The 57,089-nt window shown below is 51.6% G+C and carries 58 protein-coding genes, 1 tRNA gene, 1 other RNA gene and 1 riboswitch (2 of these 61 cut by a window edge); of the genes, 30 read left to right on the top strand and 30 right to left on the bottom strand.

The annotated features are described in order from the left end of the window. From GQE98_RS01965 to GQE98_RS01920, 10 genes are all read left to right on the top strand, one after another. A protein-coding gene (locus tag GQE98_RS01965) for a malate synthase G (RefSeq protein ID WP_161313867.1) crosses the window boundary here: on the top strand, positions 1 to 492 show its 3' portion. It extends 1,686 nt beyond the left edge of the window; only the last 492 of its 2,178 coding nucleotides appear in the window; its start codon lies off the left edge, out of view; its stop codon occupies positions 490 to 492. A 50-nt stretch (positions 493 to 542) separates the two neighbouring features. Beyond that, positions 543 to 968 carry a GlcG/HbpS family heme-binding protein gene (locus GQE98_RS01960; RefSeq protein ID WP_161313866.1) on the top strand — a complete coding sequence of 142 codons (426 nt, stop codon included), beginning with the start codon at positions 543 to 545 and terminating at the stop codon, positions 966 to 968. Between the two features lie 101 nt (positions 969 to 1,069). Beyond that, a complete protein-coding gene (locus GQE98_RS01955) occupies positions 1,070 to 1,537 on the top strand; it encodes a MarR family winged helix-turn-helix transcriptional regulator (RefSeq protein ID WP_161313865.1) in 468 nt (155 codons plus the stop codon). A 347-nt stretch (positions 1,538 to 1,884) separates the two neighbouring features. After that, positions 1,885 to 2,061, top strand: coding sequence for a hypothetical protein (locus GQE98_RS01950; protein WP_214646480.1), 177 nt, complete (start codon positions 1,885 to 1,887; stop codon positions 2,059 to 2,061). Between the two features lie 133 nt (positions 2,062 to 2,194). Then, positions 2,195 to 2,725 carry a hypothetical protein gene (locus tag GQE98_RS01945; RefSeq protein ID WP_161313863.1) on the top strand — a complete coding sequence of 177 codons (531 nt, stop codon included), beginning with the start codon at positions 2,195 to 2,197 and terminating at the stop codon, positions 2,723 to 2,725. Next, positions 2,709 to 3,431, top strand: coding sequence for a hypothetical protein (locus GQE98_RS01940; protein WP_161313862.1), 723 nt, complete (start codon positions 2,709 to 2,711; stop codon positions 3,429 to 3,431). Before GQE98_RS01945 ends, GQE98_RS01940 begins: the two co-directional genes overlap by 17 nt. 112 nt (positions 3,432 to 3,543) lie before the next feature. After that, positions 3,544 to 3,945 (top strand): PilZ domain-containing protein, encoded by a 402-nt coding sequence (locus tag GQE98_RS01935; protein ID WP_161313861.1) that lies wholly within the window; start codon positions 3,544 to 3,546, stop codon positions 3,943 to 3,945. After that, on the top strand, positions 3,945 to 4,937 hold the full coding sequence (locus tag GQE98_RS01930; RefSeq protein WP_161313860.1) for a response regulator: 993 nt from the start codon (positions 3,945 to 3,947) through the stop codon (positions 4,935 to 4,937). Before GQE98_RS01935 ends, GQE98_RS01930 begins: the two co-directional genes overlap by 1 nt. 78 nt (positions 4,938 to 5,015) lie before the next feature. Continuing rightward, positions 5,016 to 6,038 carry a TAXI family TRAP transporter solute-binding subunit gene (locus GQE98_RS01925; RefSeq protein ID WP_343044156.1) on the top strand — a complete coding sequence of 341 codons (1,023 nt, stop codon included), beginning with the start codon at positions 5,016 to 5,018 and terminating at the stop codon, positions 6,036 to 6,038. Between the two features lie 104 nt (positions 6,039 to 6,142). Then, complete coding sequence (locus tag GQE98_RS01920) at positions 6,143 to 7,525, top strand: leucyl aminopeptidase family protein (protein WP_202526030.1); 1,383 nt, start codon at positions 6,143 to 6,145, stop codon at positions 7,523 to 7,525. Between the two features lie 3 nt (positions 7,526 to 7,528). Here GQE98_RS01920 and GQE98_RS01915 read toward each other — a convergent pair whose 3' ends face one another. From GQE98_RS01915 to GQE98_RS01880, 8 genes are all read right to left on the bottom strand, one after another. After that, positions 7,529 to 8,458, bottom strand: a complete 930-nt coding sequence (locus GQE98_RS01915) for a 2-hydroxyacid dehydrogenase (protein ID WP_161313859.1) — start codon at positions 8,456 to 8,458, stop codon at positions 7,529 to 7,531. A gap of 30 nt (positions 8,459 to 8,488) precedes the next feature. After that, a complete protein-coding gene (locus GQE98_RS01910) occupies positions 8,489 to 10,111 on the bottom strand; it encodes an ABC transporter ATP-binding protein (protein ID WP_161313858.1) in 1,623 nt (540 codons plus the stop codon). Next, the gene (locus tag GQE98_RS01905) at positions 10,111 to 11,136 is read right to left on the bottom strand and encodes an ABC transporter permease (RefSeq protein WP_161313857.1); all 1,026 of its coding nucleotides are present in this window, start codon (positions 11,134 to 11,136) and stop codon (positions 10,111 to 10,113) included. The genes GQE98_RS01910 and GQE98_RS01905 overlap by 1 nt, the downstream gene beginning before the upstream one ends. Before the next feature lie 3 nt (positions 11,137 to 11,139). Continuing rightward, positions 11,140 to 12,246 (bottom strand): microcin C ABC transporter permease YejB, encoded by a 1,107-nt coding sequence (locus GQE98_RS01900; RefSeq protein WP_161313856.1) that lies wholly within the window; start codon positions 12,244 to 12,246, stop codon positions 11,140 to 11,142. Between the two features lie 29 nt (positions 12,247 to 12,275). Beyond that, positions 12,276 to 14,126, bottom strand: a complete 1,851-nt coding sequence (locus GQE98_RS01895; RefSeq protein WP_161313855.1) for an extracellular solute-binding protein — start codon at positions 14,124 to 14,126, stop codon at positions 12,276 to 12,278. Between the two features lie 36 nt (positions 14,127 to 14,162). Then, positions 14,163 to 16,010, bottom strand: a complete 1,848-nt coding sequence (locus GQE98_RS01890; RefSeq protein WP_161313854.1) for an extracellular solute-binding protein — start codon at positions 16,008 to 16,010, stop codon at positions 14,163 to 14,165. A gap of 102 nt (positions 16,011 to 16,112) precedes the next feature. After that, positions 16,113 to 16,886, bottom strand: a complete 774-nt coding sequence (gene hisN, locus GQE98_RS01885) for a histidinol-phosphatase (protein ID WP_343044131.1) — start codon at positions 16,884 to 16,886, stop codon at positions 16,113 to 16,115. Between the two features lie 17 nt (positions 16,887 to 16,903). Beyond that, on the bottom strand, positions 16,904 to 17,449 hold the full coding sequence (locus tag GQE98_RS01880) for a c-type cytochrome (protein ID WP_161313852.1): 546 nt from the start codon (positions 17,447 to 17,449) through the stop codon (positions 16,904 to 16,906). Between the two features lie 142 nt (positions 17,450 to 17,591). Here GQE98_RS01880 and GQE98_RS01875 point away from each other — a divergent pair, with 142 nt between their 5' ends. From GQE98_RS01875 to GQE98_RS01865, 3 genes are all read left to right on the top strand, one after another. After that, on the top strand, positions 17,592 to 18,338 hold the full coding sequence (locus GQE98_RS01875) for a 3-deoxy-manno-octulosonate cytidylyltransferase (protein ID WP_161313851.1): 747 nt from the start codon (positions 17,592 to 17,594) through the stop codon (positions 18,336 to 18,338). Between the two features lie 18 nt (positions 18,339 to 18,356). Continuing rightward, entirely contained in the window at positions 18,357 to 19,217 is an 861-nt protein-coding gene (locus GQE98_RS01870; RefSeq protein ID WP_161313850.1) for a prephenate dehydratase, read from the top strand. Between the two features lie 94 nt (positions 19,218 to 19,311). Next, complete coding sequence (locus GQE98_RS01865) at positions 19,312 to 19,890, top strand: queuosine precursor transporter (protein WP_161313849.1); 579 nt, start codon at positions 19,312 to 19,314, stop codon at positions 19,888 to 19,890. On the opposite strand, the gene nudC is transcribed toward GQE98_RS01865, so the two are convergent. Continuing rightward, positions 19,887 to 20,822, bottom strand: a complete 936-nt coding sequence (gene nudC / locus GQE98_RS01860; RefSeq protein WP_161313848.1) for an NAD(+) diphosphatase — start codon at positions 20,820 to 20,822, stop codon at positions 19,887 to 19,889. The genes GQE98_RS01865 and nudC overlap by 4 nt on opposite strands. A gap of 136 nt (positions 20,823 to 20,958) precedes the next feature. Between nudC and ffs the strand changes: the two genes are divergently transcribed. From ffs to recR, 4 genes are all read left to right on the top strand, one after another. Beyond that, positions 20,959 to 21,054, top strand: an RNA gene (gene ffs / locus GQE98_RS01855) — signal recognition particle sRNA small type. 85 nt (positions 21,055 to 21,139) lie between these two features. Then, positions 21,140 to 22,972 (top strand): DNA polymerase III subunit gamma/tau, encoded by a 1,833-nt coding sequence (locus GQE98_RS01850; protein ID WP_161313847.1) that lies wholly within the window; start codon positions 21,140 to 21,142, stop codon positions 22,970 to 22,972. Continuing rightward, positions 22,972 to 23,295 (top strand): YbaB/EbfC family nucleoid-associated protein, encoded by a 324-nt coding sequence (locus tag GQE98_RS01845; protein ID WP_161313846.1) that lies wholly within the window; start codon positions 22,972 to 22,974, stop codon positions 23,293 to 23,295. Before GQE98_RS01850 ends, GQE98_RS01845 begins: the two co-directional genes overlap by 1 nt. A 20-nt stretch (positions 23,296 to 23,315) precedes the next feature. After that, positions 23,316 to 23,912 carry a recombination mediator RecR gene (recR, locus tag GQE98_RS01840; protein ID WP_161313845.1) on the top strand — a complete coding sequence of 199 codons (597 nt, stop codon included), beginning with the start codon at positions 23,316 to 23,318 and terminating at the stop codon, positions 23,910 to 23,912. Here the strand turns inward: recR and GQE98_RS01835 are convergent. Then, positions 23,909 to 25,039 (bottom strand): DNA recombination protein RmuC, encoded by a 1,131-nt coding sequence (locus tag GQE98_RS01835; RefSeq protein ID WP_202526029.1) that lies wholly within the window; start codon positions 25,037 to 25,039, stop codon positions 23,909 to 23,911. The genes recR and GQE98_RS01835 overlap by 4 nt on opposite strands. Before the next feature lie 111 nt (positions 25,040 to 25,150). Between GQE98_RS01835 and def the strand changes: the two genes are divergently transcribed. Genes def through truA form a run of 3 tightly spaced genes read left to right on the top strand, consistent with a single transcriptional unit; the run spans position 25,151 to position 27,346 of the window. Beyond that, positions 25,151 to 25,672 (top strand): peptide deformylase, encoded by a 522-nt coding sequence (gene def / locus GQE98_RS01830; protein ID WP_161313844.1) that lies wholly within the window; start codon positions 25,151 to 25,153, stop codon positions 25,670 to 25,672. 10 nt (positions 25,673 to 25,682) lie between these two features. After that, positions 25,683 to 26,606 (top strand): methionyl-tRNA formyltransferase, encoded by a 924-nt coding sequence (gene fmt, locus GQE98_RS01825; protein WP_161313843.1) that lies wholly within the window; start codon positions 25,683 to 25,685, stop codon positions 26,604 to 26,606. After that, complete coding sequence (truA, locus tag GQE98_RS01820; protein ID WP_161313842.1) at positions 26,606 to 27,346, top strand: tRNA pseudouridine(38-40) synthase TruA; 741 nt, start codon at positions 26,606 to 26,608, stop codon at positions 27,344 to 27,346. Before fmt ends, truA begins: the two co-directional genes overlap by 1 nt. Here truA and GQE98_RS01815 read toward each other — a convergent pair. Beyond that, positions 27,343 to 27,921, bottom strand: a complete 579-nt coding sequence (locus tag GQE98_RS01815; RefSeq protein ID WP_161313841.1) for a hypothetical protein — start codon at positions 27,919 to 27,921, stop codon at positions 27,343 to 27,345. The two genes, truA and GQE98_RS01815, sit on opposite strands and share 4 nt — an antisense overlap. Then, positions 27,915 to 29,099, bottom strand: coding sequence for a succinyl-diaminopimelate desuccinylase (gene dapE, locus GQE98_RS01810; RefSeq protein WP_161313840.1), 1,185 nt, complete (start codon positions 29,097 to 29,099; stop codon positions 27,915 to 27,917). Before dapE ends, GQE98_RS01815 begins: the two co-directional genes overlap by 7 nt. A gap of 131 nt (positions 29,100 to 29,230) precedes the next feature. Here dapE and GQE98_RS01805 point away from each other — a divergent pair, with 131 nt between their 5' ends. After that, positions 29,231 to 30,109 carry a DMT family transporter gene (locus GQE98_RS01805; RefSeq protein WP_161313839.1) on the top strand — a complete coding sequence of 293 codons (879 nt, stop codon included), beginning with the start codon at positions 29,231 to 29,233 and terminating at the stop codon, positions 30,107 to 30,109. A gap of 46 nt (positions 30,110 to 30,155) precedes the next feature. Here GQE98_RS01805 and dapD read toward each other — a convergent pair whose 3' ends face one another. Then, entirely contained in the window at positions 30,156 to 31,001 is an 846-nt protein-coding gene (gene dapD, locus GQE98_RS01800) for a 2,3,4,5-tetrahydropyridine-2,6-dicarboxylate N-succinyltransferase (RefSeq protein WP_161313838.1), read from the bottom strand. Positions 31,002 to 31,087: 86 nt separating this feature from the next. Beyond that, entirely contained in the window at positions 31,088 to 31,783 is a 696-nt protein-coding gene (locus GQE98_RS01795) for a pyrimidine 5'-nucleotidase (protein ID WP_161313837.1), read from the bottom strand. Between the two features lie 169 nt (positions 31,784 to 31,952). On the opposite strand from GQE98_RS01795, the gene GQE98_RS01790 reads away from it, so the two are divergent. Beyond that, positions 31,953 to 33,197: a DUF2336 domain-containing protein gene (locus GQE98_RS01790; protein ID WP_161313836.1), complete on the top strand. Its 1,245-nt coding sequence runs from the start codon at positions 31,953 to 31,955 to the stop codon at positions 33,195 to 33,197. A 10-nt stretch (positions 33,198 to 33,207) separates the two neighbouring features. Here the strand turns inward: GQE98_RS01790 and argB are convergent, their stop codons facing one another. From argB to rpmH, 6 genes are read right to left on the bottom strand one after another with little or no spacing between them, the layout of a single operon-like run. Next, positions 33,208 to 34,119, bottom strand: coding sequence for an acetylglutamate kinase (gene argB / locus GQE98_RS01785; protein WP_161313835.1), 912 nt, complete (start codon positions 34,117 to 34,119; stop codon positions 33,208 to 33,210). A 2-nt stretch (positions 34,120 to 34,121) separates the two neighbouring features. Next, positions 34,122 to 34,787 carry a ribosome biogenesis GTP-binding protein YihA/YsxC gene (gene yihA / locus GQE98_RS01780; RefSeq protein WP_161313834.1) on the bottom strand — a complete coding sequence of 222 codons (666 nt, stop codon included), beginning with the start codon at positions 34,785 to 34,787 and terminating at the stop codon, positions 34,122 to 34,124. 13 nt (positions 34,788 to 34,800) lie between these two features. Then, complete coding sequence (gene yidC, locus GQE98_RS01775) at positions 34,801 to 36,552, bottom strand: membrane protein insertase YidC (protein WP_161313833.1); 1,752 nt, start codon at positions 36,550 to 36,552, stop codon at positions 34,801 to 34,803. 20 nt (positions 36,553 to 36,572) lie between these two features. Then, complete coding sequence (gene yidD / locus GQE98_RS01770; protein ID WP_161313832.1) at positions 36,573 to 36,857, bottom strand: membrane protein insertion efficiency factor YidD; 285 nt, start codon at positions 36,855 to 36,857, stop codon at positions 36,573 to 36,575. After that, the gene (rnpA, locus tag GQE98_RS01765; protein ID WP_161313831.1) at positions 36,854 to 37,228 is read right to left on the bottom strand and encodes a ribonuclease P protein component; all 375 of its coding nucleotides are present in this window, start codon (positions 37,226 to 37,228) and stop codon (positions 36,854 to 36,856) included. Before rnpA ends, yidD begins: the two co-directional genes overlap by 4 nt. 4 nt (positions 37,229 to 37,232) lie before the next feature. After that, a complete protein-coding gene (gene rpmH / locus GQE98_RS01760; RefSeq protein ID WP_161313830.1) occupies positions 37,233 to 37,367 on the bottom strand; it encodes a 50S ribosomal protein L34 in 135 nt (44 codons plus the stop codon). Between the two features lie 264 nt (positions 37,368 to 37,631). Here rpmH and GQE98_RS01755 point away from each other — a divergent pair, with 264 nt between their 5' ends. After that, positions 37,632 to 38,471 (top strand): TVP38/TMEM64 family protein, encoded by an 840-nt coding sequence (locus GQE98_RS01755; RefSeq protein ID WP_202526028.1) that lies wholly within the window; start codon positions 37,632 to 37,634, stop codon positions 38,469 to 38,471. 16 nt (positions 38,472 to 38,487) lie between these two features. Continuing rightward, a complete protein-coding gene (locus GQE98_RS01750) occupies positions 38,488 to 39,918 on the top strand; it encodes a dihydrolipoyl dehydrogenase family protein (protein WP_161313829.1) in 1,431 nt (476 codons plus the stop codon). 22 nt (positions 39,919 to 39,940) lie between these two features. Here the strand turns inward: GQE98_RS01750 and GQE98_RS01745 are convergent, their stop codons facing one another. Further along, positions 39,941 to 40,246, bottom strand: coding sequence for a hypothetical protein (locus GQE98_RS01745; RefSeq protein WP_161313828.1), 306 nt, complete (start codon positions 40,244 to 40,246; stop codon positions 39,941 to 39,943). Between the two features lie 190 nt (positions 40,247 to 40,436). Here GQE98_RS01745 and GQE98_RS01740 point away from each other — a divergent pair, with 190 nt between their 5' ends. Beyond that, a complete protein-coding gene (locus GQE98_RS01740) occupies positions 40,437 to 41,771 on the top strand; it encodes an ATP-binding protein (protein ID WP_161313827.1) in 1,335 nt (444 codons plus the stop codon). Positions 41,772 to 42,315: 544 nt separating this feature from the next. After that, positions 42,316 to 43,089 (top strand): methyltransferase domain-containing protein, encoded by a 774-nt coding sequence (locus GQE98_RS01735; RefSeq protein ID WP_161313826.1) that lies wholly within the window; start codon positions 42,316 to 42,318, stop codon positions 43,087 to 43,089. Between the two features lie 6 nt (positions 43,090 to 43,095). Here the strand turns inward: GQE98_RS01735 and ggt are convergent, their stop codons facing one another. Beyond that, positions 43,096 to 44,811, bottom strand: coding sequence for a gamma-glutamyltransferase (gene ggt, locus GQE98_RS01730; RefSeq protein WP_161313825.1), 1,716 nt, complete (start codon positions 44,809 to 44,811; stop codon positions 43,096 to 43,098). Between the two features lie 100 nt (positions 44,812 to 44,911). Between ggt and GQE98_RS01725 the strand changes: the two genes are divergently transcribed. Further along, a complete protein-coding gene (locus GQE98_RS01725) occupies positions 44,912 to 45,898 on the top strand; it encodes a P1 family peptidase (protein ID WP_161313824.1) in 987 nt (328 codons plus the stop codon). A gap of 32 nt (positions 45,899 to 45,930) precedes the next feature. Beyond that, entirely contained in the window at positions 45,931 to 47,409 is a 1,479-nt protein-coding gene (locus GQE98_RS01720; RefSeq protein WP_161313823.1) for an ABC transporter substrate-binding protein, read from the top strand. 109 nt (positions 47,410 to 47,518) lie between these two features. On the opposite strand, the gene GQE98_RS01715 is transcribed toward GQE98_RS01720, so the two are convergent. Next, complete coding sequence (locus tag GQE98_RS01715; RefSeq protein ID WP_161313822.1) at positions 47,519 to 48,265, bottom strand: glutathione peroxidase; 747 nt, start codon at positions 48,263 to 48,265, stop codon at positions 47,519 to 47,521. A 216-nt stretch (positions 48,266 to 48,481) separates the two neighbouring features. After that, positions 48,482 to 48,686, top strand: a riboswitch (cobalamin riboswitch). Between the two features lie 37 nt (positions 48,687 to 48,723). Here GQE98_RS01715 and GQE98_RS01710 point away from each other — a divergent pair. Beyond that, positions 48,724 to 49,353, top strand: a complete 630-nt coding sequence (locus tag GQE98_RS01710) for a HupE/UreJ family protein (protein ID WP_161313821.1) — start codon at positions 48,724 to 48,726, stop codon at positions 49,351 to 49,353. 85 nt (positions 49,354 to 49,438) lie between these two features. Here the strand turns inward: GQE98_RS01710 and GQE98_RS01705 are convergent, their stop codons facing one another. After that, positions 49,439 to 50,596 (bottom strand): hypothetical protein, encoded by a 1,158-nt coding sequence (locus GQE98_RS01705; RefSeq protein ID WP_161313820.1) that lies wholly within the window; start codon positions 50,594 to 50,596, stop codon positions 49,439 to 49,441. Positions 50,597 to 50,872: 276 nt separating this feature from the next. Between GQE98_RS01705 and GQE98_RS01700 the strand changes: the two genes are divergently transcribed. Continuing rightward, a tRNA-Arg gene (locus GQE98_RS01700) sits at positions 50,873 to 50,949 on the top strand. 58 nt (positions 50,950 to 51,007) lie between these two features. Here the strand turns inward: GQE98_RS01700 and GQE98_RS01695 are convergent. From GQE98_RS01695 to GQE98_RS01670, 6 genes are all read right to left on the bottom strand, one after another. Then, entirely contained in the window at positions 51,008 to 51,457 is a 450-nt protein-coding gene (locus GQE98_RS01695) for a YaiI/YqxD family protein (protein ID WP_202526027.1), read from the bottom strand. Positions 51,458 to 51,470: 13 nt separating this feature from the next. Next, a complete protein-coding gene (locus GQE98_RS01690) occupies positions 51,471 to 53,801 on the bottom strand; it encodes a xanthine dehydrogenase family protein molybdopterin-binding subunit (RefSeq protein ID WP_161313818.1) in 2,331 nt (776 codons plus the stop codon). A 116-nt stretch (positions 53,802 to 53,917) separates the two neighbouring features. Further along, complete coding sequence (locus tag GQE98_RS01685) at positions 53,918 to 55,114, bottom strand: CaiB/BaiF CoA transferase family protein (protein WP_161313817.1); 1,197 nt, start codon at positions 55,112 to 55,114, stop codon at positions 53,918 to 53,920. A gap of 35 nt (positions 55,115 to 55,149) precedes the next feature. Beyond that, a complete protein-coding gene (locus GQE98_RS01680; protein ID WP_161313816.1) occupies positions 55,150 to 55,905 on the bottom strand; it encodes a CoA-transferase in 756 nt (251 codons plus the stop codon). Then, on the bottom strand, positions 55,902 to 56,732 hold the full coding sequence (locus tag GQE98_RS01675) for a CoA transferase subunit A (RefSeq protein WP_161313815.1): 831 nt from the start codon (positions 56,730 to 56,732) through the stop codon (positions 55,902 to 55,904). Before GQE98_RS01675 ends, GQE98_RS01680 begins: the two co-directional genes overlap by 4 nt. Before the next feature lie 26 nt (positions 56,733 to 56,758). Next, a protein-coding gene (locus GQE98_RS01670) for an MFS transporter (protein WP_161313814.1) crosses the window boundary here: on the bottom strand, positions 56,759 to 57,089 show its 3' portion. It continues 908 nt past the right edge of the window; 331 of the gene's 1,239 nt are visible here — the last part of the coding sequence; its start codon lies beyond the right edge, outside the window; the stop codon is at positions 56,759 to 56,761.

Genomic DNA, 57,089 nt, shown 5'->3' with positions numbered 1-57,089 from the left:
GGCCGCCAAAAGGAGATCGCGTCACGTGGCCGGGCAAGCCTGGATAGCATCCTGACGCCCCCTTTGCTGAAAGGTGTGAACTTATCGGAAAAAGAAGTTCAGGCGGAACTGGACAATAATGCCCAAGGGATACTTGGCTATGTGGTGCGCTGGATCGATCAGGGCGTTGGCTGTTCCAAGGTGCCGGACATTAATAATGTAGGGCTGATGGAGGATAGGGCGACATTGCGCATCTCCAGCCAGCATATCGCTAACTGGCTTCATCACGGGATTTGCACGGAAGATCAGGTGATGGAAACGATGAAGCGCATGGCTGCAATTGTGGATGAGCAGAACGCCGGTGATTCAGCCTATATGCCGATGGCCGGAAATTTCGATAGCTCGGTCGCGTTCAAGGCGGCCTGCGATCTTGTACTTAAAGGGCGGGCACAACCAAGCGGTTACACAGAGCCCATCCTCCATGCACGCCGCCTTGAAGCCAAAGCGGGCTAACCTTTTTGCTATTTTAGATGAATTAAACGCTATTTTATATGGAGGGCTTTATGCTCACAGTAAACCGGTTGTCTCATGCGGACGCACTTATTCTCATTCGTGGCGCGCGTGAAAAGGCGCGGGAAATTGGTGTACCAATGTGTATTTCCATTGTTGATGAAAGCGGGAATCTTATTGCCTTTGAACGCATGGATGGCGGAAAAGTCACGAGTATTACCATTTCCGCCGACAAGGCCTATACGGCGGCGGCCGCGCGCAAGGCTACTCATGATTACAACGCTGTAAACGTACCGGGCAATCTGGCATTCGGTATTCACACCGAAGTAGGGGGGCGTATTTCCTCAGTTGGTGGGGGGCTACCGGTCAGCGTAAATGGAGAGGTTGTTGGTGGTATCGGTCTTAGTTCAGGGACCCCGGCACAGGATATGGAGTGCGCGGAAGCGGGGATTGCACATTTTTATAGCACCTTGGAGTAACTTCTCTCGCACTTGTTCTGCATAGCTTTCTGTGGCTATAACAATTAAACTGGCGATTAACCGTTTGTTGAAATGGGATCACAGAGGCCTGATAAAGCACAATGGTGGATGATAAGATCGAAGGCGGTAAAAAAAGCGCCAGCGGGATGCAGATGACAGCGCTAGAATCTGTTGCAGGCTTTCATGTTCGCAAAGCCGTCCTGCGGGCACAGAGCACGTTTGCGACTGCTGCTGGTAAAAAGCTGATGGCCGGGCAGTATTCCGTTATGGCTATTATCAACGAGAATCCCGGACATACCCAGAGCGCAATTGCAGAGGCAGCCGGTCTGGACCGCTCCTCTCTTGTTCCTATTCTCAATAATTTCGAGAAAGAGGGATTGATTTTACGCGCGCCGGTTAAAGGGGATAAACGGGCCTATGCTGTTCGTCTGACAAAAAAAGGGGAACGGGAACTGGCAATGTTGGAAGAAAAAGTGAGGGAGATTGAGGCTAAGGTTATCGCTGGCCTCGGAGCGGAAGATCACCGACGGCTGATCGAGCTGCTCAAAAGATATCACGACATCCTGTAAACCTAAATCAAAGGTAACGAGTCCAAATGGGCTTTTTACTGGTTTCGGGCTATAAATTTCATCTGATGCAATGATGGCGATTCGCTAATCACTATCGGCGGTGGCGGGGTAAATGAATTCCGCCTCCGCTTCGCCTTGGGTTGCTAAGATAAAACACCAACTATATCTTGTGGTCGTATTGTAGGAAAATTATACACCTAATAGTATATTTCCTTAAAAGTGTATAAAGTAAATTATTAGCAACCAAAGCGCTAGTTTTGCCTGCACCTCTTCCGTATACTTTTCCGATCGACAGGACGAACCAGGTGTTCATCCGAACTACAATGATAAAAGGGGATGACATGGGGATGATGTTCAGTGACCTAACCAAGGCGCTTTCCGTCAAGAGTTGTTACTCTAAATGGGTGCTCTCTTCCGCTGTCTTTTTATTAACCCTGCTTCTCTCTGCCACGCTATTTTTCCATGAATTACCGCGCAGCGAACGTGAAGATATGTCGACAGAGAATGCGGCCTTCCTTGAGTGAAGCCATATTCCTTTTAGGAACGCCCGAAAAACTGCCCTTTTTCAGCCGCAAACACTTCCTTAATTAAAATACAGGTAAGCTTGTCTTTTAATTCAACGCTGTTGGTTGACGGATAAGGTTAAACACGGCTGACATGAGTATTGAAACGAGTGCTTTGGCGGCGTATCGCAACCGAGCCAGAAATACGAACGTTAATGACGTCACGCTGTTAGCGACCGACTACCTCAATCACTTTAACGAGGCATTGATGCTTGCCGAACTGGTTGTTGATGTTCCGGAAGTGCTGGATGACTTTATAAATTGGTCACCTATTTCTTATGCAGAACATTTCCGTAAAAGTAATATCGCGGATCGGGAACTCGCGATGGAGGCCTATCACTATTCTCCGTCGGAGTATAAGGAACCGCTGGAGAATATAACCCTACTGCTGGATCAGGAGATTCAGGCATTGCAGGGCAATCTCAGTTCAATCCATGAAATGGACAGGGGCAAAACTAAGGCGGAGGCAGATAATCAATGCCTCGTTATACGTAAATTGATTGACCATGCGAGATCGATCATCAACGGTCAATCAAGTGGTTCAAAATCGCACTCACGCTCTGGGGAAGAAATAGTATACGAGAAATTACTCGATCAGGAAAAAATCAATGAAATGTTTGATTAAGGCTAATTTGGATCGGGCTATCTACCGTAAGTGTTTGCGCGCGCTATTCGCATTCATTCCCGTGGTATTTGCCTGGAGCGGTGTAGTTCAGGCGTCGACGGATAAGGAGTGCCTGGCCACCTGGCAAGAGCCTGCCGTGACTATCGAAATCGTAAATGCCAAACCGGCTCTTGAACACGGAAAGTCATCAGACCAGATTGAGCGAGTGGCGAAGAAAAGTGGTTATGCTAAATCCACACGCCATGCCAGCCTTTTGGGCCTCACTTCCTCTATCATTTCACCCAAGCTCGGTGCGGCAACCAAGTACAAGCTCATAGCGCCTGGAGAGTACTGTCTTCGTCTAGACCGTGTCACCTTGAGCTTTGGTGTACGGAAAACAGACATTTACATCGATCGTAAATATCACAAAGGGACTTGCGCCTATAAGGCTATCCTTGACCATGAACTTAAACATGTCCGTATCAATGAGCAGCTAATAGCGGAATATGTTCCGAAAATTAAGCGTGAGTTGAAGGAACGGGCGGCGGGCATTCAACCATATCATACAAAGAACCCGAAGAGAGCAGGGCGGTCTATTGCAAACCGGTTGCTGCTCGAGCTGGATCCAATGCTTGAAGAGTTTAATGTGGTGAGAATGCAGGCGAACGACGTAATTGATACGCAAGAGTCATACGCGGCAACACAGGCCATGTGCAGCGATTGGTAAGATTCTATCTTTTAATTTGTAAATTATTAACAATTTATTGATTAAGTGGATCATGGTCCGTGAACAGGATAATTCCAACCTGGGATTCAGCTGACAGCATACAGAGACTTAGATGATCATTGCTAAAGATATCAAAAAAATGCTGAGAGCTCTTGAGGTAGAGAGTGACCATAAAAAGAATGGCACTGCGGCTGATCGGAAATTTCGTCGTGCCGATGTTAAATGGCCAGCAACAATCCGTGCGGAACGGGGCCATGCTTGTCTTCATGAAGAAGAGCGTGAAGTCAGCGGAATTATCAAGGATATATCGGCAAACGGCGCACGGATAGATGTCGACGGCCTTTTCTTTGAGAAGAACAATCTGCTCTTGCAGACGGCACAACTGGGAGCTATTCGCTGTGACCTTGTCTGGCGGCGTGGCAATAAGATTGGCTTGCAGTTTTCCGAAGACCCAGAAAAGATCCTGAGAAAACTGCAGGAATTGATTCCCGGCTTCGAAAACCCCCTTTCCTGATGACGGATCTGCGGTTTAAGTCAGCTTCGGCACTTCTCTATGATTCCGAGCCGTCGATGCGTCAGAACACAAGAAGCGCCCTTCTAAATCTCGGCTTCGGTGCCGTTGTTGCCTGCTCTGACCCTCATGAATTCATAGAACTTACAAAAAATGGTAAATTTGATCTCATACTGGCGGAGATGGCGTCGCCCGGCGCGAGCATTCACCACATCATCCGGGATATTCGTAGCCATACTATTGGTCCGGACCCCTTTGTTAATGTCATTCTGTTTCTTTGGAATACTGCGCCGGACGTAGTCGGTGAAGTAATAAACGCGGGAGCGGATGACCTGATAACGCGGCCAATGTCCCGCACTCAGATGCTCACGCGGCTTCAGCGACTGGTCGGAGCACGGAAGCCCTTTATTGTAACAGCGGATTATTTTGGACCTGATCGGCGCAAGGTACTGAGAGGGATGACATCTGTTCCGACGATGATTGTCCCGAATTCCTTGCAGGCGAAAGTCGAAAACCGACCAGAACTTGCAGCAACTCCCGAGGCCGTTCGCTGGGCTGTGAAAGCCATGAAAGAGCGAAAAATATCGATCTACACCGAACAGTTGGTGCGTCTATCGTCCGCAGTCATTCTGCTTTCGGGTTCATCCGACAGCTATGGCGATCGTCAGGATGTTGTGGATGTTATGCAGCAGAGGAATAAGGCGCTGGTCGGGTTTGTGGAAGGAACCGAACACTCACATGTGGTCTCTCTTTGCCAGGCGTTGGATGATCTTCTGAAATCAATAGCTAAGGCGAAATCACCACTTAAGGACAAGGATCGCGAATTGTTATCGCAAATTCCTTATGCAATCCAAAAAGGTTGTGCCGATCTTCATCAAACAGCAGGGCTTGCTTTTGACATCAGGGATATATCTGCACGTGTGATCGATGCCCAAAAAGCGGGAAAACCTACCTCCTTGCAAGTAAAAGAAAAATTTAGACAAACATTTGGATGAAACCTGCTTTGTTCCATCAGAAACCCCCCTATTATTATAAGTAAGTTAGTGGTATTGGAATATTAGGAGGACAGGGCCATTTTTATCTTAAAATCCGCAAACCGCTTTACCCTGATATTATTCTGTCTGACACTGGCCGCATTCCATATTGGGAGTGCCTATGCCCAAAACATAACTTTTCTGCGGATTGGAACTGGGTCGACTGCTGGTACCTATTACCCCATTGGCACGTTGCTCGCGTCTGTCATCTCCAATCCGCCGGGAAGCCGTGCATGCGAGGCAGGCGGTTCTTGTGGGGTGCCAGACCTGATTGCCACTGCGCAGACGACACATGGTTCCATTGATAATATTAACGGTATAGTTAAAGGGTATTTTGATACGGCATTGGCCCAGTCGGATATGGTCGCTGCGGCCTATAACGGTACAGGAGTTTACGGGAAGAAAAATCCCATTACCTCTCTTCGAGTTATAGCCAATCTATACCCTGAGGATGTTCACCTGGTCGTCCGTCGTGGAGCTGGCATTCAGAGTATCAAAGGCCTAAAAGGAAAGCGGGTATCAATTGATGTTCCCGGATCGGGAACGCGCGAAAATGCCAAAGAAATATTAAGAGCCTATGGCCTTTCGGTGAAGGATGTTGATGCGATAACTGCCAATCCGGATAAGTCTGTCAGTCTGATGAAAGCAGATAAACTGGATGCCTTTTTCCTTGTTGCCGGATATCCTGTTTCCGCCGTGTCAGAGCTTGCGGACGTTGGAAAAATAGAGCTATTGCCAATCAGCGGCAAAATCGCGGAAAAATTTGTCGCTGCCCATGGCTATTATTCCGTGTCAAAAATTCCTTCAGGGACCTATCGGGGGCTTGATACGGTGCCTACTCTTGCGGTCAGTACACAATGGATTGTTAATGAGAATGTGGCAGAAGACCTTGTCTATAAAATTACCAAGGCTCTATGGCATTCACGGAACCGTCATTTGCTCGATCGTAGCCACGTGAAGGGATTGTTGATACATCTGGATACGGCACTCAAGGGCGTTTCAACACCACTGCATCCCGGTGCGGAACGCTATTACCGGGAAATAGGTATTCTTGCCGACTAGGATAATGAATGGGTCTTTAATAAGTTCTTTCCACAACGTTACCTGATAGCTGTTGTCGCCCGACTATGGCTTTGGTAAGCTTGGAAAAAGCTTAGGAGAACACCGTGATCCCATTTGTTGTCGCAACCTCAAAAACCGATCCCACACCTATTATTATTGTCGAGAAAAGCGAGTTTAACGCTTGGCTTGCAGCACAGTCAGACCTTCATAAGAATTGGATCCGGTCGCAAGACTTTGAGCCGAATGGCGGAAAATTTCTGCTATTGCCGACGACTTCGGGTGATATTGAGGCAGTCCTTTATATAAAAGAGGGTGAATGGGATATTTGGTCGCTTGCGGCATTACCCTCGTCGCTTCCAATGGGTAACTATGCGGTGAGTACCGAATTATCAAAGAAAGAAGGGACGGATGTCGCGACAGGCTGGTCACTCGGCACATATTCCTTTGACCGCTATAAAAAGGATGAAAAAAACTACGCGACGTTAATGCTGCCTGATGGGGCGGATCAAGAGATGGTTGCCCGCACGGTCAAGGCTGTTACGCTGGTTCGCGATCTTGTCAACCTTCCGGCAGGTGATCTGGGCCCTACTGCGCTTGAGGCGGCGGCATCACAGGTTGCCGGTGAGTTCGAGGCTCAGCAGGGCAATATCGTCGGTGAGGATCTTCTCACCTATCATTTCCCCATGGTTCATGCGGTTGGCCGCGCTGCGGCGGATGCCCCGCGCCTCATAGATATCAGTTGGGGCGATAAGGATGCACCGAAAGTAACCCTGGTCGGTAAGGGCGTGTGTTTCGATACGGGGGGGCTTGATATCAAATCAGCGGCCGGCATGTTGATGATGAAAAAGGACATGGGCGGGGCGGCAACGGTGCTTGGCCTTGCGCATATGATTATGGATGCTAACCTGCCGGTTCGTTTGCGCGTCCTGATTCCGGCGGTTGAAAATTCAATCTCTGGCAATGCGTTCCGACCCGGGGATATCCTGACCAGCAGGAAGGGTAAAACCGTTGAAATCGGAAATACAGATGCGGAAGGAAGATTAATCCTTGCAGACGCACTCGCCGCCGCTGATGAGGAATCCCCTGATCTTCTTATCGATATCGCGACCCTGACGGGCGCGGCACGTGTTGCGGTTGGAACGGAAATCGCGGCGACGTTCACTGATGACGATGCGCTTTTCTCAGATATCGCAAATCATAGCGAGTTGGAAAAAGATCCGGTCTGGCGTTTGCCATTATGGAGCGATTATCGACATCTGCTGGATAGTAAGTTTGCTGACCTGAATAATGCACCTTCAGGAAGTGGGTTTGGCGGCGCGATTACCGCGGGGCTATTCCTGAAAGAGTTTGTCGAAAAGGCCAATAGCTGGGTCCATTTCGACATTATGGCCTACAACGCGCGAAGCCGCCCCGGCCGACCTGTCGGCGGGGAAGCCTTTGTCATGCGCGCGCTCTTTGCATTGATACAGGAGCGTTACGGCCGCTAGGGCCTAGTACCCTTTCGTAACATCCACCGCATGGCGCAGTTCTTCGCCCTTTTCCGTGCGAATGATATTTTCAGCGACCAGTTTTGCGACGCTCTCCGGATCGGAAATGCTTGCAACGTGGGGCGTGATACGGATTTTTGGATGATCCCAGAAAGGATGATCTTCCGCCATGGGCTCTACATGAAAGACATCAAGAGTTGCCGCAGAAAGTTGCCCGCTCTCCAGTGCCGGGATTAGGTCTTCCTCCAATAGATGAGGGCCGCGACCAGCATTGATTATGCCGGCACCTTTTGGCAGTTTGGCAAACAGGTCGGCATTCAGGATGTCTTTGGTCTGTGGGGTCAGGGGAAGCAGGCAGACCAGAATTTCTGTGCGGGCAAGAAAGGCATCGAGTTGATCGTCACCAAAGAAACTCTCTACCCCGGCAATTTTCTTTTCCGACCGACTCCAACCCGCGACATCAAATTTCAGGAAGCTAAGCGCTTCTGCTGCACCGCCGCCGAGTTCTCCCATCCCGAGTATGCCGACTTTTCGATCACTGGCGAATGGCGCAAAATGCTCTTTCCAGACATGTTCACGCTGCTGAGCGTCATAGGCGTGACAGAAGCGGTGATGATTCAGGACATGTTGCACAACATACTCAGTCATCCGGCCGGTCAGGTTAGGATCGACGACGCGAGAAAAAGGCAAATGACGCGGAAAATCCGGATCAGCAAGCAGATGGTCAACCCCGGCTCCAAGTGAATATACGGCTTTTAGATTTTTAAGTTTTGCCAGCTCCCCATGGGGCATTTTCCAGCAAAGTGCGTATTTAATCTCGTCCGGATTACCAATTTCTGGCCAGATTCGAACCTCTAGATCTGGGATATACTTACCCAGTTCACGCCGCCACCAGTCTGCACGATCAATATTACTTTTAAACAAAAGTGCCATTTTTTTCTCCGATATCTTTTGACAGATACCTTAATTACTAACAATGCCAACAGCGGCAGTTTCCAGATCGAATGCCGCCTTCATCAATGCCTTTGTATAGTCTGTTTCAGGATTGTCAAAGATTTGTGCAGCCGGACCCTGTTCAACAATTTTACCGTTACGCATGACAAGGACGCTATCAGCTATCGCGCGCACAACTTTCAGGTCATGACTGATGAACAGATATGTCAGGTTATGGCGGTTTTGTAGATTCCGCAATAGATCGACAATCTGTGCCTGTACGGACATATCCAATGCCGATGTCGGTTCGTCGAGGACGATAAATTTTGGCTTTAGAATAAGTGCGCGGGCGATAGCGATGCGCTGGCGCTGTCCCCCTGAAAATTCATGGGGGTAGCGATCTTGTGCATCCGGCGAGATTCCGACTTCTTTCAAAACCTCAGAAATTCTGTCTCGGCGTTCAAGACGGTTGCCATGTCCTTCGTGGACAATGACGCCTTCCTCAATAATCTGTCCAACAGATAGACGTGGGCTGAGGCTGGAGTAGGGATCCTGGAAAACAATCTGCATTTCCGCCCGTAAAGGACGCAGTTCCTTCCAGCTGGATGTGTGGATGGATTTTCCGTTGAACTCAACGTCCCCTTCTGAGGAAATAAGACGCAGCATGGCAAGGCCCAGTGTAGACTTTCCAGAGCCACTCTCGCCGACGATTCCAACCGTATGGCCCTGCTTTACACTGATGGAAACATCATCAACCGCCCGGACATAATCGACTGTGCGTTTTAACAACCCTTTCTTGATCGGGAAATAGACTTTGAGGTTCTTGCAGGCCATGACAACTGGCAGAGCATCATTCTTTCGAAGGGGAAGGCCCCTGGGCTCCGCCTCAAGCAACATCTGCGTATATTCATGGCGCGGTCGGTAGAATAATTCCTTCGCGGTGTTCGCTTCGACAACTTCACCATGAGTCATGACGCAGACATCTTTCGCCATTTTCCGGACGATGCCGAGGTCATGGGTGATCAATAAAATCGCCATGCCGAGACGTTTTTGAAGGTCCATCAAAAGCTCAAGGATTTGCGCCTGAATTGTCACGTCGAGGGCAGTCGTCGGCTCGTCGGCAATCAGCAAGTCCGGTTCATTGGCGAGTGCCATGGCAATCATCACGCGTTGGCGCTGGCCCCCCGAAAGCTGATGAGGGTAGGCATTGAGCCGTTCGTCCACTGCGTCCAGACCGACCATCTCCAGTAGTTCGCGGACGCGCTCGGCGGCTTCCTTCTGGTTCATCCCCTTATGGACGAGAAGGGTCTCGTTAATCTGCTTCTCGATAGTATGGAGCGGGTTGAGCGAGGTCATTGGCTCCTGAAAGATCATGGAGACATGGTTCCCCCGGTAATTTCGCATTTCCTTTTGTGGCCGCCCGACAACCTCCATACCGTTAATTTTGATGGAGCCTTGTGGGTGCTTTGCCAGCGGATAGGGAAGGAGTTGCAGAATGCTGAGCGCGGTCACAGATTTGCCGGAACCGCTTTCACCGACAAGCGCGAGGGTTTCGCCTTTTTCGATATTAAAGGACACGCCTTTTACGGCAGGAACATCCTTGCCGTCAGATTTAAAAGTGACCCATAGATCATTAATTTCAACAAGCGCCATTACTGAAACGTCTTTCTTGGATCGAAGGCATCGCGAATGCCTTCCTGCATAAAGAAGGCGAGGGTCAACATGATTGACAGGGTCAGGAATGCCGTAATGCCGAGCCAGGGAGCCTGTAGATTGGCTTTGCCCTGGGCCAGTAGTTCACCGAGGGAGGGGGACCCCGGCGGCAGGCCGAGCCCCAGAAAATCGAGCGATGTCAGGCTGACGATTGAGCCCGTCAGGATAAAGGGTAGGAAAGTGAGTGCGGAGACCATCGAGTTTGGCAGAAGATGCTTGAACATTATAACACCATCGCGCACGCCAAGGGCGCGCGCCGCACGGACATAATCGAAGTTACGTGACCGCAGGAACTCGGCGCGTACAACACCGACAAGACTGGGCCAGCTGAAAAGAAGCAACAGAGCAAGCAGGATCAGGAAACTCGGCTCAATCATGGCCGCCAAGATGATCAGGATATAGAGACTTGGCATGCCGCCCCAAATTTCCAGAAACCGCTGGAAGATAAGGTCGACCCACCCACCGAAATATCCCTGTACCGCCCCCGCGGCGACACCGATAATCGAGGAGAAAATAGTCAGGATCAAACCAAAGGAAACTGAAATACGGTAGCCGTAGATCACTCTTGCCAGTATGTCCCGACCCTGATCATCTGTTCCAAGCCAGTTTTCCTGATCCGGTGGGGATGGCGCAGGCGATGTCAGGTCATAATTGATTGTCGAATAGCTGTAACGGATTATCGGCCAGATCTGCCAGCCATGCTCATTGATAAGATCGGCAACGAAGGGGTCTCTATAGTCCGCCTCGGTCTCAAAATCGCCACCAAAGGCTGTTTCTGGATAGGCAACGAGGAAAGGAAAATACAATTGATCCTGATAGGAAACGACAAGCGGCTTGTCGTTCGCAATCAATTCGGCGAAAAGGGAAACTACGAATAGCAGTACGAATAAGATCATCGACCAGTAGCCGCGCTTGTTGGCCTTGAAGTTATTCAGGCGGCGCTGATTAATTGCGGAGAGAGCCATGACCTAAACCTCCCTCGCTTCAAAGTCGATCCGGGGATCAACGAGGGTATAGGTAAGATCACCCACAAGGTTCATGATCAGGCCAAGAAGCGCAAATACATAGACCGTCGCAAATATTACCGGATAATCGCGGTTTATTGCGGCTTCGAACCCGAGGAGGCCAAGGCCGTCGAGACTGAAAATTACTTCGATCAGAAGTGATCCGGTGAACAGTATCCCGATAAATGCACTTGGGAAGCCAGCGATGACAATCAGCATGGCGTTCCGGAAAACATGACCGTAGAGTACGCGCCGTTCGCTCAAACCCTTGGCTCGGGCCGTCAGTACATATTGCTGGTTGATCTGATCGAGGAATGAATTCTTGGTAAGCTGTGTAAGGGCAGCAAAACCACCGATTACCAATGCCGTCACAGGGAGCGCAATATGCCAAAGATAGTCCGTAATCTTGCCGAACATGCTGAGTTGTTCCCAGTTATCGGACGTGAGGCCGCGCAATGGAAACCAGTTGAAGTAGGAGCCGCCCGCGAACAGCACAATTAGTGCGACAGCAAACAGAAAGCTTGGGATGGCATTGCCAACAATCACCAGGCTACTGGTCCAGATGTCGAATTTCGTACCGTCCCGCACTGCCTTGGCAATGCCAAGCGGTATGGAGATCAGATATACCAAGAGCGTGGTCCAGAGCCCGATGGAGATCGAGACCGGAAGCTTTTCAATCACCAGGTTGATGACCGTTTCATCTCGGAAATAGCTGGTGCCGAAATCGAACATCAGATAATTTTTCATCATCAGGAAGAAGCGTTCATGAGCAGGTTTGTCGAAGCCAAACTGAACTTCCAGTTCCTTGATGAATTCAGGATCAAGTCCCTGCGCGCCACGATAGGTGCTTTCCGAGCCCAGTGAAGACGACGGCGAGCCACCACCGCCTGTATCGCCTCTACCGCTCCCTCCGATACGAGCGGTGGCACCGACGGCCGTTCCCTGAATTTCGGCGATGATTTGTTCAATCGGGCCGCCGGGAGCGAACTGGATAACTACGAAATTGAGAACCATGATGCCAAATAATGTCGGTATCATGAGCAGGATACGTCTCAATATATAGGCAAACAACGACTACTCCTCTGTCCGCAGGTTCAAAACTAATTACCCCGACGGGCGGCCAGTTCTTCGGCTTTGGCCTGATCATACCACCAGCTTTGCAGAACCGCACGATCAAAACCCGGCTTTTTTGATGCCGGGCGGCCAAACTTGTCCCAATATGCGATAAAATGACTGCTCTTGTACCATTGCGGGATAAAATAATAATTCCACATCAACACACGATCAAGCGCACGCGTTGCCGTAATAAGGTCTTGTCGCGTTTGCGCCTCAATCAATTTCTCGATGAGGGCGTCAACGGCAGGGTTCTTTACGCCCGCAATATTGAGGCCGCCGGTAACATTCGCGGATTCGGATCCCCACCAGTCCCGCTGCTCCACCCCAGGTACCTGAGACTGGGGGAAACGGCGAACGACAATATCAAAATCAAATTCGCGTACGCGGTTTTGCCAGCTTGCGGAATCGATTACACGGACCGAGGCATCGATCCCGGTGCGTTTCAGGTTGGCGACATAAGGATTTATAATCCGGGTGAAGGATTGTTCATACAGCAAGAACGCGACCTGCATCTGCTGTCCGGTTGCATCCACGAGCTTTTTGTCCTGGATTGTCCAGCCAGCCTCCTTGAACAACTTAAGCGCCTCCCTGATTTGCAAACGGATATTTCCCGAACCGTCAGTTTTAGGGGGTGTAAACTCCTGTGTGAAAACGGCCGCGGGTAATATGTCGCGATAAGGTGTGAGGAGGTCGAGTTCCGCCGCCGTTGGCAAACCCGTTGCCTTCATATCCGAGTTCTCGAAGATCGATCCCAGCCGATCATAAAGCCCGTAAAAGAGATTCTGATTTGTCCATTCATAGTCAAACAGAATGCTGAAAGCTTTGCGTGCCTTGATGTTATCAAAGGGCGCGCGGCGACTGTTCATAAAGAATGCTTGAAGTCCGGTAAGCTTTTCATCCTTCAGTGTGTCGCGCTTGATATATCCACTTTTTACTGCGGGTTTGTTTTCATACTCTGTCGCCCAGCTTCGCGATGTGAATTCTTCACGGAAATCATACTCGCCTGCAAAAAATGCCTCGAGGGCGATTGTCCGGTCCCGATAGTAATCGACCTGAATAACATCGAAATTAAATCGCCCCTTGTGAACCGGCAGGTTTTCCGCCCAGTGGTTTTTTACCCGTTCATAGGTAAGAGTACGACCGGGGCTGACCTTGGTAAGTTGATACGGGCCTGAGCCCAACAAAGGTTCCATCGATGTTATGTCAAAATCCCGGGTTTCAAAAGAAGCTATCGAGAGGATGGGCATGATTGCAATCTGATAGGGAAGTCCTCTTGTGAGGGCCCCTTCACGGAATTCAAACCGGATTTTATGCTTGTCGAGAACATTGGCGGCAATAACATCCCGATACTGCATTCCGTATCGCGGATGTCCCTTTTCCTTTAGCGTCAGGAAAGTAAAGGCGACATCCTCCGCCGTGATAGGGGTGCCGTCATGAAAGCGAGCTTCCGGCCGGAGCATAAATTCAACCCATTGCCCTTTGTCATCAAGGGTTACAGTTTCAGCAAGCAGGCCATATACACCGTCGGGTTCGTCATAGGACGGTGTCATGAGTTGCGTAAAATTGAAGTATAAGTCGCCACCCTTGTCTCCATTGACGACGCCCGGATTACCCTTCAGGAGGAAGGGGTTGACCGAATCAAAGCTGTCCAGATCCCGTATCTTGATGGTTCCGCCCTTGGGGGCGTCAGGATTGACATAGTCGAAGTGAGCAAAATCCGGGCCGTATTTCAAACCTCCGAATGTTGACAGGCCGTGGCTCGTGGTGGGTTCGGCATATGCATTTGGGCTAATTGCCAAAAGGATAGCGAAAAGCGGCGCAAGCGACGTTTTCATCTTAAACCTTTCTTTCAGCTGAGTTGACGGAGGTTACTACTTCTGCTGTATGGTCTTGAGCTCTTCCTGCAACTGCTGTTCTTTTTCGGAATCCACCCACCAGCTGAAAAGATCAGGTCCTTGCGACGGGTTGATATCCGTATGACCGAATTTATTCCAATAGGCAATGCGATCATACGCTGCGTGAAACTGCGGGATGACATAGAAATTCCATGTCAGCACACGATCAAGCGCTCGAACTGCGGGAATCAGGTCTTCATAGGTTGGCGCGGCGATAAGATTTTCGATCAAGGCATCGATGACGGGATTATCAATACCCATTACATTTCGGCTTCCCGGGCGGTTGCCGGCGGCGCTGCCCCAGAACTCACGCTGTTCATTGCCGGGGCTGATCGACTGACCAAAACCGGCAGTGGTGATATCGAAGTCATAATTGCGTAGCCGCTCAGTATATTGCGCGGAATCAACGACACGGGAAGACGCGTCAATACCCAGCTTTTTGAGGTTCTTGATTAACGGGCCTGTGATCCGCAGGCTATTAGGGTCATACATCAGGAATTCGATTGTAAGCGGTTTTCCCGTATCAGGATCACTTAGCTTGCCATTCTTTATCTCATAACCTGCGTCTTTAAGGATTTTCTTCGCCTGTCGCAGGGGAGCGCGGTCCTGCCCCGATCCGTCCGTTACCGGCGCTTGATACGCGGGCCCGAAAACGCGGGGCGGCAATTGGTCCCGATAGGGCTCTAGAATTGCGAGTTCCTCTTTGGACGGTTCACCTGTTGCCGCCATGACGGAGTTTTCGAAATAGCTGTTTGTCCGGCTGTACTGATTGTAGAAAATATTGCGGTTTAACCATTCAAAATCGAAGGCATAAATCAAGGCCTCCCGGAGTGCCGGGTTTTGAAATTTGGCGCGCCGAAGGTTAAATGCATACCCTTGCATGCCGGCAGAGCGTTCATTGGGGATTTCTTCCAGCATAACAAGACCAGCCTTCGCGGCCGGGAAGTCATAGCCAGTGGCCCAGTTCTTCGCACTGTTTTCCGCGCGATAGTCATACTCGCCTGCTTTAAACGCTTCTAGCAAGACAGCCGTATCGCGATAGAAATCATAGCGGATTGTATCGAAATTATAGCGCCCGACATTGATCGGAAGTTCCGCCCCCCAATAATCGGAAACGCGTTCATAAGTGATATAACGATTTGCCTCAAAATCCTTCACCCGATAGGGACCTGAACCAAGGATAGGAGTGAGGGTCGTTTCGTCAAAATTTCGGTTCTCGAAATATGCCTTGGGTAGGATTGGCAGAAGCTGACCGACGATCTGCGGGAGCTCCCGGTTTGGTGGGCCAGAGAAATTAAACTTTATCCGGTGGTCGCCCAACTTCTCCGCTGATTCGACATCTGCATAATAATATCTGAAAAGCGGCGCCCCCTTTTCCTTCACAGCTTCTAGACTGAATATTATGTCCTCTACTGAAATAGGGGTACCGTCATGAAAGCGGGCCTCCGGGCGCATGTTGAAAATCGCAAACGACAGATCTTCTGCAACTTCTACGCTTTCGGCGACAAGACCATATTCTGCACTGGGGTCATCATTGGACTGCGTAAGCAGGGTTTCAAATGTCAGGCTGAGGCCATTCGCGGATTGCCCCTTGGAAATAAAGGGGTTGAGGTTATCAAAACCGCCCACGGCAGAAAGTTTGACGTCGCCACCCTTTGGCGCATCAGGGTTAGCATAATCAAGATGTTTGAAATCGGGACCGTATTTTAAGGGCCCAGCTAGTGATAGGCCATGACTCTTAATTGTTTTTATCTCTTCCGCTGCCGATGGAAGGGCAAATGCCAAGAAGAGTAAGGCGGTTGCGGTTGATTTCAGTAATCCCATAAATTTCCCCAATTGACGGCACTTTTCTATGACGTATCAAATCAAGATGGGAAGTTTACCCCATAACATCAAGTAGAAAAGGCGTGAGCTTTCTTTTCCTGATTACCCTAATATTTCAATTGCTTGATCATGCAGGGTGGGGTCGCCGACAGCTAGAACAAAGCCTGGATTGGATAAGCTTAGGGGGCTTCCGGTCCAGTCGGTAATTTTTCCGCCAGCATTTTCGACAATCGGAACAAGGGCACAGTAGTCATAGGGCTTCATATCGCAATCAGCGATAATATCGACGAATCCGAGTGCCAACAGGCCATAGGCATAGCAATCGTAGCCAAATCGTTTCCGTTTGACGGTATTATACAGTCGGAGAAAACCAGGTCCGTGCTCCCCTTCCATTAGCTCCGCCCCATAGGCAAATAACGTCGCATCGGAAAGGCCGCTACATTCGCGGCAGTTAATCGTCGTACCGTTTAACGTTGTCCGGCCATTCGCTCCGACCCATCGTTCACCAGATATTGGTTGGTTGATAATACCCATGATGGGGATGCCATTGCGTGTGAGAGCGATCAGGGTGCCGAAAGTCGGGCTTCCGGAAATAAAGGAAAGCGTGCCATCAATTGGGTCAAGAACCCAGACATACTCTGCGTCAGTCTGCACACTGCCATGCTCTTCGCCGATAATGCCATGGGTTGGAAATGCAGCTTTGATGAGTTCGCGCATCGCGGTTTCGGCATCGCGATCGGCAATGGTGACGGGACTGTCGTCATCCTTGCCGATAATCGTGATTTTCTGCCTGAAATGCCTGCGGATTACCTCACCGGCGACATCAGCCATCCGGTGAGCTAGCGCTATAAACTCTTGTGGGCACTCTTTGTTCACAGCACCCGCGAGCTCAATTATTCAGCGGGAGGCAGCGGGACGTCACTTTTGCCGAGAGTCCTGAGATAGGCGATAAGATCAGCCCGGTCTTGGTCTTTCTTAAGGCCGGCAAATGACATTTTAGTGCCATTGATAAAATCGCGAGGCTTGGTCAGGAAGAGGTTGAGGTCTTCGTAACCCCAGTTGCCACCTTTTTCAACAAGTGCACTGGAGTAACTGAAGCCTTCATGCGCGCCCTTAGGATTGTTCAGGATACCATAAAGGTTTGGACCAATCTTATTGGGACCGCCCTGTTCAACCGTATGACAGGCGCTGCACTTCTTAAATATAGCTTCGCCTTTGGCAGGGTCCGCGGAGGCAAGCAGCACACCAATTGATGGGCCGACAACTTCATCTTTCGAGGCCACTTCAGAGGACTCAACACTGCCTGTATCGATGGCGTATGCAGTTTCCTCCGGATAGGTCGGATCAATTGCAAGCGTGGCAATTTCATTGATGACCATTATGATTAGAACGCCTGCCAGGACGGCAGCGGCAATTTTATTAAACTCGAACGTATTCATTGCTGACCTCAGCTATCAAACCTGCGGGTACATTTACCAGCCGCGATAAAAAAAAGCGAGGGGAAATTAACCGCTTTCTCATGCGGAACGCAAGACGTATATATGCCAATGTTCGTTAAGATCGATGATTTGGATTATTATTATGAGTTCTACGCCGAATAAACCACTTATTGTCATACCAGCCAGAATGGCCTCCAGCCGACTGCCAGGGAAACCTCTTGCCGATATTGACGGGCTGCCGATGATTGTTCAAGTCATGCGGCGGGCTGAGGAGGCGGATATCGGCCCTGTCCTTGTTGCCTGCGGCGAGGAAGAGATTGCAAATGCTGTTCGTGCGGCGGGTGGGAACGCCTTGTTGACGCGGCCCGATCACCCCTCAGGCTCGGACAGAGTGTTTGAAGCGGTAGAGATATTTGACCCAGACGGGACCTTTGACGCCATTGTTAATTTGCAGGGTGATTTGCCGGCGCTGGATCCCGCGGCCGTCGCCGCCGTGTTTCAGCCGCTACAAAATGTCGCAGTCGATATTGCGACGCTTGTCGCTGAAATCAAGGATGACGAAGAACTTGATGACGAAAATGCGGTGAAGGCGGTTGTTTCGATTAAACAAGGCGAACGTGTCGGGCGTGCGCTCTGGTTCAGCCGGCTGAAAACACCCTGGGGGAATGGCCCTCATTATCATCACATCGGTCTTTATGCCTATCGTCGCGAATCCCTCTCGCGGTTCGTAGCGCTTCCGCCCGCGCCATTGGAGCAGCGAGAACGGCTTGAACAATTGCGTGCTCTTGAAAATGGGATGCGTATTGACGCCGCGGTCGTTGACACAGTGCCGCTGGGTGTTGATACTCCCGAGGATTTGGCGCGTATTCGCCGTATGTTTGTTTCCTGAAAATCTGAGATAATAGATATGTCCGACATCGATCCCGACAACCGCATTGCCTTTCAAGGTGTCCCAGGGGCCTATGGCCATCTTTCCTGTAGTACTGTCTTTCCGGGTATGGAAGCCATTGCCTGCGATACTTTTGCGGATGCATTGGGGATGGTACGTGACGGAGATGCTGCACTTGCCATGATACCGATCGAGAACTCGCTCGGCGGACGGGTAGCCGACATACATCATTTGTTGCCTGAATCGGGACTTTATATCATCGGGGAGCATTTTCAGCCGGTCATGCATCAGCTGCTCGGTGTGCCGGGGGCGATCCTGTCCGATGTCAAGGCCGTTCACAGCCATGAACAGGCACTCTCCCAATGCCGTGGTTTGACCCGGGATTTGGGTATTGAACCTGTCATCCATGCGGATACGGCGGGATCGGCAAAGATGATTGCGGAGCTTGGTGACAAGACCCAGGCCTCTATTGCCTCCAGTCTGGCGGGCGAGATCTACGGTTTGGAGGTCCTGCGTGATCGGGTGGAGGATCGCATCGGTAATACAACGCGATTCATTATCATGTCTCGTCAGCGACAGGATCCCGACCCAAAGAACGGAAGCTGCATGATGAGCTTTGTCTTTCAAGTGCGAAGCCAGCCAGCCGCGCTTTATAAGGCACTTGGTGGGTTTGCGACTAATGGTATCAACGTGACGAAGCTGGAAAGCTATATCACTGACGCTAGTTTCGAGGCCGCGCAGTTCTACATTGATATCGAGGGCCACCCGGATGAAGCGCGGGTTGCGCGGGCAATCGAGGAATTACAGTTCTTTTCCGCGAAGCTCAAGATTCTCGGCGTTTATCCAACGAATCCCTACCGCCGGCAATACGGGACATAAAACCGGTTGCCCAAACAGGCCGTATTGAATATAAGCAGTCACAAATTTACCTCCTTCACAGGCAGGATGCCTGTGAGTTGCAGTCGAGATAGATATGCTCAAAGAATATATTGACGAAGTAGCAAGGCTTAACCGGGCGCAGAAACTGTTCTTGCTTGTTGGTGTGGTTGCCATGGCCGTTGTCGTTACGGCGTCTAACATCCTGGTGGAAATGCCGGTGAATGACTGGTTTACCTGGGGAGCGCTTTCCTATCCGATTGCATTTCTCGTGACGGACATTACTAACCGGACCCTTGGGGCGCGCCTTGCGCGTGATGTCGTCTTCGTCGGCTTTATTGTTGCGGTTGCGATGTCACTCCTGTTGGCCAACCCGCGCATTGCCATCGCATCGGGTTCCGCGTTTTTTATTGCGCAAATGCTGGATGTCACCATTTTCGACAAGCTGCGGCGTCAATCATGGTGGAAGGCGCCGGTGGCCTCTTCCGTCATTGCGTCATTTGTCGATACAGTGATCTTTTTCGTGCTGGCCTTCGTCGGAACAGGCCTGCCATGGCATACCTGGGCACTTGGTGATTACGCGGCGAAGCTCATCATGGTGGCAGTGCTGATCTTGCCATTCCGCGGCTTGATCAGAATAACCGACCCACTCACTCTAGCGCCAGTCTCTCGCTAAGCTACCGGCTCGGTTTCCTCGACCCAGGCTTTCGCCAGCTGATGGGCAAGGGCAATGGGCCCACCCATGCGTAATCCTGTCGGCTTGGTGCTTTGTTCCAACATCATGCGGACTTCTTCGCGGCTGAACCATCTCGCGTCATTGAGCTCTGTTCGGTCCACTGTAATATTCTCATTGAGCGCCTCGGCAAAACATCCGATCATGAGAGAGGATGGGAAAGGCCAGGGTTGCGACTGATGATAGCGAACATTCGTGGCCTTAATTCTTGATTCTTCCCATACTTCGCGAATGACGCCCTGTTCGATGGTCTCTCCAGGCTCGATGAACCCGGCTAGGCAAGAATAGAAATCTCCTGGAAAATTTATCCCCTGACCGAGAAGACATTTATCGCCTTTGGTCACCATCATAATGGCTACCGGGTCTGTGCGCGGAAAATGCGTGGCTCCGCAACTGGTATCCTCGCATTTTCGGGAATATCCCGCCTCCTGGGTCTGGGTGCGGATGCCACAAACCGCACAGAAGCCGTGCCGGTTATGCCAGTCAATCATTGAACGTGCCTGGGCTAAAGCGCCAGCCTCACCGGAGCTCAATTGCGGCGCGACAGAGCGCACATCAATAAACTTGCCCCAATCCTCATTCGGCGGCCGCTTCGGATTTTCAATGGTCGAAACATCAACCGCAAAGTGGCAGATCTCCTCCCCAATGCCCAGAAATATGACATTGGCATCTGCTGCAATAAATTCCTGCAACTCCGAATACCCACGCCAGTCAATACGCGCACCTTCCTTCAGGCTAATCAACGCCTTCAACTGATGCATCGGAAGGAACCGGCTGCTCGGATCTGTTATTTTTTGTTCTATCCAGTTTGGATCCGTCCGCAGTTGGGACGCGCGGTCGAGATCGCCGCCAGCAAAGACAATTGGTTTTTTCATGAGCGGCAGATTGTCACAACTTATCCGTTCCTGCAATCGCCAACACGTTAAATTTTGAATGATTGTTCAAGATGCAGAGCAAAAAAACAGGAAAAAGGGCTTGCTTCTCTTTAGGAACTGCATGATATAGGCGGTGGAAGGCTGGCGATGGGCGTGCTCCTCGCGAACCCGGTCAGATCCGGAAGGAAGCAGCCGTAACGAGTTTCGGTGCGGGTCGTTGTCAGTCTTCTTCTCTCTTATAGACCTCCCGCAGATATAGGAACATTTCCTCTTCCTTTGGCTGGCATTACAGAGAAGTTCTCTGCTATGATTGTGATATGACAAGCAATCAAACCAACAGCCCCTATCGAGTTCTTGCGCGTAAATACCGCCCGTCAAATTTTGACGAACTGATCGGCCATGAAGCGATGGTGAAAACGCTTTCCAACGCGTTGGAAGCGGGACGTCTTGCGCATGCCTTTGTTCTGACGGGAACGCGGGGAATCGGAAAGACGACAACGGCGCGTATCATGGCGCGCGGTCTGAACTGCACCGGGCCCGATGGCTCAGGTGGTCCAACGGTTACGCCTTGTGGTGTCTGCCCGAACTGCGTCGCAATTGCCGAAGACCGCCATCAAGACGTGATGGAGATGGACGCGGCCAGCCGCACCGGTGTCGATGATATCCGCGAATTGATTGATGGCGTGCGCTACCTGCCTGTTGCCGCGCGGTTCAAAATCTACATTATTGACGAAGTGCACATGCTCTCCAAAAACGCCTTCAATGCGCTTTTGAAGACGCTGGAAGAGCCGCCAGAGCATGTGAAGTTCATTTTTGCAACGACTGAGATTCGGAAAATCCCCGTTACTGTTCTCTCTCGCTGTCAGCGGTTTGATCTGAAACGCGTCGATGGCGACACGCTTGCTGCCTATTTCGCTACTATCGCTGAAAAGGAACAGGCCGAGATAGAGGAGGACGCCCTTGCCCTGATTGCCCGCGCAGCAGAGGGGTCGGTGCGTGACGGGCTCTCACTGCTGGATCAGGCGATTGCACATGGAGATGGAAAAGTAACGGCGCTGCAGGTACGCGATATGCTTGGACTCGCGGACCGGACCCGTATTCTTGATCTGCTTGGCCTGCTGATGGAAGGGGATATCAAGGCGGCGCTTGCGCTTCTGCGCGGTCAGTATGACAGTGGTGCGGATCCTGTCGTGATTATACAGGACCTGCTGGAACTGACCCATTGGCTGACGTCACTTAAAGTCACGCCGGAGGCTGCCAATAATATCGCTATGGCGGGTGGAGAGATTTCGCGAGGCGAGGAAATGGCCAAGAAACTCTCCATGCCCGTGCTCGCCCGCACATGGCAGATGCTGTTGAAAGGGCTAGAAGAGGTAAGCCGCGCGCCGATGCCGCTTGCTGCGGCAGAGATGGTTCTTGTCCGACTCGCCTATGTGAGCGAGATGCCCACCCCGAATGATCTTGCCCGGCAGGTGGCTGACGGGCCGAAAGGTGGAGGGATGGCTCCATCCGTTAATGGGGGTGGCAGGCCACCATCCGGTCCGCAAGCGGGGAGCTCGATGACGTCCAGTGGGGGGCGCGGGGCGGCGTTAGCGCTTTCTGCATCCCCAGCACCGCAATCGGATACTGAACCGCGTGCTCATTTATCGCTTGTCTCCGATAATGACCGCCTACCGGAAGCTGAACCGGTAAAAGCAGAGCCGATCATTCAGAAAGAACCGCTTCAATCCCTTGAGGACGTGGTCGATTTGCTCACGGAACGGCAGGACATCAAACTCAAGGGCGAAGTTCTCAATTTCCTCCGGCCCGTAACATTTGAGCAGGGATTGATCGAATTCAGTCCGGCCGCCGGCGCCGCTTCAGATTTGGCAAATCGCCTTGGCAAGCGGCTGCGTGAGATCACGGGGGACTCTTGGGAAGTTCGCATGACAGCGCAGGCGGAAGGGGCGCCAACTGTTGCAGAGAAGCGCCAGAGTGATAAGGCAGCGGAAATAGCCGCCCTTGAACGTCATCCGATGGTGCAAAACATCAAGTCACTCTTTCCCGCAGCAACAATACGGGAGGTTCGTCATCTTGGCCCCTCCCTTGACATAATGCATCCCGATGACATATCCGGTGATGATGAAATTGAAGATGGAGATATCCTCTAATGAAGAACCTTGGCAACCTGATGAAGCAGGCCAAAGAAATGCAAAGCAAAATGGCCGATATGCAGGCTGAGTTGGAGTCCCATGAGGTTATTGGGCAATCCGGGGCTGGCATGGTCAAGGTGACACTCAATTGCAAAGGTGAAATGCGCAAGCTCGAGGTCGATTCTTCTCTTGTCGATCCAGAAGACAAGGAAGTAATGGAAGATCTTATCATTGCCGCTCATGCGGATGCGCGCAGCAAGGTCGATGCCTATTCGGCGGAGAAGATGAAAGAAATGACCGGCGGGCTGCAGCTTCCACCGGGCATGCAGATGCCATTCTGAGCGGACGGCATACACAAAACATGAGCCAGTCTGAAATTGAGCACCTTATTCAGCTTCTTTCCAAACTCCCGGGGCTGGGTCCCCGCTCGGCACGCCGTGCGACGCTGTATCTGATTAGTCGTCGTGAAAGCCTGTTGACGCCGCTTTCTACCGCGATGCGGGCCGCAGCCGAGAATGTGAAGGTGTGCGGTCAATGCGGTAATCTCGACGTGACGGACCCCTGTGATATTTGCCGTGATACCAAGCGGGACCAAAGCCTTCTTTGTATCGTGGAGGACGTATCTGATCTCTGGGCGCTGGAACGCTCAAATGCTTTTCGCGGGCTGTACCATGTGCTTGGCGGAACTCTCTCCGCTCTCGATGGGATTGGACCGGATGAACTTAATATAGAGCCTTTGATACGCCGCGTTGGAGAGGGGGGCATTGCCGAGGTAATCCTTGCTCTCAATGCGACAGTTGATGGCCAGACGACATCGCACTACCTTTCTGATCGCCTCTCCGATTTTGGCGTTCAGATCACCCGGCTTGCCCATGGCGTTCCGGTTGGCGGGGAACTTGACTATCTTGACGACGGGACGCTGTCCGCAGCACTAAAATCCCGTCGCTCGATAAGTTAGCTCCGCTCTTCCATTTGGTGAGGCTGTTCCGGCGGACCCGCTAGAAGGTCACTCTCTTCCTCGCCCAGCTGTAATTCCTCGATTTTCTCAGCGCGGCTGCTGATTTTCCGGCTCGAAGTTTCTATTAGTTCAATATCCTTGCTGGCCTGAAGGAAATGCTTTCCGAGATTGCCAACGCGCGCATCCATTCGCTCGACATCTTTTAACAGAACCCCGACTTCCTTCTGAATGACGCCCGCCTGCGCCCGCATCTGGCTGTCTTTCAGAACCGCGCGCACGGTATTAAGTGTTGCCATCAGTGTGGTGGGCGAGACAATCCAGACTCGCGCCCTGTAAGAGCGCTCCAGGATTGCGGGAAAATTAGCGTGAAGTTCCGCATACACCGCCTCAGAGGGAAGGAAAAGTAGCGCTGATTCGGCGGTTTCACCGTCCAGAATATATTTTTCGCTGATATCCGCGATGTGCTTTTGCATCGCGCCGGTAAATGCGCGCGCGGCCTGAAGTCTATCGGTGTCGGTTTCGGCTTGTCTGAGCATGTGAAAGCTTTCAAGCGGGAATTTTGCATCCACGACGATGGAACCCGGTGGGTTGGGGAGCTTGATCAGGCAGTCAGCGCGCCGCCCGTTACCGAGTGTTACCTGGAATTCATAGGCAGACGGGGGCAGCGCCGATTTGACCAGATCGTTAAGCTGAATCTCACCAAAGGCGCCACGGGCCTGTTTGTTCGCAAGAATATCCTGTAGCCCGACGACCTGGTTGGAAAGTTCTGTCAGGTTGCTCTGCGCTTTATCAATCACCGCGAGTCGCGTTTGCAATTCAGTCAGGCTTTGCCCTGTTTTTTCGGCAGACTGGTTCAGGCTGTCTCCAAGGCGTTTAGAGACAGTATCCAGCCGTTCACTCAAGGTCTGATTTATCTCCTGACGGCTTTGGGCACTATCGGTCGAGATTTGCTTCAACTGCCCTTCAAGCTGAGCGTGCTGGTTTAGCAGGCTCTCAGTAAGACGGGTCAGGTTCTCGCTATTCGTGGATGCATTTTCGGCCAGTTTTTCTGCCTTCGCCATCTTGAAGAACATAACCAGCATGACGATCAGCAATAAGCCGATAACCGCGATGAGGGTAATTTCCATTAAATCCTCTCTCTGACGCTCTGTTTCCTGTCCGTCAATAGCCTTGACGAACGTGAACAGGCATAATACCTACACATTGATATATCGTAACGTGAACGACAACGGAACACCATGGCCCTTTTGCCCATATATACAGCGCCAGACCCGCTTTTGAAAACCATCTCCAAACCGGTCGAAAATGTGGACGCGGAAATTCGCACTCTGGTCGACAACATGTTTGAGACCATGTATGACGCGCCCGGAATTGGTCTTGCGGCCATTCAGGTGGGTGTGCAAAAGCGCCTGCTTGTCGTCGATGTTATTGGCAAGGGGAGCGAAGGAGAAGAGCCGCAGCCGCTCGCACTCATCAATCCGGAGATAACCTGGGTATCTGATGAAGATGCGATTTATGAGGAAGGCTGTCTTTCCGTACCCGATCATTATGCAGACGTGGCGCGGCCTGCTGAAATTGAGGTGAGTTATCTTGACGTAGAGGGCAAGCAACAGACATTGCGTGCAGACGGATTGCTTGCCACCTGTGTCCAGCATGAGATAGATCACCTTGATGGTATCCTTTTCGTTGATCATCTTTCCGCCCTCAAACGCAATATGATCTTGAGAAAGTTGCTTAAACAGAAAAAAATGGCGAGTTGAAGGAGCCGTTATGGCGGGATTACGACTTGCCTTTATGGGAACACCGGCTTTTTCCGCCCATATCCTGAAAGCATTGATCGGGTCACCGCATGAGGTTGCCTGTGTCTATTCCCAGCCGCCACGCAGGGCGGGGCGAGGAAAGAAACTCCTTTCCTCAGCAGTTCACCAGTTGGCGGATGCGGAAGGGTTGCCGGTTCGAACGCCGGTTTCCCTGAAATCCGACGAGGTTCAAGCGGAATTCTCCGACCTTAAACTCGACGCCGCCATTGTCGTTGCCTATGGACTTATCTTGCCTCAGGCAATTTTGGATGCGCCAAAACTCGGTTGTCTGAACTTACATGCCTCTCTTCTTCCGCGCTGGCGTGGCGCCGCCCCTATTCAACGCGCTATCATGGCAGGAGATAAAGAGACGGGTATCGCCGTCATGCAGATGGAAGCGGGGCTGGATACCGGGCCCATTCTGAGCGAAACACGTTTACCAATAACGGACAAGACAACGGCGGGTTCGCTCCATGACGCTCTTGCCGATGCCGCGGCGGAACTTTTGCTAGCGACGCTTACGCGCTTGGGGGATCCAGATCTTGTCCCCATGCCGCAGGCGACGGATGGCGTGACCTATGCGGAGAAAATTTCCAAATCCGAGGCGGCGATCGACTGGCACAAAAGCGCTTCCGATCTTGATCGACATATCCGCGGGTTGAACCCGGCACCAGGTGCATTTTTTGAATATCAGGGACAGCGCGTCAAGCTATTGGCGGCGACGCCGGTTGATGGAAGCGGTAAGCCCGGTGAAGTACTGGACGATCAATTAACAGTTGCCTGCGGGGAAGGTGCATTACGGCTCCTTACCTTGCAACCGGCGGGCAAGGGGCCGATGAGCGCAGATGCATTTCTTAATGGACGCCCGATCGCTAAGGGTGAGGTGCTGGGCTGATGCCCTGTTATCGCATCACAATCGAATATGATGGGCGGGACCTTGTCGGTTGGCAACGACAGAAAAACGGTCCCTCGGTCCAGCAACATATCGAGGAAGCGATTTTCGATTTCTGCGGGGAGGATGTGCGTATTCAGGGCGCGGGCCGGACAGATGCCGGTGTGCATGCACTTGGGCAGGTTGCGACCTTTGAGCTGACCTCGGACCGAAAACCACAAGTCGTGATGAATGCGCTGAACTACCATTTAAAGCCGGCACCAATAGCAATCCTTGATTGCGCGGAAGTGGAGGCGGAGTTCAGCGCACGGTTTTCTGCGACCAAGCGGCATTATCTCTATCGAATAATTAATCGGCGAGCCCCCTTGACCGTAGATGTCGGTCTTGCTTGGCTGGTCAAACGCGAGCTGAATGTGGACGCGATGAATGACGCCGCGAAAGTCCTGGTTGGCCGTCATGACTTCACTAGCTTTCGCGCCGCGGCCTGTCAGGCAAACTCACCTATACGGACGCTTGAAAAGTTGACGGTTTCACGGGACGGAGATGAGATTCAAGTCCACGCGTCCGCCATTTCCTTCCTCCATAACCAGGTTCGCTCCATGGTAGGAAGTCTCTCCCTGGTAGGGACAGGGCAATGGACGAGGGATACCCTTCAGGAGGCGCTTGACGCGAAGGATCGTCAACGTGCGGGGCCAAATGCGCCGCCCTATGGCCTGTATTTGACGCGTGTGGATTATGGCTAGACGGGTGCCGTAAAAAGCCACTCTGAGAATATTCCCTGGATCAGGATCACGATCAAAAATTCAAGAAAGGCAAATCCAGTTGCCGTCATTCCGGATAGGTTAAGCGTGACCTTAAGCACGTACCAAAGAAAGATATAGGTCGCGGCAATAAAAAACAGGGTCATTGTTGAAGAAAAACTTTCGGGAAGAACGCCTGTTGCGATAATCGAGATTGGAAGCCAGAGCAGGATAATTGCGAATTGCATCCAGTTGTAAACGATGACGAACACGCTGTAGTGGTTGGAAAAACCCATATAGCGTGCGAGTACCGCCATGATCAACAAGTAAGTTCCCCAGCTTACCAACAGGGCAAGGCAAAGCAGCAATAAGAATGGAACAATCGCCGTATCCGTTGAAATTTTTCTGTAGTCGATGGAATTTTCGATCGCGAAGAGGGGGATGGCAAGGATCATTGCCAGAAACGAACGATAAAAGCCTTCCATTGAAATATTGAAATGGCTGAGCGCGTTGGGGTCTCGTCGCGCGAACAGGTAAGCGCCATAAAGAGAATTGACGATTTCCCGAAAGTTTAACATCCGTCTTTAGAAAAATAGCTTTTCAGGATGTCCGCATAGATATCGGTCAATGCTTCCACATCCGTTACATTCGCCCGCTCATCAATTTTGTGCATGGTCTGGCTGATAAGCCCAAATTCAGCAACAGGGCAAAAATCCTTGATAAAGCGTGCATCAGAGGTGCCGCCGGTTGTCGAAAGTTCCGGTGTTCTGCCCAAACGGCTTTTAATGGCGCGGACAATAAGGGCGCTGAATTCACCTTCCGGTGTCAGGAAGGGCGCTGAATTTTTTCGGCATTCAAGCTCATAGTGACAACCGCGTTCCTTAGCTACCTGCTCGAGTCTCTCACGAACAGTGATTTCAAGTGAATCAAGACTGTGGTGCGTATTAAAACGAATGTTGAAGGTAGCGTGCGCCGACTTCGGGATAACATTTGTTGCGGGATTGCCGACGTCAATCGTCGTGAATTCAAGGTTGCTCGGCTGGAAATGCTCCGTCCCTTCATCGAGAACGAGGTTATCCAAAGCACTCACCATAGCCGCGAGATGCGGCACAGGATTATCGGCAAGATGCGGATAGGCCACATGCCCCTCCGTACCAATAGCGGTCAGATAGCCGGTAAAGGAACCACGACGGCCAATCTTGACCATATCGCCAAGCTCGTTGGGGTTAGTCGGTTCGCCAACGACGCAATGATCGATCTTCTCACCTTTCTCGGCCATCCAGTCCAGGACTTTACGAGTTCCGTTAATCGCCGGGCCTTCCTCATCGCCAGTGATCAATAGACTGATAGAGCCATTGAAGGCGCCATTGCCTTCCTTGATAAACCGCCGAGAGGCAATGGCAAAGGCGGCGACTGCGGCTTTCATATCCGCGGCACCACGACCATAAATCATGCCATCCCGGATGGTGCCGTTGAAGGGATCAACACTCCAGGCATCAGCATCGCCGATGGGAACAACGTCTGTATGGCCGGCAAAGCAGAAATTCGGGCCTTCTGTGCCAAAACGGGCGTAAAGGTTCTCTACATCCGGAGTGCCCTCGTCGCTGAAAATCAGCCGGTGGCAGGCAAACCCGGTTTCTTCAAGATTTTTCTGTAGCACATCAAGCGCGCCGGCATCTTTGGGCGTGACACTTGCGCAACGCATCAATGCCTGTGTTAGCGCAATGACTTCTGAATTCTCTTCTTTTCTATCCATAGATGACCTTTACCGTTCGCCGGGGCATCCGGTCAATGGTGAAGGTGGAGTTGAGAAATAAATATCTGCCTGTCATTGCAGTTTTCCCGTACCCGAGATAAGACTGCTTCGCTAATTCAGAAAGAAGAAATATGCCGTTCAACTTTAACGCCAGTTCGGAAAATATCCGGGGGATCATCTTTATGGTCACCGGCATTTTTTTTATGAGCACCATGGACGCGGTTGCGAAACTACTGGTGGAGGCTAATTACTCGGTCATTCAGATGCTCGCAATACGTGGGGTCGTCCTGATGCCATTTTTGTGCGTCTGGCTTTTTGCCCGCGGCGGTCCGCGTTTGATCAAGACCCGGAATATTCGCGGACACGGCCTCAGGATTATCTTCGGTGTTTTTGCACCGCTGTTATTTTTTCAATCCTTGAAAGATCTGCCTCTCGCCGACGCCACAGTTATCTTCTTTGTCTCTCCGTTTGTGATGACGGCTCTCTCCGTTCCTTTGTTCAAGGAAAAGGTGGGGATTCATCGCTGGAGCGCTATTCTTATTGGTTTTGCGGGTGTTTTAATCGTTATGCAGCCGACGTCCGGCTTGCTCAAGATGGAAGCATTTATGGTGCTAGGCGCAAGCCTGTGCTACTGCGGGGTCATGTTAACCGGGCGCGTGCTGAGCCAGACAGAGACGACTTTTACGATTATTTTCTACAGTAATGTCGGCCTAACGGCGATTGCAGGGCTGATCTCAGTCTTTTTCTGGCAGCCTATGCCTCTCCCGGATGTTGGTCTTGTCGTAATGATGGCGATTTTATCGCTGGGCGGGAATATCTGTCTGGTCAGATCTTTTGCGCTTGGCGAAGTCGGCGTGATTACACCCTTTGAATATACGGGCCTTCTGTGGGCCGTTTTGCTGGGCAATTTCATTTTTGCTGATTTTCCGGCACTTAACGTCTGGGTCGGCGTTGTCGTGATCGCGGGAAGCGGACTTTACATGATCTACCGTGAAAATCTGCGCCGGTAAGGTAAGCTATCGGCGGGGTTAGGTGTCCCCGCCGATGTCATGATGTCTAGTCTCTCAACAGATCATTGATCGAGGTTTTGGATCGCGTCTGTGCATCCACCGTCTTCACGATGACCGCACAATAAAGGCTCGGCCCAGGCGTTCCATCCGGAAGCGGTTTGCCGGGCAGGCTGCCGGGTACGACTACGGAATAGGCTGGAACGCGGCCGATATGTACTTCGCCGGTATCGCGATTGATGATCTTAGTGGAGGCGCTGATGAAGACGCCCATGGACAGAACTGAACCTTCCTCGACAATAACGCCTTCAACGATCTCGGAACGGGCACCGATAAAGCAATTATCCTCGATAATGACCGGATCTGCCTGTAATGGTTCCAGCACACCACCAATGCCTACGCCGCCGGACAGATGCACATTCTTACCAATCTGGGCGCAGGAACCAACCGTGACCCAGGTATCCACCATCGTGCCACTGTCCACGTAGGCGCCAAGATTAACAAAGCTTGGCATCAGGATAGCGCCGGGTGCGATATAGGCGCTCTTGCGAACAACACAATTGGGAACCGCCCGGAACCCGGCGTCGCGAAAGCGGTTCTCTCCCCAGCCTTCAAACTTGCTGGGCACCTTGTCCCACCAGCTTGAATTGTTGCCGGGTCCGCCTGCAATCATTTCCATGTCGTTGAGACGGAAGGAGAGCAGAACAGCTTTTTTTGCCCATTGATTGACAACCCAGCCATCTTTCCCTTTTTCGGCCACACGTAGTTCTCCATTATCGAGAGCCTCCAGTGTTGCCTCCACGGCGTCACGAATTTTGCCGGTCGTGGCGGTGGAAATATTATCCCGGTTCTCCCAAGCGGCATCAACAACCGGCTGCAATTCGGCTAATTTCATAGTGGTTTATCCCTGAATTCTGGTAAATCTACGTTCGCGAGAACATACCCCGCCACCGGCAGATGTCAATCTGCATGGGCGTGTTTTTATGTAATAGGACCGCGATCCGCCAGCAGTTCAGTCAGCCAGCGTGCGAGATCGTCAGTCTGGTAATGAATATGTTCTCCCTCTCCATCTGCGCTTGACCAATGAGCCTCGTCCGGGATCCAGACGGTGGTCATCCCCATTTCATGCGCAGGCGCAAGATTGACGGCCATATCTTCAAAAAGAACGGCCTTTTCAGGTCTAATGCTAAATTCTCGTACCATTTTTTCATATACCGGCTTATGGGGTTTCGGTTTGAAATCGCCCGCAACGATATCGAAAATATGTTCAAAATGATGAAGAATCCCGAGCTGTGTTGACACATTCGTCGCGTGATAAACTGATCCGTTCGTGAAAATGATTTTACGACCTGGCAATTGCTCCAGAGAGGAACTAAGCCCCGGTACGGCCGCCAGGTCCGAGACATCAATATCATGAACATAATCCAGAAAATCAGCTGGATTGATATTGTAATTCTGCATCAGCCCGCTCAGGGTCGTACCATGTTCGTGAAAATATTTTTTCTGGATATTTTTTGCCTCGACAAGGTCGACATTGAGAAAATCGGAGATAAATTCTCCCATTCTCTTGTCTATTTTTGCGAATAAATTCGACTTTGACGGATACAAGGTGTTGTCTAGGTCGAATATCCAGCAGTCAATATGTTGGAAGTTTTTCCAGTAGGGAATTTTCGTCATGTGTATGATTTTGCCGCGTCGTCGCTGTCGCGACAAGCCCTAATTGAGCGGACATGCAATATAGGGAGCGGTGGTCAAAAAATTCAACATTTTAAGGGGCTATTAAGCTTAGTGCCTTACTGTAACCGCCTACTAAGGTGATCCATGTAATTCGGCGGGTATCAGCGGCGTGAGCGGTAAGGCAAGTAAGAGAAATCCTGTTTCCTCGACCTATGAGGATAACAAGGCCCGGGCATTGAGCACGGATGTTTCTGTTCGCGCGGATTTGGCGGCGCATGAGGATGCTGAACCGGAAATTCTCTATTATCTAACAGATGATTCGTCCGGTATTGTTCGAAAAAACCTTGCCCTTAACCCCTGCACGCCAGCCAAGGCTAACCTTATTCTTGCGCAAGACGAGGATGAGGAAGTGCGGATGGATCTGGCTCGTAAAATATGCCGTCTGTTGCCAGACCTTTCAGGTGAACAGACAGCTATACTCCTTGAAAAAACGATTGAGGTCCTGGAAATACTGGCGAAGGATCAGGTAAAGGCGGTTCGCGCAATAATTTCGGAAACGTTGAAGGAATCTGTTAACGCGCCAAAGAATATCGTGATGAATCTTGCGAAGGATGTAGAGGAAATCGTCGCGAGCCCCATTCTAGAATACTCACCGTTGCTTTCCGATAATGATCTTCTGGAGATCATAGCGAGTGGGATTGCGGCAGGCGCACTTCCCGCAATTGCACGCAGACCCGGTCTTAGCGAAGAGGTTTCTGATGCCGTGGTTGCCCAGCTTGAAGTGCCGGCAATATCCACGCTACTAGTTAATCCATCCGCCAAAATACGCGAGGAAACGCTCGACCAGATCATGGATCAGGCGGAAGGTGTTGAGCCGCTTCACGAGCCGCTGGTCATGCGTCTAAACCTCTCACTCCGGGCGATGCGCCGTATCTCCGGCTTTGTTGCTTCATCCCTGGTTGAGAAGTTGGTAAATCGAAATAACCTTCCGCCAGCAACTGAGAAGGAACTGAAGAATATCGTTCGGGGCCGCATCGAAAAAACCCGGGAATTCTCGCCGGTGACAGAGGAGAATGGCCAGTCCCGCGCGGAAAAGATGTTCGCAGAAAACCAACTTGATGAAGAGGCTGTCGCTGACGCTGTCGATCTCAAGAATCAGGATTTTGTAGTGACAGCACTTTCCCTGCTCAGTAAATACAGTTCAAAGAAGGTTGGCGCCATGCTGGCGTCTCGCAATGGAAAGGTTGTTATTTCCCTCTGCTGGAAGGCGGGGCTCTCCATGCGGCTTGCCTTCAAAATCCAGACTGTCATTGCGCATGTACCTCGCCGCGATATTGTAAATGCCCGCAACGGGATCGAGTATCCATTTACAGACAAGGAAATGGATTGGCAATTATCGTTTTACGATAGCTAAAAAGCCTGCGTCACGCTGTCGCTTCGGTAATCATCGTGCCGACGCCATGCTCGGTGAAGGTTTCAAGCAGCAGGACATGGGGAATACGACCATCAAGAATAGTCGCGGACTCAACTCCCTCTTCAAGCGCAAAAAGACATGTCTCAAGTTTCGGGATCATTCCGCCCACAATCGTACCATCTTTCTGCAATTTGCGGACTTCGTCCGGGGTGAGCCGATTGATAAGCTTCTTGTTTTTGTCCAGAACCCCCTCAACATCAGTCATCATGATGAGCTTCGTTGCACCGATCGCGGCTGCGATGTGACCGGCGGCCGTATCAGCGTTGATATTAAAGGTCTGGCCGTTTGATCCGATCCCAATGGGAGCAATCACTGGAATAAGATTATTTTCCTCGAAACTCTCAAGAATTTCTGGATTGATACGGCGCGGTTCTCCCACAAACCCGAGATCGAGGATGCGCTCGATATTGCTATCAGGGTCGCGTTTGGTCCGGTTCAGCTTCTGCGCCTCGATCAGATTGCCATCTTTCCCCGAAAGGCCGACCGCGAGGCCGCCAGCCGAATTGATCGACGTGACAATTTTCTTGTTCAACGATCCGGATAAAACCATTTCGGCGATTTCCACCGTTTCCTTATCGGTGACCCTTAGCCCGTCTATGAAGGAACTGTTTATTTTCAACCGTTCCAGCATACTGCCAATTTGCGGGCCGCCCCCATGGACAATAACCGGGTTAATGCCGACCTGTTTCATCAGGGCGACATCCCGCGCAAAAAAATGGGACAACTGCTCATCGCCCATGGCGTGTCCGCCATACTTTATGACGAAGGTCTGGCCGCTGAAACGATGCATATAAGGTAGCGCTTCGGACAGGGTCCGCGCCTTGGCAAGCTGTTCCTCGACTGACAGGGGCTTATCACTCATTTCTATTGTCCAACCTCTTCTGTCAAAGACGTAAGTTCAGCCCGGAGAGCTTCAATCCCGGTTCCTTTTACGGAACTGGTGAACAATATCTCTGGGTGGGCCGCGGGCCGTTTGGCCAGTTCCGCCTCAATTTTTTTTGTAAGCGATTTCACGTCACTTTGGTTGCTTTTGTCAACCTTTGTTAGAATGATCTGGTAGCTGACGGCGGCGACGTCTAGCATTTCCATAACCTCGCGGTCGGTGACCTTTAACCCATGGCGGGCATCGACCAGCAGCAGGACACGGCGCAAAGTGCTCCGCCCTTTGAGATAGCTGTTAACTAGCTCGGTCCAGATATCGATTTTCTCTTTCGATGCCTTGGCATAACCATGACCCGGCAAATCGACCAGATAGAGTCTGCCGCCCAGATCGAAGAAATTGATTTGCTGTGTGCGTCCTGGCGTGTTGGACGTGCGGGCAAGCGTATTCCGGTTCGTGAGGGCGTTGATCAGGCTTGATTTGCCAACGTTTGACCGTCCTGCAAAGGCAACCTCAGTAAGGTCAAGGTCAGGGATCATCTCAAGTGTTGCCGCGCCGGCAACGAACTGGCATTCCTGCGCGAAGAGAAGTCGACCGGCCTCTATTCGCTTTGCTTCATCCTCACCGGTCGGACCCGTCGCTTTAGTCATATCAAATCACTCGTCAGGTTTTTTCACTGGTGCCGGAGACAGACACGCCCATGCGCTTCATGATCAACCACTGCTGCGCCATGCTGAGGATGTTGTTCCATGTCCAGTAAATCACCAGCCCTGCCGGGAAGCTTGCCAGTAAATAAGTGAAGAAGATCGGCATAAACAGGAAGATCTTCGCCTGCACTGGATCGGCGGGTTGCGGGTTGAGCTTCTGCTGCAAATACATGCTCAGACCCATTAGAAGCGGAAGGAATCCAATCATCAGGAACTGCGGCGGATCCCAGGGAATCAGACCAAAGAGGTTGAAGATCGTTGTTGGGTCTGGTGCCGCCAGATCCTTGATGTAGCCGTAGAAAGGCTGGTGTCGCATCAGCAGAGTCACAAACAGCACTTTATAGAGCGCGAAGAAAATCGGGATTTGCAGTAGAATCGGCAGGCAGCCGGCCGCCGGATTTGCTTTTTCCCGTTTGTACAGCGCCATCATTTCCTGATTGAGCTTTTGCTTGTCTTCGCCAAATTTTTCACGAAGCTTCACCATTTCTGGCTGCAACCGTTTCATTTTGCTCATCGACACATAGGATTTATGGGCGAGTGGCAGCAGGATGATCTTGATAAGAACCGTCAGCGCCATAATTGCGAGGCCAAGATTTCCAATCCAGCTATTCAGGAACTCAAGCGCGAAATAAATCGGCTTCGTGAGGAAGTAGAACCAGCCCCAGTCGATTGCAAGGTCAAAGCGGTCGATACCGTATTCTTGCTCATAAGTATCCAGAACTGAAACAACTTTCGCGCCGGCAAATAAATGATTGGTAATTCCAACCGTTTCACCGTTTGGAACGTTGATCCCTTCCTGGTTCAGGAAATCCGTCTGGTAGCGTGCACCCTGAGGGGCATAAGAGAAGCGGGCTTTGATGTTAGTGTCCTGATTGGGAATCAATGCTGTCAACCAGAACTTGTCGGTTACGCCCAGCCAGCCACCTACAGAGGAAAAGGTCTCACTTTTTCCTTCTTCAAGGTCACTATAGTCAATTTCTTCAAGCGTTTCATTGAGAACCCCGATGGGGCCCTCATGGAGAATGTAGAAATTCGTTGTCTCCGGGGTGCCGTGACGCGAGATCAGGCCATAGGGGTAGAGTGTGACATCCGTCCCGGTGTTGTTCTCGATAACCTGATCAATCGCGAACATGTAGTTCTCATCGACGGTGATCGTCCGGTGAAAGATAAGACCTTCGCCGTTATCCCAGGTCAGTTTGAGCGGCTTTTCAGGTGTAAGTTCCGTATCGTTCGTTGCCCATACCGTTTGCGCACCGGGAAGTTTGATATTAGCACCGGGTGCCGGGCTCCAGCCAAATTCCGCATAGTAGGGATGGGGGCTGCCAGCCGGAGACAAAAGCTTGATTTCCGGGCTGGCCGGGTCAACAGTCTCGCGATAGTCAATCAGTGTGAGGTCATCAAGGCGCGCGCCAGTAAGGGAGACGGAGCCATGCAGCGCTGGCGTGTTGATTTTGACCCGATCCGTTTTTTGCAGGCTTTGCGATCTGCTCAGCGTGGTCTGTGCAGCGGAGCCTGGTATGCTCGGCGCACTGGCGCCATCCACAGAAAGAGACGGAATTTGTGACGGGGTGTCCCCTTCCGTTGTGGAGTTTTCTGCTTGCTGTTGTTGCGCTTGCTCCATCTGCGGGGCTTCAACGAAATATTGGAACCCGAAAATAATCAGGAAACAAAGAACGATCGCAATGACCAGGTTTTTCTGATCCGACATTTTTTTACAGCCCTTACGTTTTATTCTATGCGGGCGCGACCCGAGAGGTCGGTTGCGCCATTATGACAATTCTCATGTTTAGTTGGTACGGGATCATAGCCTTCACCGCCGAATGGGTGACACCGTGCAAGACGCCGCATAGTCAGCCAGCTTCCTTTTGCGGGACCATGTATCGACAAAGCCTCCATCGCATAGGAAGAGCAACTCGGGTAGTAGCGGCAACTTGCAGGTAGCAGAGGCGAAATAAAATAGCGATAAATCCGAATTGGGAGGATAAGCACGGCAATGAAAAGCTTTTTGATCATGTCGCGGTCCTTCGAGGTGACGCCGCAGCGCCAACCTTTCCGAGTGCGGCATGGAGATCTGACTTCAGCTCATCAAACTTCCGGTCTTTCGTTTTGGCGCGGCCAATCAGGACAAAATCCCAACCAGCTTCCGCATGATCGGGAATAATTTCCTGTGCAACAGCGCGAAGGCGGCGTTTAATGCGGTTGCGGACGACCGCGTTACCAACTTTTTTGGTCACGGTAAAGCCCACGCGCACAGCATTAGCCCTGCCCGGACTTGTGTCGCGGGCAGCCTGAAGCACCATCCCCGGTGCGGCCCATTTGCGGCGAACAGACGCAACACGGAGGAATTCCGCGCGTTTTTTTAGCCGTTCGACGCCTATCGGCATTGGATTAGGCTGAAAGGCTTTTGCGGCCTTTGGAACGGCGGTTTGCAAGGACTCGGCGACCGCCGACCGTTGCCCGGCGGGCGCGGAATCCGTGGCGACGAGCGCGAACAAGTTTGCTCGGTTGATATGTACGTTTCAAGAGACTTCTCCGTCGATCATCCGCGCATTGTGCGCGAAGGGAAAACAAGCCCCGCTGTATAAGGTTTCTCCCCCGTTAAGTCAATGCAGGAGATAATTTTTGCGCGTTTGCTTGTCGCGACGGTTCAATTCGGCTCACTTTTGGGTGAAAGGGGCTTTCGAATCTATCTAGGAACCATAAGTTTCGATAAGTTTAAGGCCGGACCGTTTGCTGTTTTTAAGGGATTGCCGGTGTACTCTATATTTTGTCCCCACGGAGGGGTTTATGTTAGGTTTGGACAAACAGATGTCCGCAATGCGGGCCGGGGGCGAATCGGCAATGGGTAAGGCCACTGATCAGAAGAGCAATGCCGGGAACGGCTTCTCGTTTAAGAAAATGCTGCCATTGCTGGTCATTGCGATCGCTATCGCAGCATTCTTCCTGCTCGGGCTTGATGATTATCTAACCTTCCAGGCGCTCAGCGATAATCGCGACCAATTGATAGATTTCGTTTCGGCGAACTTCCTTCTGGCAGCGCTTCTTTATATGGGACTCTATATCGCCGTTGTCGCATTTTCCCTACCGGGAGGCTTGCTGATGACGGTGACCGGCGGATTTCTATTTGGCTGGTTTGCGGCGGGTTTCATGACCGTCTTCGCGGCAACGGTTGGCGCGACCCTACTATTTCTTATTGCTGCCACTTCTCTTGGGGAACCTCTCCGCAAAAAGGCCGGGACGACGTTAAAAAAGCTGGAAGATGGTTTTGCCGAAAATGCGCTGAGCTACCTCTTGTTCCTGCGTTTGGTTCCTGTATTCCCGTTCTGGCTCGTTAATATTGCTCCGGCATTTCTGGGTGTGAAACTCAGCACCTATATTGTCGGGACCTTTATCGGCATCATCCCAGGCACCTTTGTTTTTGCCTATCTTGGCGGTGGTCTCGACAGTATTATCCGGGAACAGCAAGCCAGTTATCAATCTTGCCTGGACAGTGGGCAGACCGACTGTGTGCTGGATTTCCAGATTACCTCCTTGGTGACAACAGAGATTTTATTTTCTTTCTGTGCGCTTGGTGTGATTGCTCTTCTGCCGATCGTTCTTAAGAAATTCCGTAAAAGTTCAAAATAGAGCAGGAGCAATCCTTATGACAACACAGATCAATACCGATATTTGTGTAATAGGTGGCGGCTCCGGCGGCCTTTCTGTTGCGGCGGGCGCGAGCCAGATGGGAGCGAAAACTGTTCTCGTTGAAGGCGGCAAGATGGGCGGTGACTGTCTGAATTATGGATGTGTCCCGTCAAAGGCCTTGATTGCGGCGGCAAAAAAAGCGGCAAGCCTGAAGGATGCCAGTGATTTTGGCGTGACCGGCCCGGCGCCGGTCGTTGATTTTCAGAAAGTCATGGATCATGTGCAGGAGGTTATTGGCTCCATTGCGCCCCATGATTCGGTTGAACGTTTCGAGGGGCTGGGCGTTGAGGTCATACAGGGCTATGGCCGTTTTATCTCGGAAAAGGAACTTGAGGTTGGTGACACACGTGTGAAGGCACGACGATTTGTCATCGCGACGGGATCAAGTGCAACCGCACCCCCCATTCCGGGGTTGGAAGAAGCTGGCTATCTGACCAACGAAACCATTTTTGGGAATCGCACGCGGCCGGATCATATAATCATTATCGGGGGCGGACCAATCGGCCTTGAGATGGCGCAAGCGCACGTTCGTCTCGGATCGAAAGTTACTGTGCTGGAGGCATTCAAGGCCTTTGGCCGGGACGATCCGGAGTTAAGTGCGATTGTACTTAAGACTCTTCACAAAGAGGGGGTTGAGATTCGGGAGGGGGTGAAAATCTCCGAAGTTAAGAAGGGTATAGACGGCACCTATCATATCTCACTCGGTGAGGGTGTCTCAGCGGAAACACTCACAGGGTCTCACCTGTTGGTTGCAGCCGGGCGAAAGGCAAATGTGGAAGGGCTCAACCTTGAGGCTGCGGGCGTGGAATACTCACCAAAAGGTGTGAATGTAGATGCCAGGCTTCGCAGCACAAACAAGAAGATCTATGCCATTGGTGATGTCGCGGGTAGCTACCAATTCACGCATATTGCCGGATACCACGCCGGGATTTTTATCCGTAATGCACTCTTTCGGTTGCCGGCGAAAGTTGATTACAGCGCTGTTCCCTGGGTTACCTTTACCGATCCGGAGCTTGCGAATGTCGGATTGACCGAGGCGACTGCTCGGGAACAGCATGGCGACAAGATAAAAGTGCTGACTTTTCCTTTTGCGGATATCGACCGCGCTCGCACGGAACGGCAGACTGACGGCATGATCAAAGTAATCACCACAAATAATGGCCGTATACTTGGCGCAGGTGTTGTCGGCCCTCATGCTGGCGAGCTGATTCACCCCTGGGGCATCGCGATTGCTGAAAAGCTTAAGATCGGTGCAATGGCGAGCTTTATTGCGCCCTATCCGACATATGGAGAAATCAGTAAGCGGGTAGCCGGCAGTTACTACACACCCAGCCTGTTCAGCACCCGTACCCGAGCGATTGTGAAGTTTCTCTCCCTCTTTGGGTAGGTAATATTTGATAACGCGTTCGTTATCGCAGTTGATTCGGATTCCGGTCGCAAACAGGGCATTGTTGCCCCAAGCAGTCAGTGCTTAAAAAAAATATCGGAAATTTACAGGAGAGACTTATGTTCAAGGAAGTATTAACGGCCGCCGCGATCGCCTCCATGGCGGCAGTTGCTGTCGTGCCAGGTGCCGTGGCAGCTTGTGCGCCCAAAAAGGCTTGCAACGCCTGTGCGGCAAAGAAAGCGTGCAATCCATGCGCCGCGAAAAAGGCGTGTAACCCATGCAATCCTTGTGCGGCAAAAAAGGCTTGCAACCCTTGTAATCCTTGCAAGGCGAACCCCTGCGCAGCTAAAAAGAACTAATTCGCGGGTCGTAAAAGTTTTAGCATCTTTAATTACCAATCAGCCAAAAAGGCCGGTATCATTAAGTTGATACTGGCCCGTTTTTTTGATCTATTCTACAGAATGGCATATTTACGAAACATAGCGGCGCCTTTTCGCAGTCTTTCGGCGAGACTACTTGTGTTGACGCTTGTTTTCGTCATGTTAGCTGAAGTCCTGATTTTCGTACCTTCTATTGCATTTTTCCGATTGAACTACCTTGCGAATAAGGTGGAGCTTGCTCATCTTGCGACGCTCTCGCTTCTGGCGTCTCCCGACAATATGGTGTCGGAAGAACTTCGTGAGGAATTACTGTTTCGTGTTGGCGCCCGCAGCGTTGTTCTGCATGGCGCAAATTCTCGGCTGTTGATTTTGAGTGAGAATATGCCGCCGGCCATTGACGCGGAATTCTATCTCGCAAACCAGAGCCCATTGCCTCTGATCGAACATGCTTTTATGAGCCTTGTGGTAGGTCCGGGGCGGATCATCCGGATAATCAGCCCGCTTGAGAATGAACCAAACTCTTCCCTTGAAGTCGTCATTGACGAAGCGCCGTTAATTGAAGCGATGTATGATTATGCCTGGAATATATTCTGGTTGTCGCTTATCATTTCGACGCTGACAGCAATACTGGTCTATCTGTCGCTCCATTGGCTGATGGTGCGGCCGATGCGGCGATTGAGTGAGAGCATGATCGCCTTTCGCCGCGCTCCGGAGAATGTCAGCACAGCCCTTATTCCCTCAAAACGACGGGATGAAATTGGCGTGGCCGAGCGCGAGTTGGAGATCATGCAAACGCGCCTGCGGTCGGCCCTGAAGCAAAAGCAGCATCTTGTCGCGCTTGGAACAGCAGTCACAAAGATCAGCCACGACCTTCGGAACATTCTCTCCACCTCGCAGATTGTCAGCGACAGTCTTTCTGAAGTGAAAGACCCCAAAGTCCAAAAAGTGGTTCCACGCCTGATGACCAGTATTGATCGGGCTATTGATCTTTGTACGCAAACCTTGAAATACGGCCGTGCTGACGAGCAGGTACCCAGGAAAGAGCGATTCCTTCTGGAGCCATTGGTGAACGAGGTGAAAACGTCGGTTGGGTTGCGGGAGAATAATGGTATTACATGGCGGAATAAAATACCCTCGGGCCTGATGTTGAATGCCGACCGTGACCAGTTTTACCGGATACTGCTTAATCTATGCCGCAACGCTGTACAGGCGATGGAAGGGGAAGGGACGGTAGATATTCAAGCACTTCGTGCAGGCTCCCGCATCCTTATCCGTGTCGGCGATACGGGGCCGGGATTACCTGCAAAAGCAAAACAACATCTTTTCGAGCCTTTTTCGGGGTCCGCGCGGGCTGGTGGCACGGGGCTAGGCCTATCCATCGCACGCGAACTTGTCGTCGCGCATGGCGGCGAGATCACGCTTGAACGCACGGGGAGTTCTGGCACAATTTTCTGTATCGAAATACCGGATTAACGCTATTTAAACGCTCCTGCCATATGTTGTCGATTAGTGATGTTTAAGTACAATTTGGTCGATATCTGGGATATTCTGCAGGGCGATAATGCAGCACAAACATATTTGGTTTATAATTGGAATAGCCGCGATGACAAGTGGCTGCTCCAGCGACGTCTTCAAATCGGCCGATAAGAATGTTGCCGGCATCTTTGGTGAGTCATGCTCTTTTGCTAACCTTTCTTCGGGAGATGATTTCTGCCCGACCGAATCCGAGATTTACATTCAGCCTGCACTTTATTGTTATAAGTCGCTCGGAGCGGTAAATTGTTATTCAGAGCAAAATCCTTACCAGACAGAGAAGTCGGAGAGGGTGCGTAAAGTTCCAGCACTCGCATCCACAGGAATTGAGGCTATTACTGTCGAAGAGTAGGCATGCCTTTCGTGCTCCCAAATAGATAGGGTCCCGCCGACTGTATTGTTCTTATTCGCTGAAACGGCGGTGTACTTATTGTTTAATATTGCTAACCTGTTCCGTATTATCCATTAGGAGGAAGAGCAGGCAATGGCATGGAACCCGGATCAATATAATCTCTTTTCCGATCATCGGCTGCGTCCAGCACTGGATCTGCTATCACAGGTTCCGTTGATTTCGCCGTATGTGATCTATGATCTGGGTTGCGGTACAGGAAATGTGACGGCACTCCTCTCGCAACACTGGAATGAAGCGATTGTCACCGGTATCGACAGTTCCGCAGAGATGCTTGCGACGGCTCGGAGTAACCATCCGTCTCTTGAGTGGAAACAGGCGGATATTGCTAATTTTTCGCCGACCAGCAAGGGTAATCTGATTTTCAGTAACGCGGCGCTTCACTGGCTTGATAACCATGAAACGGTGTTCCCTAAATTGTTGGAGCAATTGCGGCCTGGCGGGGTGCTCGCCGTACAGATGCCCAACAATTTCTCCGCCCCGTCCCATCAAAATCTTTATGATCTTGCCGAATCCCCGGAATGGGTCGACAAGTTGGGGCCATTGGTGCGCCCCGCACCTGTCCACAATATCAACTGGTATTTTGAATTTCTCTCGCCTCTGGTCGAGAAAATCAATATTTGGGAGACGACCTATTACCAGGTTCTGAAAGGCCGGGATGCAGTCCTTGAATGGACGCGGGGGACAGCACTCCGCCCGTTCCTCGAAGCACTTGATACGGCAGAAGCAGAAGTATTTGAAGGCCAGTATGCCGAGAGATTGTTGGAATCCTATCCTGTCAGGCAGGATGATTCGACCCTGTACCCCTTTTCCAGGCTTTTTATCGTGGTTCAACTACCTGAAAACTAGCTATCTCTAATCTGTAAGAACTACGCCCTCACGGCGCGGGTCTGCCCCTCCTTCAAGGCCGTCGTCTGTGATCTGGATGCCATGAAGCCCACTATTGAGACTGCGGACTTTTACCTCATATCCCATGGCCTCCATCGCAGGTTTAAGAGCCACAAGGGAAGTTTCCGCTTCCAGGTCAAGTGTCCCGTTCCGGTTTATGAAGTGGGGCATATCGATGGCCGACTGCATATCCATATTCCAGTCGAGGGAAGCAATAATTGTTTTCAGGACATAACCGATTATCCGGCTACCACCGGGTGACCCGATGACCATGTGCAAGTTTCCGTCCTTGTCAAACACCATGGTCGGCGACATCGAACTGCGGGGGCGCTTATTCGGTTCGATGCGGTTGGCAATGGGCCCGTCTTCGGTGGTGGGGGAGAAGGAAAAATCGGTAAGCTGGTTATTGAGAATGAAACCGCCAGTCATCAATCGTGAACCAAATACATTTTCGACCGATGTGGTCATGGAGACAGCATTTCCAAAACTGTCCAGAATACTGAAATGGCTGGTGGAGGGCAGTTCAATGGCATTATCCAGACCAAGAGAGCCTTGTTTTTCCAGTGGAACTCCCGCCTTAAACGGCAGAGGTGATTCGCCGGGTTTGACTAACTTGGCCCGGTTAGCAGTGTAACTCTCTCCCAATAAGCTCTCGATCGGAACATCAACGAAATCGCCATCTGCAAGATATTTTCCGCGGTCAGCAAAAGCAAGTGCGCTGGCCTGTGCGATCAGGTCAATCGCCGCACTACTACCCGGTGTGATTGTAGGCATGTTCCAGTTTTCAAGGATACGCAAGGCTTGCAACAAGGTGATCCCGCCAGATGTCGGCGGCCCCATTCCACAAATTTGATGGCTGCGATACAGTGCGCAAACCGGCTCTCTTTTTACGGCTTCATAATTAGCTAGATCATTGAGTGTGAGCAGGCCCGGATTACCGTTATCACTGCGAACGGCATCGACAATCGACTTGGCAATGTCACCGCGATAGAAAACATCCGGCCCACCATTGGCAATCTGTTTTAACGTTGCCGCAAGGGAAGGATTTTTTAAACGCTCACCTGCAGGTTTTGCTGTGCCGTCCATGTTATAAAAATATGCTGCCGCTGCTGCCTTGGTATTCAGATACTTATCTCTGTCGACCAGGTAATGAAGTCGGGGTGAAATCAGGAATCCCTCCTCGGCCAGTTTGATTGCCGGTTCAAAAAGATCCTTCCATTGCAGTATTCCATGATCCTGATGGGCCTTTGCCATCATGGCAACAACGCCAGGGACGCCGACAGATCCACCACCAACGACAGCATCATAAAATTTTTTCTTGGTACCATCTGCTTTAAGGAAATGGGTTTCCTGAACAGCCGCCGGAGCGGTTTCCCGTCCGTCATATGTCTCCAGCCTTTTGGTTTCCCTGTCAAAAAAGAGCATAAAGGCGCCGCCGCCTATACCTGAAGATTGCGGTTCTACCAGTGTAAGCACCATCTGCGTTGCAATCGCCGCATCGACAGCACTTCCACCACGGGCAAGCATGTCCTGTCCCGCCGCAGCCGCCAACGGATTAGCCGCCGTGATCATGAATTTCTGATTACTCTCCGCCCGAAGCGGGGATGTGAGCAGTAGGCAGAATAAACAGAGAGACAGCAATAGATGCCATGGAGAATACCGGAACAGGGAGAGAGCGTGCATTTAGGGAGCTCCTTGCGAATTTGTTGCAGTAGCGAAGATAAGTTGACCGTTGGAATAGCTAACGCTAACGTTACGTAAACAAAAGCAAAAGATAATTATTATGAACAAACCTGGCACCAGAAATCTTATCACAGATGTTGAAGGTATAAAAATCGGCAATGCTGAAGATCCGGGAGCAATGTCCGGGGTGACAGTGGTTGTCCCCGATAATGCGGCGGTTGGTGGTGTGGACGTTCGCGGCGGTGGACCGGGTACGCGTGAAACTGAAGCACTTAATCCAGACTGCATGGTGGAGCGGGTGGATGCCATCGTTTTAAGTGGGGGGTCCGTCTACGGATTAGAGGCTGCGTCGGGCGCGGTTATGGCGCTCGCCAAACAGGGGCGCGGGTTCGAGGCGAAGGGTATTCATGTACCGATCGTGCCGGCTGCCATATTGTTCGATCTGGCGAACTCCGGAAACAAGAATTGGGGAGATATGCCGCCCTATCGCCAGCTTGGCATTGATGCCACGGAAAATGCAGGGGAGGATTTTCCGCTTGGTAATGTTGGCGCAGGATATGGCGCTGCCGCCGGCAAGATGAAAGGCGGGCTGGGGAGTGCCTCTCTTGTAAGTGATGACGGCATTCAGGTAGGAGCGGTTTTTGCTGTCAATCCGGTCGGTAGTGTGATCATGCCAGGAACGCGGCACTTTTGGGCCTGGCCATTTGAACAGGGTGAAGAATTTGGGGGCTTTGGGGCCCCTGAGTTTAAGAAGGACATGCCGCTGGATATGCCCGTGGAATCGCGGCTTGCGGAAAATACTACTATTGGTGTCATCGCAACCAATATTACTCTCACGAAATCAGAAGCGAAGCGTGTCGCGATCATGGCTCACGACGGATTGGCACGTTCAATTAGGCCTGTACATACCCCCTTTGACGGCGATAGTATTTTTGTATTATCGACCGAGAAGGAAGAGTTAGCCGGGCCAAGACCGCTTGGTGTGGCAAGGATCGGGGCAATGGCCGCGGATTGTGTCGCCCGTTCCATCGCTCGAGGTGTTTACAACGCCAAAAGTTTAGGTGGTCTACCTGGGTTTATGTCTTAGTATCGTTACGTTTATTTTAGGGAGAGAAGTCAATGAAGAGACTCATTATTGCTGCCGCCCTTGCCGGCGCCATGTTGGCTCCGTTTTCGGCCATGGCAGCGAAAGACAGCGTTACCTTCGCTCAGAGGCTGGAACCACCCGGGCTTGACCCGCGCACCGGTGCGGCCGCGGCGATTTCGCTGACCACACTATATAATATCTATGAAGGGCTGACGCGCGTGGATGAAAAGGGCATGGTTCATCCAAGCCTCGCCGAAAGCTGGACAATCAGTGATGATGGCCTGACATACACTTTTAAGCTTGTCGAAGGTGCGAAATTCCATGATGGCGCGGATTTCGATAGCTCTGACGTCAAATACACTTTTGATGCCAATGCCGCCGAAGACAGTCAGAATAAGCGTAAAGACCGCTTCACGAATATGGAAAGCGTTGAAACACCGGACGCCAATACGGTTGTTATCAAGCTGAAAGAGCGTCGCCCGGCCTTGCTTGAGCAATTAAGCGAATCTACAGCCGTGATTGTAGATCCGGCTTCGGATGCGACAAACGCAACCAAACCGGTTGGTACAGGCCCTTATAAGTTCGAAAGCTGGACGAAAGGTGACAGTCTTAAACTGGTTGCGGCGGATACCTATCGCGATACGGATGCGGTGGCGATCAAAAATGTGACGATCCGTTTCATTGGTGACGGCACTGCTCGTCTTGCTGCGTTGCTGGCCGGAGATGTGGACGTTGCTGACATTCCAAACGAACTGGTTGGGAGCGATTCTCTTAAGGATGATTTCAATATTTTGGTTGGGAATACAAATGGTGAGACCATTCTCAGTACCAATAACGGGAATGAAGCACTTTCCAAGCTGAAGGTCCGGCAGGCGATTGCCCATGCAATCAATCGTCAGGAAATCATTGATGGTGCAATGTTTGGGTACGGAACACCGATCGGTTCGCATTTTGCGCCGCATCATCCTGACTATGTCGACCTGACCGGAACCTATCCGTTTGATCCGGAACTGTCCAAGAAACTTCTGGCAGAAGCCGGATATCCGGATGGGCTGGAGCTTTCTCTGAAGTTACCGCCAGTAGATGATTATGCCCGTAAGGGCGGCCAGATCGTCGCATCACAGCTTGAAAAAGCGGGCTTCAAAATAAAGATCGAGAATGTCGACTGGCCGAAATGGCTGGACGAGGTTTACAAGAAGAAAAACTATGATCTGTCCATCGTCTCGCATGTTGAACCAATGGATATCGGCATTTACGCTCGTGAAAATTACTATTTCAACTATGACAATCCGAAGTTTAACGAAGTAGTCGCTGCAGCTGAATCTGCTGCCTCAGCGGCAGAGCGGACCGAACTGTTGCAGACAGCGCAGAAGATGCTGGCTGAGGAAGCCGTGAACGGATATTTGTTCCAGTTGCCGCGCGTTATTGTGGTGCGTAAGGGGCTGAATGGCGTTTGGAAGGACATGCCTTTCTTCGTCACGGATGCCTCCCGCATATCCTGGAGCGATTAAGAGTAGCGGCTTATAGCCTTTACTAAAAATGCAAAACCCGCTGGCTCACACCAGCGGGTTTTTTTATATAAGGGAATTTTAACGCCCTTCTTAATCGCAAATGAGACGTTTACGCTGCGGCGGATTTTGCCGAATTCAGATAAACTTCCAGCTCGTCCGCACCACCGATTTTCTCCCCATCTATAAAAATCTGGGGTGTTGTCAAAGCGCCTGATACAGCCCTCAGGGAGCGCATCGTAGCATCGGTACCAAGAACGATTTCCTCATACCCAAGGCCAGCATTTTCCAGTGCTGATTTAGCTCTGGCGCAATGGCCGCAGCCGGGTTTTGAGAATACCGTAATCGCTTTCGGCTTTTCCGCGCTCGGGTTGAGGTATTTCAGCATCGTGTCTGCATCGGAAACCTCGAACGGGTCGCCTTCAACTTCCGGCTCGATGAACATTTTCTCAACAACGCCATCATTCACCAGCATGGAATAGCGCCAGCTACGCTTGCCAAAACCAAGGTCCTCCTTGTTTACAAGCATGTTCATGCCGTCGGTGAAGGCGCCTGTCCCGTCAGGGATGAACGTAATGTTATCGGCCTTCTGGTCTTTTTTCCATTCGTTCATGACGAAGGTGTCGTTGACCGAAAGGCAGATTACGCGGTCGACGCCGGACTCTTTGAAGGTCGGCGCAAGTTCATTATATCGAGGGAGATGCGACGAGGAGCAGGTCGGTGTAAATGCTCCCGGAAGAGCAAACAAAACAACCTTCTGGCCCTTGAAAAGCTCGTCCGTTGTCACGTCGCACCAGGCATCGCCGTCGCGCGTTTTAAAGGTGACATTCGGTACTTTCTGGCCTTCCATATTTTTCATCTTCTAAACTCCATTTCTATGCAAAATCTGATGACAAGCGTTATATATTGATGGTCAAACATATTGCAAGTAATAATTGGAATTATTTTAAAGTAGGTATTTCGGTGCACATATCATTGTGTGTTGCTGCTTCTTTACTGGAGGTAAGGTGGCCCGGTGATACAGACAAGAGTACAAATGAGAATAATTGCCGCTGGTCATTCTGGATCGCAGTTGATAAAGTTTGCGCAAGGCGGTTCTATCGGATTTGACGGTAGATCAAGAGGGAATATAGTGCGGGCATTTCATTGCCTAAATCTATAGCTGCCCCCGCAACTGTGAGCGCCGAAGTGTTTTCGATGATACCACTGGAGTGATCTGGGAAGGTAGAAAATGCGGTTTTCGCGCGAGCCAGGAGACCTGCCGCTGAGAATAAAATGAAGTCAAGTCGTCGGGTGAGACGAAAACAGGAGAATGACATGCGATATAAACTAACGGCGGCGACCGTGCTGGCAGGTGTGGCGGTTCCAGGTTTGGCCTATGCCCATCATCCGATGGGAGGCGCGACGCCCAATACCTTCATGGAAGGGCTGTTGTCCGGCATCGGGCACCCGATTATTGGGATTGATCATCTGGCCTTCGTCATTCTGGTGGGATTGGCGGCGGTATTTCTGACAAGAAAATATATGGCGCCGCTTGCCTTTATTCTCGGGACCGTCGCGGGCTGTCTGTTGATTGCGAACGGCGCGAGTCTACCTTTTGCAGAGTTGGTGATCACCGGTTCTGTCATTCTTTTGGGCGCTTTGGTCATGTCAGGCCGGAAAATACCATCGAGTTTATATGTGGCAATTTTTGCCATTGCCGGCCTGTTTCACGGTGGCGCCTACGGTGAGGCGATTGTTGGGGCCGAAAATACAGCCTTGGCCGCTTACCTCATCGGCTTTGCGGCCATTCAGTATTCAATTGCGCTCGGCGCCGGATTTGTTGCTGAGAAACTTTGGCATGCGACCGAGGCAGCGGCTACAAAACCGCGGATCGCTGGGGCGGTTGCGGCCGGTGTCGGGATTGCCTTCTTCGTAGAGAATGTTGAGGGTATGATCTTCAGCTAAAGAATAGCTGGCCGCATTCACGGTTTTACTAACAAAAAAAGCGACGGGAACTACCGTCGCTTTTTTTATATCGTCAGCTCAATCGTTAGCGAACAAACACATGCACTTCATTTGTGGTGATGGCACTATTCGTCGTGCTGGATAGATTAACCCGTGACGCGGGCAGGCCCATGTCGGTCAGTGACCGCAAGACACGTTCCGCATTCTGTATGGATTTAGTCTGGTTACTGGCCAGGTTGCCGTTAATCGGGGCTATTGAGACAACATCAAAGGTCGCTTGAGGGCGTTCCTGCATGGTGCGGCTAACCGCATCGTAAAGTGCCTGCTCGTATGCTACGTCATCCCGGTTGAAACGGATGATAACCAGTGCCTGCCGTTCATTCGAAGCCGTATTCGCTGATGCTGTATCAAGGTAATTTCGGGTGCCGGCACTTGTTCCTAAAAACCCGCCATTCTTGATCGCAATCGAGGTGTTGGTGAGGTTCATCCGTTCTGTCCCGACATAAGCGGTCTGGCGGTTGATATCATTGGTGAGCTGGTTCAAAAGACGGTTCGCAAGCACTGAAGTCCGGCTGGTTTCATCTTCCAGTACCGTCAATTGCCGGTGATCCTCTTCAATCGCGCCGCTGAGTTCAAAGGCGGATTGCACCGATTCGAGCAGGAAGCCAACTTCGCCGGCATCTCCTGCGGCCGTATTCGCCAGGCTGTTCATCTCGGAAACATCCGCCGCAATTTTCTCAAGATCACTCTGGGCTTCATTCCACTGATTGATCAAGATCGGGTTCCCTTTGGTCGTGCCGATCTGAAGGCGCGTATTAATCGCGGCCATAGTGCCGTGATATCGCTGAGACGTCGCTGTGGTTGATGCCTCAATCGCCTCGTACTGGGCGCTGCTCTGGTTTACGCGTGCTTGCAGGGCACGGAGGTTTTCTCGCAAGGCTTCAACCCGTTGCCCGACAACTGTGCCCGTGCTGGGCGCTGTCGTAACCTCAGGCAGTTGAAACCGGCTTGGTGCTGCCTGAGGTGCAGGCGTGGCCGCTGTGGCTGTAGCCATCGCGGCCTGCGTTGCCGTAGGGTCGGCAGTCATCGCCGCCTTCTGGGCAATTGCCATGGCTTCCTGTCCTGATTTTACGGGGGCCGGGTCCCCGGTCAGGGGCGGCAGCAGTTTTTCATCTACAAAAGAGCAACTCGCGACGAGTAATACGGCGCTGACTGCAACGGGGCGGGTAAGGTTGAATACCATGGTTGTAAAACACTCTTTGTTTTTGTGCGCGCAAAAACCCGGTAGCGGGAGGGCGATATCACCTTTCCATGCCGAGCGGTTATCGTAACCGAAAATCAGGGGCAGATAGTATCTAATGAAAAGCGTGGCGACAAGAACCGATTTTGACACAACTTTTTAAGAAAATCTGGTTTAATCGCTTGCATTGCCTTCCCCTTTTGATTAATTTCCCGATCCTCAGGTGGGCGCTACATTAATTCGCCCCCTTTAGTCGGTCGAAGAAAGGCTGGCGATCAAGCACCGGTAGCTCAGCTGGATAGAGCACTAGACTACGAATCTAGGGGTCGGGAGTTCGAATCTTCCCCGGTGCGCCATTTCTCTCAATACATCTGCAAAACTGGATTGTCTTATTAATCCAAGGAGACTGTGTCTCTATCGCTTGCGTAGTTTTTGCAACGTATTCTCCAGAACATTTAAAAACTGACTGCGGTCTTTCTTGCTAAATGGCGCGTTACCACCAGAGATATCTCCGGTTTCCCGAAGATGCGCGTTGAGGTCGCGCATGGCAAGGGACATGCCGATGGACTGTTCGGTGAAGGGTTTACCCGTCGGACCAAGAACAACGGCGGATTTTTTAAGGGCCCTGTCGGCGAGGGGAATATCCGAGGTGATCACCACATCCCCCGAGGTCGCATTCTCCGCAATCCAGTTATCAGCGGCATCGAAGCCGTCGTCGACCACCACTTGCTCGATCAGCGGGCTTTGTGGAATGCGCATCCAGCTGTTGCTGACAACATAGGTTATCAATCGATGCCGCCCGGCGACGCGATAAATTTCGTCCTTTACCGGGCAGGCGTCCGCATCAATAAAGATTCTGGTCAAGTTGCCGGACTGCCTAACTTGCCTGTTGGATGACGTCCCACACCCGCTGAGGCGTTGCGGGCATATCAATATGGTGCACACCAAGATCGGCAAGTCCGTCAATGACTGCATTTATAACGGCAGGCGGTGCGCCAATGCATCCAGCCTCCCCGCAGCCTTTAACGCCCATTGGATTCATGGTGCAAGGCACCTCGATCGTCTCATAGCGCAGATCGAGAGGGATATTATCTGCGCGTGGCATGCCATAATCCATGTAAGAGCCAGTCAGGAGCTGCCCATCATCACTGTAGACCGTGTTCTCGGTGAGCGCCTGCCCGATCCCCTGTCCGACACCACCGATCACCTGATTGCGCACGAGCGCAGGATTGATGATCGTGCCGAAGTCATCAACAATGACGTAGCGGACAACCTCTGTCGCGCCGGTCAGCTCATCGATCTCGACTTCCGCAATATGACAGCCATTGGGATAGGTAAAAGCCTCGACCGTAAAGCTTGCCTCAGAATCGAGGCCTTCGGCGAGATTTTCCGGGAGTTGCCCCAGCCCTCGGGCGCGATGGGCAAGCTCCAGAATGCCAATTTTACGGTCAGTTCCGGCAATGGCGAATTCGCCGTCATCAGCGGAGAACTCAATATCAACCGGCGCGGCTTCCAGGAAGTGGCCTGCTAGCTCCTTGCCTTTATTGATCACCTCGTCACTCGCGGCATGAATGGCTGGCCCCTGTGTTGTCAGGGAGCGTGACCCGCCGGTGCCGCCACCCGACTTGATCTTGTCCGTGTCCCCTTGGACAATCTCGATATTTTCAAAAGGGACGCCCAGACGTTCGGCGACAATTTGGGCATAGGCGGTCGAATGACCCTGTCCAGAGGATTGAGTGCCGACAGCAACAGTGACGCGATCATCGTCTTCAAAACGGATGGTCGCGGTTTCCGTCGGGTTACCCGCAGTGGCCTCAACATAGTAGCACATACCAATGCCCCGGCGTTTCCCGTTGCTGGCTGAGGCTATACGGCGATCGGGGAAACTCGCCCAGTCCGAGGTTTCAAGCGCCCGGTCCATAATTCGTTCAAACTCACCACTGTCGTAAACGCAGCCGGTTGAGGTCGTATAGGGAATGGCCGACACGGGAATAAAGTTCTTCCGCCGGATTTCATCCTGCCCGAGGCCGAGTTCCCGTGCGGCCCTATCCATCAGCCGTTCGATAACAAAGATAGCCTCTGGTCGTCCGGCACCACGGTAGGCATCCACCGGCACTGTATTGGTGAAGACGCCGATGCTGCGGTAGTAAAAATTGGGGATGTCATAGACACCCGGCAGGACCTTTACCGCTGCCATGGTCGGGATCAACGGGCCAAATGTGGACAAGTAGGCGCCGAGGTTGGCGTTGGTCTCCACCTTCATGCCTGTAATCATGTTATCGGCATCGAAGGCTAGTTTCGCGCGCGTTACATGATCGCGCCCCTGCGTATCAGAGAGGAAGGCGTCGCTGCGTTCCCCTATCCATTTGATGGGCCTGCCTAGCTTGCGGGATGCCCAGACCGTAACTGCGCATTCAGAATAGAAGAAAAGCTTCATGCCGAACGCGCCACCTACGTCAGGTGTAATCACCCTGATATCCTCTTCGGGTACGTGCAAAATCGCATTGGCAAGCAAAGAGCGTAGCACCCAACCGCCTTGCGTACCCATGCGCACCGTCATTTTCGCTGCGTCACCGTCCCAGTCGGCAATCAGGCCGCGCGGTTCCATCGAGTTTACGACAACCCGGTTATTGATTAGCTCAACCTCGGTCACATGGCTCGCATTAGAGAAAACATCCTGGATATTTTTCTCGTCTCCCTGTTCCCAATCGAAGGCAACATTGTTCGCGACATCTTTATGGACGAGGGGCTGGTTTCCCATATTCGCGGTTTTCGTATCGACAACAACGTCTTCTTCTTCGAAATCGATAAAGATCAGTTCCGCTGCATCTTTTGCCTGATCAAGTGTATCTGCGATAACAAAAGCGATATTATCGCCAACATAGCGGACCTTATCCGTCGCAAGAACCGGATGTCCGGGATCTGCGCGGTCGCTACCGTCACGGTTTTTGAGGGGGATCATGCAGGGAAGCTGGTTCGCCTTGTCCGCCTCCAGTTCCTTTCCAAGGATAATATCAACAACGCCCGGCGCCTGCCGCGCGTCGTCAATATCAATGGAGAGAATTTTTCCGTGGGCAATCGGGGATCGCAGCATGTATCCATAAAGCTGACCATCCAATGAGATATCATCGGTATATTCGCCGGTTCCTGTAATAAGACGAAAATCCTCTTTACGTTCAACAGACTGATTTACACCGAATTTCACCATTTTTGTTGTCCACCTTTGTTAATGTGGTGCGCCCACCGTGGTTATCTGACTTTATACTATCAGACGGGTAACAGCCGACTTCAACCCCCGAAATAAAAATTTAGACAGTCAGGTTCTTATTTGGGTTGTTCCCATAGAACGCCATCCTGAACAAAATTCTCAATCTCCTCATTACCAAATCCGTGTTCCCTCAGAATATCGCGCCCCTGTGCACCAAAGGCGGGGGGAATCGACTTCGCGGATCCGGGGGTGCGGCTCAGCTTAACAGCGACACCCGTTCCTTTGTAATCGTCCATCTCAACAACCATATTACGATGGCGTGTATGTGGATGGTTGATCGCTTCAGGGACAGACATGGCGGCACCAGCCGGAACGCCAGCCGCCAGCAGCTGGGTTGCCACTTCCACACCATCTTTATCTGCAAAGAGCTTGTTGAGGGCTTCATTCAGCGCATCGCGGTTTTTCACGCGAAGGGAATTATCCGCAAAACGAGGATCGTTGGCGAGATCGGGATGGCCCAGTGATGCGCAGAGTTTCGTAAACTGGCCATGATTTCCGACTCCAAGGAAAACAGGTGTTGTCTGTGTCGGGTAGAGATTATAAGGCGCGATATTCGGATGGGAGTTTCCGGTAAGCTTAGGGGCATTCCCAGACATCAGGTAATTTGCAGCATGCGGATGCTGCAGTTGAATTCCCGTATCATAGAGCGAAGCCTCAACCGACTGCCCCTTGCCGGACGTATGCCGCTCATTCACCGCCATGAGAATACCGATCACCGCATTCATCCCGGTTCCAAGATCAACCAAGGGAATGCCGAGACGAACCTGACCGGATTCAGGTGATCCGTTGATGCTGATCAATCCGGCCCAAGCCTGAATGACGGCATCATATCCGGGATATCCGCCGAAAGGTCCGTCCGCGCCAAACCCAGTTACGCGGCAATGGATTAATCGCGGAAACTCCTTGGAAAGGACGTCATCATAGCCGAGGCCCCATTTTTCAAGGCTGCCTGTTTTGAAGTTCTCAACCAAGATATCTGCATCTTCGAGTAACTTTAGAAGGATTTTCTTTCCTTCCTCATGGCGGATATCGAGGGCGATGGATCGCTTGTTACGGTTCGTCCCGGAAAAATAGGCCGCAATGCCTGAATCATTGTACGGTGGGCCCCAACCTCTCGTCTCGTCCCCTTGCGGAGGCTCGATCTTTATGACTTCTGCGCCGTGATCACCCAGCATTTGCGTACAGAATGGTCCCCCGAGAACACGGGAAAGATCAATTACTTTCAAGCCCGAGAGGGCACCTTTACTAGACATATTGGTCCTACTTCTATTTTTATTTTAGTTATGGGTTATTTAACTTGCTCCGCGTCGGAAGTCACCGGAAATATGGTATCCGCAAAATTCGGGTAGACTTCTGCGACTTTCTCCCGGACTTCCCGATTGAGCAGGTCCAGCAGCGCCGGGTCCGGTGGAGAGGTCAAGGGCGTCTCCTTTGAATAGTCGAAGGTAAAGCCGGTATTATCCAGAATATCCTCGAGCGAGCTTGACGGATGAATGGAGGCCAGACGAAAGCGCTCCTTTTCCTTGTCAAAATGGAAAAACGCCTTGCTGGTCAACAGGCCATAAGGCCCGCCTTTACGGTATGTGCTGGCGTCTGACAGGCCGGGGGCGCTAATGAAATCAACCTTTTCCACCAACGTGCGCCGGGTATGTTCCTCACGGAATAGAATCACTTTCGGTATAAGGAAATAAAGATACGCAGAGCCGAAGGTGCCCGGCCATCTGGGACTGGAATTTGGATACTCGCCGCGCCCCATGAGATTGATGTTCGCCTTCCCGTCTATCTGCCCGCCGCCCAGGAAGAAAGCGTCGATTCTCCCTTGCGCCGCACAATCAAAAAGTTCTCCACCGCCGCCTGTAAAAAAGTTATTGGCAACGGAGCCGAGAATATTGACGAATCTCGGCGTGCCCCAGGCGGCCTTGGCAAGCAAGGCTGCCGCGCCGGGAATAGGAGAGGCTGCCCCAACCGCAACATGATTGCAGTCGCGCAACAGATTGGCTATCAGGCAAATAAGGGCCTTCTTGTCGTCCGCATTATTTGTCATGCCGTGACACTTTCCTGTAAAACAAACTGATCAAGATACTCTTTAAAGCCGGCATCACTTCTGGTCATCTCCATATAACGGCGCATATGGGCATCATCTACTTCCGCTCCATTCCAGAAGGGAAGTGGCCAACTGCCATTCGGGGCAAGGCAGACCTTGCCAACATAAAGGGCGGGCAGCACGCCTGCCGCCCTTTCTTCTGTCTCGAACAGGCTTGTTTCTGAAATGGCGTCGACGGTGACGAATGCTGCCTTGGAAGCATGAGCCATGTTCACCAGTTCCCGTTTCCGTCCAACCCATACATTGCCGTCCCGATCGGCAAGCGGCGCATGAAACAGCGCAATATCCGGCTGTATCGCGGGAATGGCGACAATCGGGTCATCGTCAATCGCAAAGGGGTTTTGGATCACTTTCCAGCCGGGATGGTTTTTCAGCACATCACTTCCCAGGATACCGCGGAGCGGCATAAAGGGAATACCCTTCTGGGAGGCCTGTAGTCCGGCATGGATGGCCGGACAGGTGGCATCGATAAGATGGATCGATCCCTCGCGAACGGCTTTGGTGAAACGTGGTGCGGGACCATACTCTCCAAGCGTAAGCGCGGAGCTTTCAAAGGTCTTGACGCAGCCGGCACCGATTAACAGTTCTGCCTGTAGTCCGCTTGTCGGAACTCCGACAAGGTGAATATTTTTCGCGCGCCGACGTATGAGTGCCCGGGTCGCCGCCATGGAAACGCCCGCATAATCCGCAGGAATCGCAATCTTGGCGCCATCCGGAATGGCCTTCGCAAAATCGTCAATGGAAAAGTCTTCAGTGTCCACGGGCATTTTTTTTCCTTCTGTGCCGTCCAATCTTACCACGATTGGTTTCTTATTTCTTTTATCAGGATAAATGGGGACGCGCCGATGACAAGGCAAATTATTGAATAGAGGAATACCGCATCATAGCTGGCCGTTAAGTCATAGATCAAGCCCGAGAAAAAGGAACCACTTGCCATTCCAAACCCACCTCCAACAGCAATGCCACCGTATATGGTGCCGAAATTGCGACCACGAAAAAGGAGCGAAGAGATGGAGCCGATCATTGGCCCGCGCGAACCCATAGACAAGCCAAAAAAGATGATAAAGCCATAAAGCGGGATTAAATGATCCGATCGGTCCAGCAACCAGATGCAAATGACAGCC

The sequence above is a fragment of the Sneathiella litorea genome (assembly GCF_009882915.1).
Taxonomy (GTDB): domain Bacteria; phylum Pseudomonadota; class Alphaproteobacteria; order Sneathiellales; family Sneathiellaceae; genus Sneathiella; species Sneathiella litorea.
Note: the sequence above shows the minus strand (reverse complement) of the source record. Positions and strands in the feature narration are given on the sequence as shown.

Coding starts and splice junctions, on each gene's coding strand:
- GQE98_RS01960 (WP_161313866.1), top strand. CDS start 543: ATGCTCACAGTAAACCGGTTGTCTCATGCGGACGCACTTATTCTCATT.
- GQE98_RS01955 (WP_161313865.1), top strand. CDS start 1,070: ATGGTGGATGATAAGATCGAAGGCGGTAAAAAAAGCGCCAGCGGGATG.
- GQE98_RS01950 (WP_214646480.1), top strand. CDS start 1,885: ATGATGTTCAGTGACCTAACCAAGGCGCTTTCCGTCAAGAGTTGTTAC.
- GQE98_RS01945 (WP_161313863.1), top strand. CDS start 2,195: ATGAGTATTGAAACGAGTGCTTTGGCGGCGTATCGCAACCGAGCCAGA.
- GQE98_RS01940 (WP_161313862.1), top strand. CDS start 2,709: ATGAAATGTTTGATTAAGGCTAATTTGGATCGGGCTATCTACCGTAAG.
- GQE98_RS01935 (WP_161313861.1), top strand. CDS start 3,544: ATGATCATTGCTAAAGATATCAAAAAAATGCTGAGAGCTCTTGAGGTA.
- GQE98_RS01930 (WP_161313860.1), top strand. CDS start 3,945: ATGACGGATCTGCGGTTTAAGTCAGCTTCGGCACTTCTCTATGATTCC.
- GQE98_RS01915 (WP_161313859.1), bottom strand. CDS start 8,458: ATGGCACTTTTGTTTAAAAGTAATATTGATCGTGCAGACTGGTGGCGG.
- GQE98_RS01910 (WP_161313858.1), bottom strand. CDS start 10,111: ATGGCGCTTGTTGAAATTAATGATCTATGGGTCACTTTTAAATCTGAC.
- GQE98_RS01905 (WP_161313857.1), bottom strand. CDS start 11,136: ATGGCTCTCTCCGCAATTAATCAGCGCCGCCTGAATAACTTCAAGGCC.
- GQE98_RS01895 (WP_161313855.1), bottom strand. CDS start 14,126: ATGAAAACGTCGCTTGCGCCGCTTTTCGCTATCCTTTTGGCAATTAGC.
- GQE98_RS01890 (WP_161313854.1), bottom strand. CDS start 16,010: ATGGGATTACTGAAATCAACCGCAACCGCCTTACTCTTCTTGGCATTT.
- GQE98_RS01880 (WP_161313852.1), bottom strand. CDS start 17,449: ATGAATACGTTCGAGTTTAATAAAATTGCCGCTGCCGTCCTGGCAGGC.
- GQE98_RS01875 (WP_161313851.1), top strand. CDS start 17,592: ATGAGTTCTACGCCGAATAAACCACTTATTGTCATACCAGCCAGAATG.
- GQE98_RS01870 (WP_161313850.1), top strand. CDS start 18,357: ATGTCCGACATCGATCCCGACAACCGCATTGCCTTTCAAGGTGTCCCA.
- GQE98_RS01865 (WP_161313849.1), top strand. CDS start 19,312: ATGCTCAAAGAATATATTGACGAAGTAGCAAGGCTTAACCGGGCGCAG.
- nudC (WP_161313848.1), bottom strand. CDS start 20,822: ATGAAAAAACCAATTGTCTTTGCTGGCGGCGATCTCGACCGCGCGTCC.
- GQE98_RS01850 (WP_161313847.1), top strand. CDS start 21,140: ATGACAAGCAATCAAACCAACAGCCCCTATCGAGTTCTTGCGCGTAAA.
- GQE98_RS01845 (WP_161313846.1), top strand. CDS start 22,972: ATGAAGAACCTTGGCAACCTGATGAAGCAGGCCAAAGAAATGCAAAGC.
- recR (WP_161313845.1), top strand. CDS start 23,316: ATGAGCCAGTCTGAAATTGAGCACCTTATTCAGCTTCTTTCCAAACTC.
- GQE98_RS01835 (WP_202526029.1), bottom strand. CDS start 25,039: ATGGAAATTACCCTCATCGCGGTTATCGGCTTATTGCTGATCGTCATG.
- def (WP_161313844.1), top strand. CDS start 25,151: ATGGCCCTTTTGCCCATATATACAGCGCCAGACCCGCTTTTGAAAACC.
- fmt (WP_161313843.1), top strand. CDS start 25,683: ATGGCGGGATTACGACTTGCCTTTATGGGAACACCGGCTTTTTCCGCC.
- truA (WP_161313842.1), top strand. CDS start 26,606: ATGCCCTGTTATCGCATCACAATCGAATATGATGGGCGGGACCTTGTC.
- GQE98_RS01815 (WP_161313841.1), bottom strand. CDS start 27,921: ATGTTAAACTTTCGGGAAATCGTCAATTCTCTTTATGGCGCTTACCTG.
- dapE (WP_161313840.1), bottom strand. CDS start 29,099: ATGGATAGAAAAGAAGAGAATTCAGAAGTCATTGCGCTAACACAGGCA.
- GQE98_RS01805 (WP_161313839.1), top strand. CDS start 29,231: ATGCCGTTCAACTTTAACGCCAGTTCGGAAAATATCCGGGGGATCATC.
- dapD (WP_161313838.1), bottom strand. CDS start 31,001: ATGAAATTAGCCGAATTGCAGCCGGTTGTTGATGCCGCTTGGGAGAAC.
- GQE98_RS01795 (WP_161313837.1), bottom strand. CDS start 31,783: ATGACGAAAATTCCCTACTGGAAAAACTTCCAACATATTGACTGCTGG.
- argB (WP_161313835.1), bottom strand. CDS start 34,119: ATGAGTGATAAGCCCCTGTCAGTCGAGGAACAGCTTGCCAAGGCGCGG.
- yihA (WP_161313834.1), bottom strand. CDS start 34,787: ATGACTAAAGCGACGGGTCCGACCGGTGAGGATGAAGCAAAGCGAATA.
- yidC (WP_161313833.1), bottom strand. CDS start 36,552: ATGTCGGATCAGAAAAACCTGGTCATTGCGATCGTTCTTTGTTTCCTG.
- yidD (WP_161313832.1), bottom strand. CDS start 36,857: ATGATCAAAAAGCTTTTCATTGCCGTGCTTATCCTCCCAATTCGGATT.
- rnpA (WP_161313831.1), bottom strand. CDS start 37,228: ATGCCGATAGGCGTCGAACGGCTAAAAAAACGCGCGGAATTCCTCCGT.
- GQE98_RS01755 (WP_202526028.1), top strand. CDS start 37,632: ATGTTAGGTTTGGACAAACAGATGTCCGCAATGCGGGCCGGGGGCGAA.
- GQE98_RS01750 (WP_161313829.1), top strand. CDS start 38,488: ATGACAACACAGATCAATACCGATATTTGTGTAATAGGTGGCGGCTCC.
- GQE98_RS01735 (WP_161313826.1), top strand. CDS start 42,316: ATGGCATGGAACCCGGATCAATATAATCTCTTTTCCGATCATCGGCTG.
- ggt (WP_161313825.1), bottom strand. CDS start 44,811: ATGCACGCTCTCTCCCTGTTCCGGTATTCTCCATGGCATCTATTGCTG.
- GQE98_RS01725 (WP_161313824.1), top strand. CDS start 44,912: ATGAACAAACCTGGCACCAGAAATCTTATCACAGATGTTGAAGGTATA.
- GQE98_RS01720 (WP_161313823.1), top strand. CDS start 45,931: ATGAAGAGACTCATTATTGCTGCCGCCCTTGCCGGCGCCATGTTGGCT.
- GQE98_RS01715 (WP_161313822.1), bottom strand. CDS start 48,265: ATGAAAAATATGGAAGGCCAGAAAGTACCGAATGTCACCTTTAAAACG.
- GQE98_RS01710 (WP_161313821.1), top strand. CDS start 48,724: ATGCGATATAAACTAACGGCGGCGACCGTGCTGGCAGGTGTGGCGGTT.
- GQE98_RS01705 (WP_161313820.1), bottom strand. CDS start 50,596: ATGGTATTCAACCTTACCCGCCCCGTTGCAGTCAGCGCCGTATTACTC.
- GQE98_RS01690 (WP_161313818.1), bottom strand. CDS start 53,801: ATGGTGAAATTCGGTGTAAATCAGTCTGTTGAACGTAAAGAGGATTTT.
- GQE98_RS01685 (WP_161313817.1), bottom strand. CDS start 55,114: ATGTCTAGTAAAGGTGCCCTCTCGGGCTTGAAAGTAATTGATCTTTCC.
- GQE98_RS01680 (WP_161313816.1), bottom strand. CDS start 55,905: ATGACAAATAATGCGGACGACAAGAAGGCCCTTATTTGCCTGATAGCC.
- GQE98_RS01675 (WP_161313815.1), bottom strand. CDS start 56,732: ATGCCCGTGGACACTGAAGACTTTTCCATTGACGATTTTGCGAAGGCC.